Genomic DNA, 57,671 nt, shown 5'->3' with positions numbered 1-57,671 from the left:
TCAGGGAATGGAGCGTTTGCAGCAGGGCTTGATGCAACTTCATCGACAAACACGGGCGCTGCAAGAAGGTGTCATGCAGATCCGCATGTTGCCTATCTCTTTCTGTTTCAGCCGATTTCCGAGAATGGTAAGAGACTTGAGCCGGCAGTTATCCAAGGACATCGAGCTGGTCATGAGCGGTGAATCCACCGAGGTCGATAAAACCGTTATCGAAAAAATTACAGATCCCTTGGTTCATTTAGTCCGCAACAGCGTCGATCACGGTATCGAGACGGTGGAGGAACGGGTAGGTAACGGGAAGCCGGAGCACGGTACCGTCTGGCTCCGAGCCTATCACCAAGTAGGCAATATCGTGATCGAAGTGGAGGACGATGGAAAAGGACTGGATCCTGCAAAACTACTCGATAAAGCCAAGAAAAAAGGTTTGATATCGGAAGAAACCATTTTCAATGATCAGCAGGCATTCGAGCTGATCTTCCTACCAGGGTTTTCTACCAAGGAGCAGGCCAGTGATCTGTCTGGAAGAGGCGTCGGCATGGATGTGGTCAAACGTAATGTTCAGAGCCTGGGAGGCAGCATTCACGTGGATTCCACCCTGGGCAAAGGCACCCGGTTTGTGATTCGACTCCCCCTGACACTCGCCATCATGGACGGCCAGCTGGTCAATATCGGAGAGGAGATCTATGTCATTCCACTCGTCTCCATTATCGAATCTCTTCAGCCTTATCCGGAAATGGTGCACAAGGTCACCGGTACCGGAGAAGCGATCAAACTCAGAGGGCAGTACCTGCCGGTCTTGCGGCTCACCGAAGCGCTGGATGCCCCGGCGGGTCATGATGTCTCTGCACTGGAAAACGGAATTGTCGTCATTGTCGAACATGACAACCGGCGTTTCGGTTTGTTTGTCGATGATCTCTCCAGCCAGCAGCAGATTGTGATCAAGTCACTCGAAGACAACTATCACTCAGTGCAGGGCGTATCCGGGGCGACCATCCTGGGGGATGGACGGGTGGCATTGATTCTTGATGTCGGGGGCCTGGCAATGCTTCAAAAAGAGACAGAGGAAACCTATGCCCAAGTTGGATGATACAGCCAGTGCCGGACAAACGTCTGGAGACATGGCTGAACAGGATAGTGAGTATCTGACTTTCAGTCTCGAGCGTGAGGAATATGCCGTTCCGATCATGAGAGTAAAGGAAATCCGGGCATGGGAACCGGTCACCCGAGTGCCTCATGCCCAATCCTGGGAATGTGGGTTAGTGAATGTTCGGGGGGCCATCGTTCCAATTATCGACCTGCGCAAAAGGATAGGTTTAAAGACGCATGACTATGACAAGCATACCGTTGTCATCATGTTCAACGTTCGCGAACTTGGACGGGAAAAAATACAGGGAGTGGTGGTAGACGAACTGACGGATGTCGTTCGATTTCCAATCTCTTCAATCCAACCTGCTCCACAGTTAAAGAAACGGAAATCCACCCAGTTTGCCCAAGGGGTGGTGGAATATTCAGGACGCATGATCATCATGCTGGACCTGGTCAAGGCCCTGGGCATAAGGGAAGAAGCGGAATAAGCATCGGTTAATGAAACAGACCGATATATTAGAAACAAGATCGATATATTAGATACAAGACAAAAGTCAGGAGACTGGATATGACAGTCAAACGCTCATTGTTACTGGTAGGGACTCTATTTGTTGTGATTTTTCTGATAATTCTGGTCAGTCTGTACAGTCAGACCAGTGTTGTCCATGAAAATGAAATACGCATGGAACGATCCGTGAAACAGTTGAGGTACACCGGCGACATGGATATGCGCCACGATGGCGTTAGGGGCAGTGTGTACCAATATCTGCTGGCTTTACAGACAAATGATCAGCAGATGCAGGCGGACGCTAAAGATGTCTTTAGTGAGCACAAAGAAAAAATAACGGAGGATTATCGCCTGGTTTCTGAATCGGTGATTTCAGAGAAATTAACCGGACTTGTTCAAAAGACTGAACCTGATCTCAAGATGTTCATGCGGTCTTCAGAAGCTGTAATGAATAGTCGGACCTACGGGGAAGCCCTAAACAGACTTGAAGCTTTTAACCAGAGTTTTGAAGATCTGGAAGTTTCTCTGGCAGTCCTGGGGGATACCGTACTGGAGACCTACAGAGGAATTTCCAGCGACGTGAAGGCCGATGTGAACTCAGAATTGGTCACGGTTGTGACAGTGACGATCATCGGCATACTTCTGGGAGTCGGCATTCTGTTTGCGTTTGGACGGAAGCTGATGAGTACCTTGGGAGCTGAGCCGGCAATGTTGTCGCGTATTGCCGGTGAACTGACCGCGGGGAACTACAACCAGGAGCTTGGCGAAGGACAGGGTGTGTTCGGTTCCATCAGGGAATTGCGGGATCAGCTAAAAGCGCAGGATGAGCGAGATCGGGTTCAAATGATCGAAATGACCCGCCTGAAGCAAGCCATCGAAACCACTGCCTCAGCCATCATGGTGGCTGATGAAGAATTCAATATTGTGTATATGAATCCTGCGGTCACCAGAACATTGAAAGATGCGCAGAGTGAAATTCGCAAGAGAGTCCCTCAATTTGATGCTGACAAGCTGCTGGGTCAGAACATTGATTTCTTCCATAAGAACCCGGCCCATCAGCGGCAGTTACTCCAGAGCCTCACCACCCCTTATGATGCGAGTCTGTCACTTGGTGATACCTTATTTGACCTGACCGCCGGTGCTATCCGTGATCAGAACAACAGTATCCTTGGATACGTAGTGGAATGGAGAAATGTGACTCAGGAGCGCCGTGCTGAGGTTGAAATGACCCGCTTGCAGCAAGCCATAGAAACGACCTCCACAGCACTGATGGTGGCAGATGAGAATTTTAACATTGTGTACATGAACCCCTCGGTTACCAGAGTGCTGAAAGCTGCTGAGAATGAGATTCGCAAGCGTCTTCCCCAGTTCAATGCTGATGAGCTGATGGGACAGAATATCGATTTCTTCCATAAGAATCCTGCTCATCAACGCCAATTGCTGACCCAATTGAAAGCGCCCCATGACGCCAGTCTGGTATTGGGCGGAAGCCATTTTGATCTGACCGCCGGCGCGATCAGGGACAGTAAGGACAACATCCTCGGCTTCGTGGTGGAGTGGCGTGATGTCACCGACCAAGTGAAAGCTGAAAGTGAGGTGGAAAAGCTGGTGCTGGCGGCCCGTCAGGGCGACCTCAAGGAACGCCTGCCCATGGAAGGCAAGGAAGGATTTTTCCTTAAGCTTGCGGAAGGACTGAACGAATTCGTCCAGGTGGTGGATGATGTGTTGGAAGATATTGGTGATGTGGTCAGCAAAATGTCTAAAGGAGATCTTAGCGGACGTATGGACACTGACTATGACGGTCAATACGCCAATATCGCCAACTCAGTTAACGGAAGCGTCGAGCGGCTTAATGGCATTGTCAATCAATTGCTGACTTCCACGGAAAGCGTACGTGCCGCAAATCAGGAAATTTCGACGGGCAACAATCAGCTATCGGAGAGAACCGAAAAACAGAGTTCCAGCCTGGAAGAAACCGCATCCAGTATGGAAGAGCTCGCCAGCAACGTGCGCAACACGGCTGATAATTCCCGCCAGGCGGACCAGCTGTCTAATCTGTCCAGGGATTCTGCCAGCAAAGGAGGGGAGGTTATTAAGCGTACCGTATCTTCCATGGCGGAGATCAATGAATCCAGTCGCAAGATTGCTGAGATTATCAGTGTTATCGACGACATTGCTTTTCAAACCAATCTGCTCGCCTTGAATGCTTCTGTGGAAGCCGCCAGGGCGGGTGAACAGGGACGCGGCTTTGCGGTGGTGGCCACGGAAGTTCGTAATCTGGCCCAGCGCAGTGCGACCTCTGCCAAGGAAATCAAGGAATTGATTGAAGACAGTGTGAAGAAAGTCCAGGCAGGCTCTGATCTGGTGAATGAATCTGGTACCACATTGGACGATATCATTGCCAACGTGAAGAAGGTGTCTGACCTGATTTCCGATATTGCCGCAGCTACAGAAGAGCAGAGCTCCGGCATAGACCAGATTAACAGAGCCATTTCAGAGCTGGATGAAATCACCCAGCAAAACGCTGCTTTGGCGGAAGAGACCGCTTCCTCTGCGGAATCCTCCCTGGACAGCGTCGGCCAGATGGTCCAGGTCATGTCGTTCTTTCAGGCCAGCGGAGATATGAGTATTTCGGTTCCCTCCCGCGCCAATCTGCCCCGGAGTACTGCAGCGACGAGTGCACCAAAACCGAAGGGCAACAGCAAGGATAAAATGACCAGCGCAGCGGCCAAGTCTGCCTCGCCGGAATCTGGCGAAGACGATTGGGAGGTATTCTGATGAGGCCGGATCGGGGAGTCAAAGACGAGCGCTCATCCCAGTTTCTCACATTCTGGATGGGCGAGGATGCCTATGCATTGGACATTCTCAGAGTGCGTGAAATTCGTGGCTGGAGCAAACCCAGGGAAATTCTCAACGTTCCCAAATACATAAAAGGGGTTATCGAGTTTCGGGGCGGCATCGTACCAATTGTGGACCTGCGTATGAAGTTCTCTCTGGGGGGCGTCAACTACAGTAGGGAGACCGTCGTGATTCTTGTATCCATCATGCAGGCCGCCACTGCCCGGTCTAAAGAAGGTGATCAACAAACTGGAAATGATCATCAACAGGAACATGTGGTTGGGATGGTTGTAGACCGGGTTGCGGATGTTCTTGATATCAAGCCCGAGGAAATTAAGGCAAAACCGGAGTTAGGTTCCAAGCTTGATACCCGATATCTGCGAGGACTGGTCAAGACCGAAGAGGGTATGGTGCTGTTAATTGATGTGGATTCACTGCTGGATCCAGAAACGTTTTCCAAAGTGATAGAGGCAACGGATCAATGAGCCGGAGCAAAAACACACCACTGAAACTCCCCGCGAATCTCACAATTGCCAACATTGAAGCTTTGCATGAGCAACTGAAGGCGAAGGAGTTTGAGAAGAAACTCGTTTTGGATGCCAGCAATGTGGAGGTGGTCGACACGGCTGGAGTGCAATTGCTCCTGGCGGCCCAGCGTCGACTGGAAGCCGGTGGAGGTCTGCTGGACTGGAAAGCTGGAAGTGAGGTATTGAAACAGGCCATCAAAGTGGTGGGGCTGGAAGATACCATCGTGATCTGATACAGGGACGATAGATGAGTACGGCAATGCAGGATCGGGACTTTCACTTTACCCGGGAGCACTTCGAGTATTTTCGTCGGCTCAGCCAGGACTACTCTGGGATTGTGGTCGCAGACAATAAGTATGAAATGTTCTATTCCCGTCTGACAAAACGATTACGTCAATTACGCCTCACCAGCTTTGACGACTATGTGGATTATCTAAAAAAGAACAAGGAAACGGAGTTCACCCATTTTATAAATGCGCTAACGACCAACCTGACCTCCTTTTTCCGTGAAAATCACCACTTTCAGTTTCTCAGTAACCAGGTGATTCCTGCATTGATGGAAAGAAACCAGCGCAGGATCTCCATCTGGTCCGCCGGATGCTCTATCGGGGAGGAGACCTACTCCATAGCCATGACATTGGCTGAGGCCGCCCAAGAGTATAATTTTACCTGGGAGATTCTGGCCACGGATATCGATACGGAGGTTCTGGGACAGGCACGTCAGGGGGTATACCAACTGGAACGGGTCAAAAACATACCGATGAATATAAAAAAGAGGTGGTTTCTGAAGGGCAAAGGTAGCAATGAAGGTTATGCCAAGGTCTCGTCGGAGCTTAAGAAGAATATCCGATTTGAGCAGTTAAATCTGATACGTGATTTTGGATTTAAAAAAACTTTCGATGTGATTTTCTGTCGCAACGTCGTGATTTATTTTGACCGGAACACAAAAACGGATCTTGTGCGAAAATTTGCGGGTTGTCTATCCAATGACGGCTATCTGATTCTGGGGCACTCCGAATCGTTGCACGGCATTTCAGAGCAGTTTCGCTCGATAGGCAATACGATATACGCGAGAGTCTGAGGTTTTTGTCGTGTCCTCTAAACAGCATTTACCTCCGACCTGTTTACCCTGGTTCAAGGATGTTAATCGTTTCTGGGATCCTCACCGTAAGCTATATGTAGCCAAAATCATGCCCGGCGAGTACTACGTGACCCTGGAAAATGAAATGATCGGCACGGTACTTGGCTCATGTGTCGCTGCTTGTGTTCGTGATCCCAAAACCGGGATTGGAGGGATGAATCATTTTATGCTGCCACAGAATTCCCAGGGCAATGTCAATGTTATCAGTGATGCCTATCGCTATGGCAACTTTGCCATGGAACACCTGATCAACGATGTCATGAAGTTGTGCGGCAACCGGGACAGGCTGGAATTTAAGGTGTTTGGGGGAGGTAATGTCATTCGGGGAATGGGAAGTGTGGGCGACAAGAACATTCAGTTTGTCCGTAACTACCTGGAGGTTGAGGGTTTCAGAATATCCGCTGAAGACTTGGGGGGAGACCATCCACGCAAAATTTTGTATGACCCAAAAACGGGAAAGGTGCTGCTCAAGCGTATTGAGTCTCTGCACAATGACACGCTGCTTAAACGTGAGACACAGTATATGGATACGTTGAAAGAACATCCTGTCGAGGTGGGAGATGTGGATCTGTTTTAGGCCGGCGTTGGGAACAATACAAGAAAGGACATAAGCCACGATGCCCGATTTCAGAGATAAAACACCTGATCACCGATATAAAGTACTGGTGGTGGATGATTCCGCCCTGATGCGCAGAATATTGACAGAGATTATTAACCAGGCACCGGACCTGGAAGTCGTGGACACGGCGGTGGATCCGTATCAGGCAAGGGAAAAGATCAAGCAGTGTAATCCGGATGTGCTGACTCTGGATGTGGAAATGCCAAGAATGGACGGTATTACATTCCTGCGCAATCTTATGCGCCTGCGCCCTATGCCTGTGGTGATGATTTCCAGCCTTACTGATCAGGGGGCGCAGGTGACGCTTGATGCCCTTGAAACCGGTGCGATTGATTTTATTACCAAGCCAAGACTGGATCTCAAGGAAGGCATTGAGGAAAAAGCCGCCGTCATTATTGAGAAGATTCGCATGGCTGCGACGGTCTCCAAAGACAAGCTGTTAAGAAAACAACAGCAGTTGCAGAAGTTGCAGCAGCGTGAAAAACGGCAGGATACCTTTGCACAGCCGACCTTTGCCACCACAGACAAACTGATAGCAATAGGAGCGTCAACAGGCGGGCTGGATGCCATTCGTGATGTGCTGATTGGCTTGCCGACTTCCGTGCCGGGTGTGGTGGTTGCCCAGCATATCCCCGGAGCGTTCTCCCGTAGCTTTGCCGAGCGTCTGGACAGAATGTTACCGCTAAAGGTTGAAGAAGCCTATGAAGGCGCTCCAATTACCACCGGGCGTGTGTATATCGCGCGAGGTGACCGGCATCTGGAGGTGGTCCGATCCGGAGCCAAATATGTCTGCCAGTTAAATGACGGCCCCCTCGTCAATCGCCACAAACCAAGTGTCGGCGTTTTGTTTGATTCTGTTGCAAAAGCTGCTGGAAAAAATGCTTTGGGAGTTATGTTAACCGGCATGGGGAAAGACGGTGCGGAAGCCATGTTGAGGCTAAAGGAAACGGGTGCTTCGACCATTGCCCAGGACGAAGCATCCTGCGTTGTGTGGGGGATGCCGGGAGCTGCTGTCAAACTGGGGGCGGTGGGGCAGGTGTTACCGTTGAACGGCATCTCTGACGAGATTATTCGCTGGGCAAGGTAAATCGAATTCAGCCCTTTGCATCCATGCAGGTCGGGCTTTTCGAAGCTGGCGCTCTAGTGCCTTTCACACTGGCTTGATCGCCACTGCCGGGGGGCTATATTTTATATCGCAAGCATAGCTGTTGCTGCTCATCTGCCATATTGGCCTGTCGGGAACTGGTCTTGGTAATACGATGCACAATGGTCATGTTAGTATCCGCAGCCTGATGAATCAGATTCATATTCAGAGATATTTCTTCTGCCGCCAGCTGCTGCTGTTGAGTGGCTTCGCTGATCTGGCGTGACATCGTGGCTATTTCTTCAACCCGCTCACGAATTTGCTGCATGGTACCGTCTGCGGAATCCACCTGAGTGACGTTCGTCATCATGCGGTCTTTACTTTCCCTGACTGATTCCACCGCCTCAAAAATTCCCTTTTGTAATGCGTCAATTCGCTGCTGGATCTCAGCAGTGGACTCACCGGTACGGCGTGCCAGGTTGCGCACTTCGTCGGCCACCACTGCAAAACCACGTCCTTGTTCTCCTGCCCTTGCAGCTTCGATCGCCGCATTCAGTGCCAGCAGATTGGTCTGCTCAGCAATGCCACTGATTACATCAAGAATTTGCCCGATCTGTTCGCTCTGGGTCTCGACATTGGCGATCCTTTCCACGGACCCCTGCAGTTGATCTGACAGCTCATTAGTGTTTCTGATGGCGTCAGTCATGATATTGCTACCTTCAACTACGGCACCTTCCACCTGGTTAACCAGCGCGGAAGTATCCATGGCATGGCGTGCCACTTCAGCAAAGGATGATTCCATTTCCGTCATTGCAGTAGCCAGTTGACTGATACTTTCGCGTTGTTGCTCAAGACCACGGTTGGCCTCACTGCAATCATCGGAATTGGCGTGAGCGATAGCATCCTGCTGCTGCGCGGATTCTCTCAGCTGGCGCAGAGACTCCTGCATATTTCCCGCAACCTGATTGACATCTTCACTGATCTGCCCGAATTCATCCTGGTGAGTGTAATGACAGCGGACCTGCATATCCCCTGTGGCAAGCTGTCTGAGAGAGACAGAGACGGCTTTCAATCCTCTGCGCATAGTTCGGCTGAGCCATAGGCTCATGAGCAGGGCGATCAGAGTGGAAATAACGGCCATCAACAGAATATTGTTAAAGCTGCCGGTCGAGATGTCCTGCGCCTGAGAGGAAAGGTGTTGTGTTAGGCTTTCCGCTTGTTCAATCAGAGGGGCCACCAGACGCCCGGCTTCCTCCTGTTTGGCAATCAGTGCTTCCCTGTCCGCGAGGTTACTTTCCCGGGATTGCAGCCAAGAGAGATAGCGCGCCAGCGTACCTTCACCAGTGAGGGATATATTGTTGACAACGCTTTCAAATTCTGGCCGGTAGGTGTGTTCATAATCGGTCCGATTGTCTTCGTGTGGTTTGAGATCCGCAATCACGAACTCCAGTTTTTTGCGCACCTCTGGCAGCATGCCCTCAACCTTTTCTCTTGCCTGTAGCAGCTTAGCTGAAGAGCCTGTACCAATGGCATCAAAGAGTACGGCCTCCATTTGCTCGAAAGGAATAATGAAGTCTTTGACCGAATAGGCGACGAAGTCATCTTTGGTGGCAAACTGGGTCCTTAACAGATCCTGTTTATAGCGGGAAAACTGAAGCTGCAGATCCCTGATGGCGACAGCCATTTTATCTGCCTGCTCGATCACCTCACGATGTCCTGCCATGGTCTGCCGACTGAGCTTGGCCAGTTCATCCAATAGCCCCCGCAAAGCGTCCACGGAGTCACCTGCGTCCGTCGTTTTCAGATTTTCCAGTTGTCCGGACGCCTGTTTATGGGCTTCGGCAAACCGGGTTTCATAAGCGTCAACCCGATCTCCACGATCTTCAGATAGCGCCCCGGATACGGAAAGGGTCATGGTTTGAAGGGAACTGAAGAAACTCTGGCTGGTTTTGAGTCTGGGTAGGGCCTGCTGTGATATCTGCAAGGTACTTTTCTGAAGCAGGCTAATGGAATTCAGGCTGGTCCAGGTAACAGATACCAGCAGGAGAATCATGGCTGTACTCAGGGTATAGACACGGGTTAGAAACCCCATGCCGGGAAGTCTCACAAATTGAGCGAATGACATAGCACTCTCCGGATAACGTGTCGTTAAGCCAGAGATCTCGACCAGGTTCTCTGGTGCTATTAATGAGATGGCTGCCGGTTATGATTTTTATGTGAAGGGGCATTGTCGCCCTGGCGCCATCACTTTTTATTTTGGGTTGATACTGTTGTTCGGGTAAATACTTTCGTCCAGGTTAACACTTTTGTTGAGGATAATATTTAGACTAATAATTGTACTCAAGAATGATGATTCCGCCTTAGTAATCGAGTAAGGATTTGTTGCGATTATTTATTGGTCTCCGACCCAGGGTTATCCCCCTGTTGCCATCATATTCTTAAGCTGTTGACGGGCCCGGTTGATAATCGTCTGTGAATTTTCATCCAACAGTTTTACTTCGGTTGCCGTGCTTTCCATTTCAAGGTCGGTATCCTGAAGCTCTCGGTGTTGTTTTTTGCGGGTCAGGAATAACTGGGTCAATCGGCTTTTGACAAGCTGGGCATGAGACTCGTCCGTTTCCGGCATCAAAACGCAAAACTCATTATTTCCGGTACGTCCCACGGTATCTTCCTTCCTGAACAAGTCATGGCATAGGGCGCCAGTGAGCTCGACCTGTGCGGGTTCCAATCGCTCAATGAGTTTATGATTCTTGCTCAACTGGAACATCAGTATGGTAAAGACCGAGTGATGTCGAAATGCCCGACGCCATTCCTTATCGACAGCCTCTACGAAAGCTGCGGTGGTAAGTAGGCGGGTTTCAGAATCAAGATTGGGCAGTTCCAGCAGGAGATCCTCTACTTTCTTGTAGGCTGTTATATCGCGCTGGATAGACGCAAAATGGGTAACGCTGCCGGAAGCGCCTTTCAGTGGCATGATACTGAGCTCAACCCAGTAGGTGCTGCCATCTTTGCGATAGTTGAGGATTCGACAACGCAGGGGCTGCTTCTTCTCCAAATGCTGACGAATAAGGATTTTGGTGGTCAGGGAAGTTCTGTCACCCTGCAGAATACGGGGGCTCTGGCCGATAAGTTCTTGAGGGGAATAACCTGAAATTCTGGTCATGGCGCTATTGGCGTAGACAATTTTGGGGCCCGGTGAATCGATGTCATCCGCCCGAGTGACAATGACCCCGTCCGAGGCAGAGTCCACTATTTCCTGAAACCCAAACTCCTGCATGAATCCAAGATCTTGCTCTGTCGATGGCATACTCTACCTGCTTAGGATGATTATTATAGGTATCTCGCATGGTGGATATTCATTAGTCTAGTCTATATGGCCAGTGACGATAAATTTGAGGCAATGGAAATTAAAGAATGATGACGGGGATTCCGCTGAGACTCGAAACCGATCGCTTAATTCTGAGGCAGTTTCAGGAGCAGGACTTTGAGTCGTATCGAAAAATTGTGTCTGATCCTGAAGTCATGCGTTATGTGGGCGCCGGGAAACCCCTCTCGGCAGCATCCGCCTGGCAGAATCTCGCCCTGGTGATCGGGCACTGGCAGCTACGTGGGTATGGTTTGTGGGCCTTGGAGTTGCGTAACCACCCCGGATTGATCATCGGCCGGGCCGGATTGTATTTCCCGGAAGGTTGGCCGGGGCTTGAAATTGGATGGCTGTTACAAAGAAGTGCCTGGGGAAATGGATACGCAACGGAAGCTGCCCGTGCAGTGAAAGCTCTGGCTGGGAGATGGATGCCGGAGCTGGGGCTGATCAGCCTGATTCATCCCAAGAATCATCGCTCTGTGCGCGTAGCTGAAAGGTTGGGAGGCAAGCTGGATGACCAGATTGATCTGATGCAGCAGAGCGTGAATGTTTTTCGGTACAGTTAGTCTACTTGCTATGGCATTGTGTTTCGGTCGTGCTGGTTCATTGACCTGGATCGACACGACTGACAGGATTCTGAATCAAACAGGTTTCAGGGACATGATCTGATTACGTCCATTTTCCTTGGCACTGTAGAGTGCCTGGTCGGCGCGGGTAAAGACTTCGTCAAAATATTCTTTACGTTCATGGGTGATTGACGACGTGCCGATACTGACAGTGACATCGATACTGTTGGGATGCAGATCCTCAATCAATTCCCGCAATTCCTCTGCGCGGTAGTTGGCCTGTTCCAGATTACACCGGGTCAGCAGAATGACAAACTCTTCTCCACCGAAGCGTGCAACGAAATCGCCGTCCCGAAAGAAGTCCTGCAGTGCTTCTCCAATGCATTTCAACACAAGATCGCCGATGTTATGCCCGTAGGTGTCGTTAATACGCTTGAAGTGATCAATATCCATAACCAGCACGGACAAATCGGATTGGTAGCGGTAAGCCTCTGAGAATTTCCGCTTGGCGACCTCTACCAGGAAGTGCCGGTTATACAGACCGGTCAGATGGTCTTTGGTTGCCAGGTCCAACAATCTCTGGCGTTCCTGGGTCAATTGTTCAATCAACCGTTTGGAAGCCACCAGATTGCTGATGCGGGCGTAGAGTTCGTCATCCAGTACCGGCTTGGTGATGTAGTCATTGGCTCCGGCACGGAGCGCCCGTATTTTGCGGTTTACATTATCCACGCCGGTGACGGCCAGTATGGGTAATTGCTGGTAGGGGGATTGTGGAGAGCTGCGGATTTTCTTAATGAAGTCGATGCCGGTTTCATTATGCTCCAGAACAATATCTGTCATGATCAGATCGTATGACTGGCGTTCCAGTAATTCCAGGGCATCGGCAATGGAAAATGCATGGTCCATGTCCAGACCCAGCCGGTTAAGCTTGGTATCCATGGCTTTGGCGATGGTCAGGCTGTCTTCGAGATACAAAGCCCTGCCGCTGACGTTGTATCGGAAAGGACCTAACGGGATCAGGCTATGCAGTCGTTCTTCCAGGCGGGTCAGGGCGTCTTTGGGGATGATGTCCGTAGCCCCGGCGCTTAATGCCCGGGACAGCATGTCAGAGTTGCTCTCCGAGGTGACGATCAATATGGGAGTGTCGGCGTTGCGCTGCCCGCCTCGAACGGTTTCCGTAAAATCTATGCCGGTCATATCAGGAAGGTGCATGGAGACACAAATCACGTCGTACGACTGCTTCTCCACATTATCGATCGCGGACTTCCCTGACTCGTGAATGTATACCTCGAAATCATAGGCAACGAGCATGTTAGAAAGCACTTTGTGGTAGAGACGACTGGATTCGACTACTAGCGCGTGCATGAGACTTCCCGATAGCGATTTAAGTTTTTATTGCCATCAACACTGACAGTATTCTGATGGAGCTAGTTGCTGGTACCTGGTCCGCGCGTATATTCTACAACTTTAGCCTAATATGCCAGGAATTCCGAGCCCGGTTGTTCTAGTGACTGTAGGTGGTTGGAGGATAAATTTGATGAACAAAGGTCAGATAAAACCGGCTAAAACGGTTAAGGCCGGTTGTGGTATTCGTTTCGATCCCGATCAATTGAGTGAAGAGACATCCTTTGACTTTTCTAAAGCCAAAGAGTTATTGTCAGAGTCGCTAGAAACCAAAAAAAACCCGGCAAAAAGCCGGGTAAAGCGCTGAGTAGATACTCAGGGTCGAGACGATAGTGGGGAGATGGCTGTCCATCTCCCCACTGTTTTTCAGGTCAAAAATCTACTGAAGGTTCCCGGAATAGGCGGGGGCAGGCGCTGCTGTCGGCTTTGAACAGGTGACAGTGCTGGGCTTGAATGCCCAGAGCAATGCTTTCGCTTTCCCTGACCGGATTTGAACCATGGGTTCTAACGGTGAGGGTTGATTCAAACCCTTCCACTTCTGTATGTAGCAGCGTCTGGTATCCTAATCGTTCCACCACACTGACGACGCCGTTCAGTACCACATCCGCTTCTTCATGCTCAACGAAATGTTCGGGCCGTACACCCAGGGTGGCAGTATCCCCCTGCTGCAGTCCTTCTCCGTTAACGGGGATGGTGAGGTCAACTGCTCCGGGCAATGATACAGTGACGTTCTGGCTGCTGGCCGAGCGAACCTGGACGGAAACAAAATTCATCTTGGGAGAGCCAATGAATCCTGCAACGAATTTGTTCGCCGGGTAGTGGTATAGCTCCAGTGGACGTCCTACCTGGGCGACCACCCCATGATCCAGCGCGACGATTTTGTCCGCCATGGTCATGGCTTCAACCTGATCATGGGTAACATAAATCATGGTGCTCTGCAGGCGCTTATGGAGTTTGGAAATTTCGATTCGCATCTGCACACGCAAGGCTGCGTCAAGATTTGATAACGGCTCGTCGAACAGAAATACCTTTGGCTCACGCACCATGGTGCGCCCGATAGCCACACGCTGGCGCTGTCCACCGGACAAATCTTTGGGTTTTCGTTCCAGCAGTTTTTCCAACTGCAGGATTCTGGCAGCCTGCTGAACCCTGTTATCAACTTCGGATTTAGGGGTTTTCGCCAGTTTCAGGCCAAAGGCCATGTTTTCAGCCACATCCATATGGGGATAAAGAGCATATGACTGAAACACCATGCCGACTTCCCGTTCCATAGGAGGCTTGTCGTTAACGCGCTCTTCTCCGATATAGAGGTCTCCGGAAGTGATTTCCTCAAGGCCTGCGATCATCCTTAAGAGAGTGGATTTACCACAGCCAGACGGTCCGACAAAGACAACGAATTCGCCGTCCTCAATATCCAGATTGATATTCTTGGAAATTTCAATGCTGTCATAACTCTTACAGACATTGCGTAACGTTACACTAGCCATATCGACATAACCTTTTCTGTTTAACTGGTAGGACCCAGCCGCCCGGCTCTACAGCCAGGCCAAACCTATTCCGTACGGGGGCAATTCCACTTTGCTGCCGCTCCAATCCGCATTGACAATGGACAGTTCTTCGCCGGCCGCTTCGCTGATGGCCGGTACTTTCATGGAGACTGTTTTGTCTGAAATGTTCAGGGCAATAAGCATGCGTTTGTTGCCGTAACTGCGTTCAAATAGCAGGGTGCTTTTATTGGATTTGTGGAACTCAATTTCACCCTTGAGCAACACTTCCTGCTGACGACGCCAGGCCAAAAAGCTGCGATAAGCGTTCAGCATGGATTCGGGATCTTGCTCCTGTGCACTGACGGCAGCAGCAAGATGTCCTTTAAAAACAGGCAGCCACGGTGTGCTTTCGCTGAATCCCGCGTTATTGTCTTCCATGTTCCAGGGCATAGGGGTACGGCATCCGTCCCTGCCTTTGTATTCTGGCCAGAAAGCGATGCCATAAGGGTCAACCAGATCCTCATAAGCGAGTTCCGCTTCTTCCAGGCCCAGTTCTTCTCCCTGATATATGCACACGCTTCCGCGCAGGGTCAGTAACATGACCATGTACACCAGATTTCTTTCCCGGGAATAGCTGCCATCGCTCCAACGAGTGGCCACGCGACTGACGTCGTGATTTCCAATAGCCCAGCAAGGCCAGCCGTCATTCAGTTTGGTTTCAATCGTCTCGATGGTGGTACGCAGGAAATTCGCGTTGCATTGCTCTGTCAGAAAATCGAAAGAGTAAGCCATGTGCAGCTTGTCACCGTTAGCGGTATAAGCGGCCATGGTGTCCAGAGAATTGTCATCGCCAATTTCTCCCACGGTGGTTGTTCCCGGATATTTATCCAACAACGCCCTGATCTTTTGGAGAAATGCCAGATTTTCAGGCTGGGTCTTATCATGCCGGTGGCTTTGGTAGGCGTAGGGATTCTCCTTGCGTACCCCGATGGAACCTTCTGCGATTTCCTCATTGGGAGGATTGTTTCGCAGTTTCTTATCGTGATAGCAGAAGTTAATGGCATCGAGGCGGAAACCATCAACACCGCGCTTCAGCCAGAACTCCACATCGCTCAGAGTCTGATTCACGACCTCAGGATGATGGAAATTAAGGTCCGGCTGACTGGTCAGGAAATTATGCAGATAGTATTGCCGGCGTCGGCTGTCCCATGCCCAGGCTGAACCGCCGAATACCGACAGCCAATTATTGGGAGGCGTACCATCGGGTTTGGGCTCTGCCCAGACATACCAGTCCGCTTTTGGATTGTTGCGACTGCTGCGGCTTTCCACAAACCAGGCGTGTTGATCAGATGTATGGCTCAAAACCTGATCAATAATGATTTTGATGCCCCGTTTGTGTGCTTCGGCAATCAATTGATCGAAGTCTTCCAGAGTGCCGAAAATGGGATCAACGTTACGATAGTCGGAAACATCGTATCCGAAATCTTTCATGGGCGAGGTAAAAAAGGGCGACAACCATACTGCATCCACGTTCAAACTGGCTATATAGTCCATTTTGGCCGTCACTCCGGGCAGGTCTCCGATGCCGTCGCCATTTGAGTCAAAAAAGCTACGGGGGTAAACCTGGTATATGACAGCACCACGCCACCAATCACGATCAACTTGCATGTTGCCTCACTCAATATTCAGGGAAGTGGTCACTTAAGTTCAGCAAGATACAGGCCTTAATAAGGTGTCACGTATTCGACCATGGTCGCCGTGTCTCTTTCTGCACCAAGTCACCTGATTGCACCTATAAGTCCTGATGTCACCATTCAGTTCCGGTTTTATCTCTCAGTCCTGATATCTTCTTTCAGTATTGTAGGCTGCAATCACTACATTAGTTTTTCTTGGTTACAAATGGTGCCTGTGAGTACAGACGGCAGCATCCTCCCTGACTATTTTTTCCTGGCGTAGTAGTAGGGATGAGGAAGGGAGGAGGGGTGGGGCGGAGCTATCACAGCCCTGTGATGAGAGGCGTAGGGGCGGACCTTTGCGTCCGCCCCCTGGAATCAATCCGTGCTACTCTCCCTGAATCTTACTGAGCAGATTCCTGGCCAGTTCAATCGCTTCAGAACGGTGAGTGATATTCTGTTTCTGGTAAAGACTGCGGATATGCGTTTTCACCGTGGTTGGAGCGACTTTCATATGTTCTGCAATCTGATCATTGGAAAGACCGGCATGAATCAAGCTCAGCACCTGCCATTCGCGTCGGGTCAGTGGAGATGTGCGGATCAACTCGGGAACGTCCGGGCGATCGATAATGTCCTGGATGATGGCTTCATCGAGAGTGATGCGTATGGCCCGGCTGAAATCACGTTGTTGCTGCGACAGCTGAATAAGGCGTTCTGCCCGCTGTAACTCCATCTCTTCCAACTGATTGTCATTAATCAGCGCTTTGAGGATGTTGATTAATACCTTGCCGATGCGAAGGAAGCTGCCTACCGCTCCAGTGGTACTGGCAAGTTTAAGCGCGTCGGACATGTGTTGCATGGCCTGTTCACGGTTCTCATTTTGCCAGTGCAATTGAGCTATATGGATCAGGTTTCGGTTGGAATCCGTTTTCAGGCTATATTGCTCGGCGACGTTCTGGATTGCACTGAGTATCGGCAGTGCTTTCTCATAATTCCCCAGACTGATATAGGCTCTTGCCCAATTGCGCGCATTACACTGGGTAAAATGGTTGGTAGTGGCTTCCAGGTCACACTCGGGTGCGACAGTCAGCCAGCGCTGGATCGAATCCTGGTCTCGGACGGCATCCCAATAGGTCAGCATGGTGGCATGGGCGTTGGCGGTCCAATCGATGTGATAGTCACCGGATGCCAGCATCTTGTGAACTTTTTGCACGTAATCGGCGCACAGAGATTGTCTGCCGCGGGTCTGGGCGACCTTGGCCAGCAGAATGTAGTTCTGAATAAACCAGCGCTCGCCCTGGTCTTCCAGTATTTCTATGCCTTTCAAAGCACATTTTTCAGCACTTTCAAGATGGTGCCACTCCCACATGATCTGCCCACGAATCCGATGCAGGAATTCCAGGATTGGAAGATGGTGAAGGTGATGCTCTTCTGCATACTGCAGAGCTTTTTCCTGGATGTTATAGGCCTTCTGAAGATATCCCTGGGCGACACTGATTTCAGATTGTTGGCACAGTGCCCAGATCACGTTCGGGTGAGCATGTTCCGCCAATGCCAGCTGCTCGGTTTCCTGCATCCGGGACAGGGCTTCCTTTAAATGGCCTTGGACGAACAGGGATTCTGCATACACAGAGGAAGCGGCAATTCTGGAAGTTGGTAGGTAAACCGGTTCATGGGACATGGAAGATTTGGCATATTCCATTGCCTGGCTGGGATTATCCAGGTTCATGGCCACCTGGGCTCTTACAGCATTAAATTCACCGACGATAGCGTTCCATTCTTCATCGCTACAGTGCCCCTGCAGACGGGTCTCCGCTGCTTTCAGCCAGCTTTCCACTTCTTTGAACTGATATTGCCCCTGGGCAACCCATGCCCGTAACAGTGTTAACACTGGTTTGTCGGCAATGACCGAGCGGTCCAGGCCGTCGAAACAGCGCTGCAGGAGGCTGAACTGACCCTCTTTGAAGAATTCACGGCCCTGCCTCAGAAGAATATTGGTAATACGTTCCTGATCCTGGGATAACACTGCGTGGTGGGCGGCCTCTTCATACATCTGCTGTTCCTGCCAGGCATCACAGGCTCTTTGGTGCAAGCACCGGGTTTCCTGGGGCAGGATGCAGCTTTGCATATGACGCAGGTAGGCTGAAAACAGAGGATGGAACCGGAACCACAGACCGCTTTGATCCAGCGGAACTATAAACAGGCCGATATTCAACAGGTTCACCAGCAATGCCTGGCCTTCTGATTCCTCCGCTATTCGCATCACCATAAATGCATTGAAGCGGTCCAGGACACTGGTGCGAAGCAGGAACTTGCGTTGTTCCTCGCTGACTGTGTGCCGGAGCAGTTCATCGAAATAGTCAAAGATGTACTGGTTGCCTTTATGCAGTTGATCCACATGACTGCCGAACTCCGCACTGGTGTTGGCGGTTGCTGCCAACAGTTGCAGAGCGGATACCCAGCCTTCAACCCGTCGGTTGGCGCGTTCGATACTTTCCCGGGACACTTCAAAGCGAAGTCTGTTTTCCAGGTAGTGCTGTGCCTCATCCGCAGAAAAAGAAAGATCCCGGCTGTTAATCTCCAGCATCCTTCCTTGCATTCGAAGTTGGGCAATACCTATGGGAGGCGTTGTACGGGTCAACAGGACCAGCGTCATGTAGGGCGGATGATGTCTTAACAGGAAAGTGATGCCTTCATGAATCTCCGGGTTGGCCATCAGATGATAATCATCCAGGACCAGGTAGAGAGGGTCTCCCTCCAGGGGAAGTTCTGACAACAGGTCCGTCAGGAAGGTCTGCAAACTGGGGTAGCTTTGCCTGGAAAGCGTCTTAATGGTTTCTGAACAGGCTCCAGCCGTGGCTTCGTTCAGCGTGTGCGCCAGATAAAAGGCAAACTGTTCACTTAAATTGTCCTGCTCATCCAGACGAAACCAGGCACATCGAGTGTCCAGCGCAGACAAGCGGTCGGCTACAGTGGTTGTTTTACCATAGCCTGCCGGGGCCTGAACCAAAATCAGACTGGCCGGTTCAGATTCCTGAATGAGGTCATCAAATTTGTCTCTCTGCAGCAGATGGGAGGGTGGTGCAGGAGGTAAAATCTTTGCTCTTATCAAGGTAAGTGACTCGGGTTTTATTCTAGTTGTCATTACCGACCCTTCGCTATTTTTCATTACAACCGATGGAAGTTGAGCCTACCTGAAAAGTAAGCCAACAACCTAATGAACTGTAGCAAATAACCAGGTCGACCTACAGCGAACTACTCGTTGTTCCCCGGGGTTTGTCAGCAAATGATCCTTTTCTGAAGGGAGTGGTCCTGTGCATTCCTTGTGAATTCTACGCTTTTGTGAACTATTTTGGTATTTTTACTAGATTTTGCGGTTTGTGCGTATTGCTTTGATAGGGGCAGATCAACATAATATGCGCCGTGTATACGACAGCGTGTTTTCAATTCTTGCCTTTGATGGTTGTTTGATATGCTTCTCCTTATGCTTGTATATCAACGGGTGTGGGGTAAGAGTGAGACCGTGACTTTGTGACCGGAAGAATATTTCTTCCGGTTTTTTTTTGTCCCGCCTAAATTTTCCAGTTTCGTAATATTAGTTAAATTTCTCTATTCAGTCGGCGATTGCTGATTGCGAATTGTTTCCTATTTACAGTTTCCGGTTTTGTCGTAAGCTGTCACCTGTTTCCGCTTATCAGTAACAGGATGTAGCCTTTGAAAAGTGAATTTAACCTACGGCCGATCGAGCCATCCGATAACCCCGATATTGCCGGGATTATCCGCACCGTGTCCATCGAGTACGGCTTGTCTGCAGACAACGGATACGGGGTCTGTGATGCCAGCGTTGATCATATGTATGAAACCTATCAGGTTCCTGGAGCTGCCTACTGGATTGTCGAACGCGGCGGCAGAATATTTGGGGGTGGTGGAATTGCACCTTTGAAAGGGGACTCCCAGACGGCCGAATTACAGAAAATGTACTTCCTGGCGGAGTGCCGGGGGCATCGTCTGGGGTTTCGTTTAGCCGAAATGGCGCTGACATTTGCCACTGAAGCCGGATATAAGCAATGCTACCTGGAAACCACTGCCGCGCTGTCGGAGGCGATAGCTTTGTATCAGAGAATGGGATTCAGGCAGATAGCGTCTGCGATGGGGTGTACAGGACATTCCGCCTGTGAAATTCGTATGCTGAAAGCGTTGGGCTGATTACACCCAACCCAGAAGCTTGAGAGAAGTCACCGCAATACTGATCGTAAAGAACGATAGCAGTGTCGACAACGCGACAATCGCTGCGGCAAGCTCACTATCTCCTCCCATGGCTTTCGTCATCACAAAACTGACAGTCGCCGTCGGGCTCGCCAGCATCAGGAACAGTGTTCCCAGATAGAGCCCTTCAATACCAATCAGAAAGGCTATGATAATTTGGGCAACCGGTAGCCAGACCAGTTTGTACAGGCTTGCCTGCATGGCCAGGCTGGAGGATTGGCGGAGTTTTTTGACATTAACGGAGCCGCCGACGCACAAGAGTGCCAGTGGCAGTGTCAGGTCACCAAAATAGTGGCCGGTAGTTTTTACGATGCCGGGTAATTGCAGATGAAGACCTGCGAACACAAGTGCCGCCACGATCGCGATAATTAACGGGTTCTTGACGATATCCCGAAACAGCTTTCGCCAGGGCAATTTGGCGGATTGATGTTGTGCGACAGTCAGCGCCCATACCGAAAGAAGGTTGTACAGCAGGGTGATAAAACCAAGCAGGACAGACCCTACTGCCACCCCGGCGCTGTCGTAGGCGCGGGCACAAAGGGCGAGCCCGATAATTCCAAGATTTCCTCGAAATGATCCCTGGACAAAGACGCCAAGTTGGTTGGGAGGAATCCCCTGAATTTTAGCTATCCACCATATGGCGATAAAGCCCGCAATGGTGCAAAGAATCGCGTAAACCAACTGCTTCCCCTGAACGACCTCACCCAATTGAAGTGATGAAACGTTCAGAAATATCAGGATAGGCAGGGCGATCTTAAAGACAATGTTGGATCCTTTTTCGATGAAGTGGTCATCGATCAGCTTCATCCGTCGCATCATGTAGCCGAGTGCTACCAGGAAGAATATAGGTAGAACGATGTCGGCGGAAAACCAGGCACTATCCAACAGCAGCTCAAGCATAAGTTGTCCTGAAAAGAGGATCAGAGTGTATGCGTACTGGTGGGGAGTTTACGGTTGCTGAATGATGGGCGGCAACAGTGTTTGAGCATTACACCAGTAGATTGCCCCATGATATCGCTTTTTGATGGACGGAATATGGAGCATGGCCAAATGTCTAGCCGGGTAATCGATGCTGTAAACTAAAAAGGGGATAGCGGATACTCAGATGAGAGAAGTAACGTTATCCCCTTGCTTGTGTATCTCGAATTACAGCTTGGCCAGATCCTTCTCAATTTCTTCGATCTTGTTGGCCACGACCCTTTCCAGGTGGCGAAGATCTTTCAGAATCTTGGATTTCACATCCACCTGTTCGCCGGATTTATCCGCAATGCGGTCCAGCTCTTCCAGTACATGCACCAGGTTGGCTGCAATTTCGGAGGTGTTTTCATACTTGTTGGTGCCTGAATCTACCAGAACGCGTTTTTGCTGACGGGGAAATTTCAGCTTCATGCTTTTCTGGAACAGGTCACCTTTATCCTTCTTGTAATATACCTTCAGGATGTCATTTTCGGCTTCTGTGCGCAGAGAGTATCTGTCGATCCGCTCTGGATCATTAATACCGATATGTTTCAGATTAGAGTACATGCTAAAGCTCCTTGGGAAACGTGATGGTTAATAGCTATTCAGTGTAGCTTATTGCCACGCTGGAAAATGAAAAGTCTGCTTGTGTATGTAGGTTCGAATGACCATATTTTCCATAGGTAAATACCCGCATGAGCATCAAAAAACTTGATTTAGTTGAGAAAAATCAATTTCCCGATCATTGGGAACCAGGTGTCGAGAGTTAATGGTTTGAGTGAAATTTGTACACTTTGATTGGTTGGGCTATATAGTAAATAACGCCATCTAAAAGTATTGTGAAGTATTAAAGGTGCGCTATTGAACCGGACCAAAGTGGTCAAAGACATGATTCGGTTGGGAATGCGCTTTATTCCCAATCATCTTCTCGCCTATCGTCTCTGTGCTTCACAGAGCATCTGGTTTGTTCACCCTCCGACAGGGTTTCGTTGTGAGGCCGGGCTGGCTTTTGGCATTCCTGCACTCTGGTTAAGCCATGAAAGGGAATGTGATGCCCGTGTCATTCTCTACCTGCATGGTGGCGGGTATGTTGTGGGATCAACCAGAACGCATTTGGAACTGGCATGCAGAATCGGGCGGGCAAGCCAGGCTCAGGTCATGATGCTGGAATACCGGCTGGCGCCGGAAAACCCATACCCTGCGGCTTTGGAAGATGCTGTCCTGGCCTACCAGTATTTATTGGATAACGGTGTAAAAGCACACAATATCATTGTGGCAGGGGATTCAGCGGGTGGAGGACTCACGCTTGCTACGGTGATGGCGATCAGGGACAGTGGTCTACCTGTGCCGGCAGGCGCTGTCTGCCTTTCTCCTTGGCTGGATTTGAGTTGCTGCTTTTCATCGATCTCCCATCGAATTCAGCGGGATCCTATTATCACGCCAGAGCGGGTTCGTTTTTTTGCCCGCCATTATGCTGCCGGCCAATCTCTGATTGATCCCGGGATTTCCCCTTATTTCGGAGATCTGCGTGATCTGCCACCCGTTCTGATTCAGGTGGGCAGTGATGAAATTCTGCTGAATGAATGTAAGTACTTCTGTCGTCGTGCCAAGCGTATCGGAGTACCCGTGCACCTTCACGTTTGGCCTCATATGTTTCATGTCTGGCACTTTGCCGCCCGTTTGTTACCGCAATCCCGTTCCGCCATTCGCGATATAGGCCAGTTTGTGCAGACTCAGGCTCCAGTACACCGGCGCAAGGCTGCTTGAACGTAGCCCTATTCGATAACCCTGAAGCTCGAGAAATAACGCTCACACTTGCCATAATTTTGGCCTTATAATTCCTCCACTTTCCGTCAGCAGCTCGAGCAAGCTGTGCACGCCCGTCCGGGCATGATGTAAAGAGTTCCTTTCTTTCTTTGAGTACAACATTGATGACCACAAGGTCTTTTATTGAAGAGGCTGCCGACCGCTTGAGCAGTGATGGCTGGTGGGTGGCTGATAACTGGTTGCCGGCGGATCTCTCATCCAAGCTGTTACAGGACGCTATTCATCGATTTGAGGAAGGAGCTTTTAAACAGGCCAGGATTGGTAGTGGTCGCCAGAAAACCCTGCAGACTTCCATCAGGGCGGATGTGACTCACTGGCTAACGGGAGAGGGAGTCGCTCAGTCACATTTCCTGAGCTTTATTGAGGAAGTTCGCCTGGGCCTTAACAGAACGCTGTTTTTGGGGCTACAGCGGTGTGAGGCTCACTATGCGTTATACAAACCCGGAGCGTTCTATAAGCGACACATTGATAATTTCGATGGCAGCAGTCCGCGCATGGTGACATTCACCTATTACTTGAATCCCGATTGGGCCGAAGAGGATGGTGGGGCACTAAGAATGTATACATCTGCCCGGCAGCAAGATGCTGACGTGATGCCATCAGCGGCGGTTCAGGCTGGGCATCTTGATATACTGCCGGAATCCGGGCGTTTGGTGTTATTCATGAGTCAGGTGTTCCCGCATGAAGTGATGCCGACTTACCGTGATCGCTGGAGTATTGCGGGATGGTTGCGGACAGACAGCGCAGATCCTGTTATTGCTGCGATTGATCCTGGTCCCTGACTGGCGGTATGACCAGTCAAGGTTACTTTCAGGCTTTTGATTGAGGCTCTTTATGGGTTTAGAGCTTCGCGTATATCCCCGACCAGTTCCGGATCGTCCGGCTGCACCCGGGGGTTGTATCGTCCCACCACAGAGCCTTCAGAGTTCACCAGGAATTTCTCGAAATTCCATTGTATGTCCTCTCCCTCTCCTATCAGCCACTGGTAGAGTGGGTGTCTGTCTTCTCCGTTGACTTCTATCTTGGAGCTCATGGGGAAGGTCACATTGAACTTGGCAATGCAGAACGATTTGATTTCGCTCTCCGTGCCGGGTTCCTGGCCGCCGAACTGATTACAGGGGCAGGCCAGCACTACGAGACCGTCATTACGGTATTGGGAATACAGTTCCTGCAGTCCCCGATATTGAGGCGTCAAACCACACTCGCTGGCGACATTGACCAGTAAAACGGTCTTACCCTTCATCTCTGACAGGGGCAGGGATGCTCCATCAATATCCGTTAATGTGAAGTCGTAAAGCGTCGTCATATTCTCCTCCTGACAGAATGTGCCACCATTTCATCACTCCCTTGTTAAAGGAGAAACATCTGCCGTGGTGACGCCATTGGTATTTCCTTTTTCGGTTTTGGGCACGCTACCTTGCTGGAACAACTGAGCCGAACCCGCGCCACAGGAAATAATGGTTCGGATTGCCGATTCCACCTTGATATCCGGTCTCAGAGTGACACAGTCTGCGGAGACATGAAACACAAAACCGGTGGTCGGATTGGGGCCTGTCGGGACAAATACGGTATAGCGTCCATCCTCATGTTTACTGGTCACAATCGCGGTGACCGAAGTGGCCACTTCGTTGCCGAATATACTGACTTCCGCGACAGCACCCGATTTGAATGGAGAGTTGCTGCGGTCGCCAAACAGCTGGTTCACAATGTCTTTGACCATCTGATAGCCGGGAGCCAGCCGCTGCAAATGGCCGTCAAACTTTGCATGCAGGTACCGGCCAATACCGGTTGCCGTAATACTTCCTACCAGTATGCAGGCCAGGATGATCAACAGAATGACCAGCAGGTCTCCGAGTATTTCCGGGGCGGCCGTCCATCTGATGACGACGTCGGTAATGGGTTGAATCAAGTCTGTGACTGTTCTGAACAGCCAGCGAAAAAACAGCCCCAGAATAACCAATGGCAGGAGAATAACCACGCCACCAATGAAAGCGTTGCGAATGAGCAATTTGAGTTTGTTCATTGAGAGTTCCGGGGGTTAGCGACCACGACGTTCCAATTCTATTTTCGGGCAGTGGTCCATAATGACGGTGAGACCGGCACTACGAGCCATTTCAGCGGCTTCCTCGTTGATAACCCCGAGCTGCATCCAGATGACCTTGGCATCAGTTGTTAACGCTTCTTTGACTATTTCGGTGACTGTCTCGCTGCGGCGAAATATGTCAACCATATCGAATGGCTCAGGTATGTCTGTGAGAGATGCGTAAACCTTTTCCCCCAGCATTGTGAGTCCTGCGAGTCTAGGGTTGACGGGAATGACCCGGTAGCCCTTGAATTGCAGGAAGGACATCACCCGATGGCTGTCCCGATACGGTTTGTCGCTCGCCCCGACCATGGCAATGGTTCGGGAGAGGGTTAGTACTTGGTTAATTTCTTGGTCTATCGTCATAAATCTTGAGTCTTACAACAGGTTGGGCGTCATTATGTTGAGCCTGCGCGCGCTTTGGCAAGTCATGGAGATGAAGAATGGGTCATCTGTTATTTTTTAACGGCCGGAGATGCCATTTTCTTTGTAAAAAATTGTCATGAGTTTAAAGGGATCGGCGGCTATTCTGATTCTGCGGGGTAGGTACAATTCCTTATCTTTGGTGGTTATTAAAACACAAAAAAAAACCGCAAACTCAAAGGGTTGTTGATGCTCATGTAAAGAAAGCTGACATTAAATGGAGGGATTTGTGTAGTTTGTCACACAAAGCTGTAAAGGGAATTTAGCAGAGGTGATTAACGCGACATAGTGTTAGTGAAAAAAGCGTCGATTAGTGCACTTCAGCGAAGAAATTCGCGTTGTAAAAAGATGTGGCGTTGATGGGGAAGCCTGATAAATCCTGGCTTGGCGCCTTAAGCCGGGATGGTCGGGCAAAATGATGAGGAGGCCACCAGTGTCATCATTTTGCCATGGCAATTTGTTTAAGTTCCTGACAAATCGCGTCAGCTTCAGCTTGAAGAACCAGACAACGTAATTTGTTGCCGCTATTCAAAGCGCGGTTCAACTGGAGCATTTTGTTGCTGTAAAGTCTTTCTAACCGTTTGTTGTACTGAAGAATTTGGCTACTCATCGCTGCAATCTCCGTCATCATCGTTACTACCTTATTCCTACACCTTGCTTAACATTTATATCGACACTTGGTTGGTTTTCCGTAGTACTTCGGTCTTACTTTAAATAAAGCAAAAAACTTGCCTGCTTCGTTTTGCCGCTCTCAATTTTGATTGGCTCTGGTATCTTAGAACGCGAGTTTGGAATGAAATTCCCTTCAGTTACCAGATTGATTCTTAATCGTTGGAATAGGTATTTATGACTATTTTAGTTAGATTGGTGACATTGCGTTTGTAATATTAATTAATAGGTTAGAACAAATATCTAAGAAAGCAGTAGAAGAAATCAGTCTAAGTTTGAATGGTTTTATGATGTATTTGTCAGAACGGGCGAATAGCGCCCGAATTGAATCGTTTTAACATCCCAATGAGCTAATTCACAATCTGCAAATAGCTACATAGTCTAAGGCGAAGTCAGATGTATTTTTTAAGGTGGCGAAATTTTGTCATCTTCTTTCGAACCATACTTTCTATTCTTAACTTTCTCATCTGGACCAGTGAGGTGAGGCATGTTCTGGAAGTGTCGCCTGTTGCTGGAATGGTCCGGCTGCCATTGTTATGCTTGCCTGTCTACCTTTCCTGCTTAAAGGTTCTGGTGTGCTTCAACCAATAACAACAAGCGGCGCAGTCAGTTCGGGACATGTCATCGGTCCCTATGTAACCGCACTTCTTGAAACGGCCCAAAGAAGTGGTCTGTCCGTGGAGCAGTTGTGCGCGAGGATGGGAAAATCCCGTGATTGGCTACAACCCCTGCCATATCAGATTGGGGTGGCGGATTACCTGGCGTTGATGGCTGAAGGGGCATGCGTTAATTCTCATTTTGGTCTGGATGTGGGGGCCGCCGTCAAGCCCAATACCTACCCGGTTTTGGGTTATACGGCCATGAGTTGTGCCACCATTGCCCAGGTTTTGCAGCAGGTAGTACGGTTTGAGGGGATCAACCATGACTTGGGGCGGTCCGAAATCGGTGAGCAGGAGGGAATGGTTTATTACCGATGGCATGCCAATCCCTTGTTTGTCCCGGATACAGGACACGGTATCTATTCTCAATTGGTTAGTAGCGTATTCAGCGGCCTGATCAACTTTTCTCATTATCTGGTAACGGATCCACTTCCTTTGGTGCGAATGGAGTTCGCATTCGCCGTTCCTGAAGATACAAATCCGTATGAGGAACTGTTTGGTTGTCCACTGCTCTATGATCAGCCGCACAACACCCTATGGGTAGACCGCGAAATACTGGACTGGCCGGTATGTAACGCTGACGACATGACTTTTGCTGCCCTCAGTCGGCATGCTGAGTTGTTGCAGGAGCAGCAATATAGTTATCAGCAACAGACTATTGTCGAGCGCTTGCGTCGTGCGCTGCTGGATATGTTGCGAAGCCAGTTAGTGGGAATTGAGCCCGTTTCCCAGCGTTTGAATATGAGCGCGAGAACACTCCAGAGGAAGTTAAAAGAGGAAGGTACTACTTACCAGAATGAGCTTGATCATATCCGACGCGAGCTGGCGGAAAGCTATCTTGGTCATAGCCGTCTCTCCGTCAGTGAGATTGCTTTCCTGTTGGGCTACCAGGAGCAGAGTTCATTCAATCATGCTTTCCGTGAATGGCTGGGAATGTCTCCAGGTGCATATCGGCAAAGCCGTCATCTTCAGGCAGACAGGCCACGGCCAGGTGGGTAGAGCACGATCTGGTGGCTAGAGCATGATAGGTGAATTATTCTCACGGATATTCTGGAAAGAGTATATACGGGTCAGCTTTCTATGCCGGGTACTCTGGAAATCTGTCCATCACTTGCTGACCAGAACGTACAGTTTCTACCTTGCTTTTTGGCTTCGTAGAGCGCCTTGTCTGCCATTGCCAGATAGTCCTGCGGCTGGGTTGCCTTGACCGGGTGGAGAGACACGCCTCCAATGCTGATAGTGACTCTGATCGGCTGGGTCAGGTTCCAGGTAATGGTGCTCTCCACTTCCTCTCTCAGTGTTTCGGCCAGTGCAATGGCATCATCGGTTTCCACCCCCGGTAAAATGACCGCAAACTCTTCTCCACCATAACGGGCCACAACGTCACTTGAGCGCTGGATGTGGTTCTGCAACGTTCGGGCAGTATTGATCAGGCAACTGTCGCCGACCAGGTGCCCGAACTCATCATTGATTCGTTTGAAGTGGTCAATATCAATCATCAACAATGCCAGAGGGTAGTCGAGACGGTTTGCCCGGCGTATTTCTGAACTGAGAAGCTGGTCGAAGAATCGACGGTTTTTGACTCCTGTCAGACCGTCCAGGGTGGTAAGTTCTGTCAGATAGTTGGCCTGCTGGCTGAGTTTCAAATTGCTGATGACTGCTTTTTCATATTCCCTCCTGGGAAGGTTGCTGACCCAGCTCATCCCGCCGGCGAAGATCAGTAGAACCAGGCCAAGTGGTGTGGGTTGGAGCGAATATCCACTGAATGATACGACGATGGCGGGCCCGAGGAGCGAGAACATCAGCCAGTAAACCAGAGTGGACTTAATGGATAAAGAACTGGCTCCCCCGGCTGCAAGCGCCAGTGTTCCTGTGAAAATCAGCGAATAGTGATCAGAAAGCGGAGTCGGCAGAAGAGCCAGCACCAGAAAAACACCCCAACTGGAGGCGTTAAGAATCAGGGCATGTATGAGTAGCCAAAGAGGGGCATGCTGACCGTTTTGCAGACATGTGGCAAATCTTCGGGTGCAGTACCAGCGATACAGGGAAGTCAGAGAAATCAGGGCACCGATACCCAGAAGCCAGGACATTTTAGCTTCTGTGGGCTGGTAATCGAGAAAATCTGCGGGCTGATAACCGAGGATAGACAGAGTGATGATGAGCCAGACAGCCGGATAGAAGATAATTCCCGGCTTTTGCCTGATAGCCAGATCCCGGTCCCTCTGGTGCTCCAGGGCCGAACGAAATTCTCCTGATGCCTCCACATGCCTGTTCCCAGGCCATCCAGTCGACCCTCTGTTCATAACCAGAACCATGATTTAAGTAGTTGGTTATTCTTCTCAGACAATAGCAAAAACCAGAACCTGGTCTGATTGATCTGGGGCAATTTGCTTCATACCCAGGTCGTCCTTGTCGATTCATTCTCTATCACAGCAGGGTGACGAGACCAGAAATCATAAGTAAAGAAAGGTAATCATATCAAAAAGGTGCCGGGACATTGCTGATTTTGGTTTTGCTGACTACATTTTGAACAATGGGCAATAACTACAGTGGGCGGCAAAAAGAGTGAGCGGTAAGTAAGAGTGAGCGGTAAATTAAGAGTTGAGCGGTAAATTATGAGTGAGCGGTAAATTATGAGTGAGCGGTAAATAAAGGAGTAGCGGCCTCGCTGGGTCTGAATATGCCCGCCCATCCAGGCAAATTCAGGGAAGACCACAAGAGGTTGGCGTAGGGGGAGAGAGCCATGTCTAAATCCATCATTATCTGCTGTGATGGTACCTGGAACCGGCCAGAGTCTGAACAGGAACCATCAGCACTACCCACAAATGTTCTGAAACTTGTTCGAAGCATCGTCCCGAGATCTGGTGGGCGTGAGCAGGTCGTCTATTACGACTCAGGAGTGGGAACCGGAGGTTTATGGGACAAATGGATTGGTGGCGCAATGGGCGTCGGAGTCTCGGATAACATCATGCAGGCCTACCGGTTTCTGGTGAATAACTGGGCAGAAGGGGACCGGATATACCTGTTCGGCTTCAGCCGGGGGGCCTACACGGTAAGGTCTCTGGCGGGACTGATTCACCTGTTTGGGCTGTTGCACAAACACGAGCTCAAGTACTTCCCCTGTATCTATCGTTATTATCGAACAGATCCGGCCCGCCGCATTAATATGGATTACGAGTATCTGGCCCGTAACCTCCAGGATAGTGTGCTGGAGGGGGGACGCAAAACACTGATTACCTTCATGGGAGTATGGGATACCGTAGGAGCGCTGGGGGTACCGGTTCCAGGGCTACGTGAATTATCCAAAGGTTGGGTCGGTTTTCACGATACCCAGCTTTCCGACACCGTGGAGTTTGCCGTTCAGGCGCTTGCAATTGATGAACTTCGAAAGCCCTTTGCACCAGATTTGTGGACTCAACATCCCGACAGTTCAGACAAACGCTGGGAGTATGACAACCGGCGAATACTGCAGGTGTGGATGCCCGGAGGGCACAGTGATGTTGGGGGAGGATATCCCGAAACCGAACTGTCTGACCTGGCACTTAACTTTATGTACGACCAAGCCTCTGCCCATGGTCTGGTGCTCGATCGTGACGCCGTTCTCAGTTCAAATCCGGACCAGCAGGCATTGGGCGAAGTTCACAATAAACAAAAAGGATTCTATGAGTTGCTGGGGGATTACCAGCGTCCCATTGGGCGAAAACAGGCAGAGGCCAATGGTCTGCAGCCAGGAATTAATGAAAAGCTGCATTGGTCAATTGGGGTACGTAGAGAGCAGAATATTGCCGGCTTTAACAAAGGAAACCTGTATGCCGCGCTGAATGACAAAGTCCCTGTCTACCATAACCGACAGCATCACCGGATGCCGGTGGCACAGAGTGCTGAGTTGGCGTATGTCAAAAGTCTGGATTCCACTGGTGAATACTGTCAGATCATCGACTATTCCGCAGGCGGGGCAAAGGTGGCAATCCCCCTGGCACCGCAAAACGGAGAGTCTGTACAGATCCGGCATGATTTATGGGGAGAGCGTCAAGCCAGAGTTATGTGGGTCAGAGGGCGGGAGACCGGGTTGGCATTTGCCGCGTAAGTCCTGACATTCAGAACCCCATCGTTAAGCGTCGCTCAGGATATGATTGTTGAGCGCTGCTCGGGATATTACTCAGGCGACTTTCTGGTTACTACCCGGGCGGAGTGTCAGGATACTACTCAGGCGTGTGTCAGGATACTATGTGGTAAGCCCTATCGAAGCCTGCTTACCGGAGTCCCATGCGCAGAAGAAATGACTACGACGATCGCGAGCCTATCGCCATTAGTTGGGGAACATTGAAATCCCTGATTCCTTATCTGCTGGAATATAAACCCCGCATCATTCTGGCTTTGAGTTGTCTGGTGGCAGCCAAGCTGGCCAGTGTAGGTCTGCCTTTTATTCTCAAATATATTGTCGACGACCTGGACGGCATTCACGATGGCGGCAGGACGGCTTTGATGGCGATGCCGCTTGGGCTTCTGTTGGCATATGGTGCTGTGCGATTTGCCAATGTGTTGTTCGGCGAGGTCCGTGACACCATTTTTGGCCGTGTCACAGAAAGGGCCATGCGTCGTATCGGCCTCAAAGTATTTGAACATCTTCACTCCCTGGATCTGGAGTTTCACCTTAACCGCAGCACGGGTGGGTTATCCCGTGATATCGAACGGGGAGTTTCAGGTATCAGCTTTATCATGCGGTTCATGGTATTCAATATCGGACCGACCTTACTGGAAATCAGCCTGGTGATCGGGCTGTTATTGATCAACTACGAAGTCTGGTTCGCTATCATTACCTTGGTTGCTGTGGTGGTCTATATCGCTTTTTCAGTTGTGGCAACCGAGTGGCGGACAGGGTTTGTCCGAGCGGCCAATAAGGCAGACTCGGAGAGTAATTCCCGGGCCGTCGACAGCCTGCTGAATTATGAAACCGTCAAATACTTTGGCAACGAACAGTATGAAGCCGATAAGTACGATCAGGATCTGGGGCAATGGGAGAGCGCCCGAAGGAAGAACCGACTTTCTTTGTTCGCCCTGAACGGAGGTCAGTCCCTGATCGTGGCGTTGGCCATGACTTCCATGATGGTGCTGGCTGCATTCAATGTCTCCCAGGAAAGCATGACCATCGGTGACTTTGTGCTGGTGAATGCTTTTATGATGCAGTTATTCATGCCATTGAATTTCCTTGGATTCGTTTATCGGGAAATGAAAGGCTCGCTTGCCAACATTGAGCGGATGTTTCGATTACTGCACCAAGTCCCCAAAATCAGCGATAAGGAAAATGCCGCACCACTGAACGTCAGCCGGGGCGAAATCCGGTTCAATCAGGTGGACTTTGGTTATCAGGATGAGCGACCCATTCTCAAGCAGGTCAGTTTTACCGTCTCTCCCGGCCAAAAGCTGGCGGTGGTGGGCAGCAGCGGTGCCGGTAAATCTACGCTGGTGAAGCTGTTATACCGCTTTTATGACGTCAGCGGTGGTGAAATCATGATTGATGGTCAGGACATAAGGGATGTCTCCCAGCATTCCCTGCGTCAGGCCATAGGCATCGTGCCTCAGGATACGGTGCTGTTTAATACGACGATCTATGAAAATGTCCGCTATGGTCGGATCGATGCTACTGCTGAAGAAATCACTGCAGCGATCCGAATGGCCCACCTGGATCACTTTATTCGTCAGCTCCCTAAAGGGCTGGAGACCGTCGTAGGGGAGAGAGGTCTAAAGCTCAGTGGAGGAGAGAAGCAGCGTGTGGCCATTGCCCGGGCGATTCTCAAGAAACCGCCCATCATGGTGTTTGATGAGGCCACCTCGTCGCTGGATAGCAAATCTGAGCAGATTATCCTCAAAGCCCTGAAAGAGGTGGCTGAAGGTCATACCAGTCTGGTGATTGCCCACCGGTTGTCGACCATTGTGGATGCAGACCGGATTGTCGTCATGCAGGATGGCGCCATCGTCGAAACCGGCAACCACCAGCAACTCCTGGCCTTGAACGGCTTCTATGCCCAGCTATGGCGGGTTCAGCAGTCGGAAAGATCAAAGGATGAATCCTCGGAAGTGGCAGGGATGAACGAGGCGTTGAAATGATGAACAAAAAACAACCAATTGTGCGTGCATCCGAGAGATATTTCGTTATAATGGCGCCCCGAATTTTTTGCTCTGGTTTTACGTTCCAGTGCGCAATGAAAAGGTAGTTATATGTCACAGTACGTCGTCTGTGCGCTATATAAGTTTGTCTCCCTGGACAACTATGAAGCGCTTCGCCAGCCACTATTGAATTTCATGGAAGAAAATGGAGTCAGAGGCACGCTGCTTCTGGCCAAAGAAGGTATCAACGGTACCGTATCAAGTACCCGTGAAGGGATTGATGCCCTGCTGGCCTATCTGAAATCTGATCCCAGACTGGCAGATCTCAGCTATAAAGAATCCTACGATGAACAAATTCCCTTTTACCGTACCAAGGTCAAACTCAAGAAAGAGATTGTCACCATGGGGGTGGAAGGTATCGACCCACGTAAAGTCGTGGGCACTTATGTAAAACCAAAGGAATGGAATAAGTTGATCAATGATCCGGAAGTATTGTTGATTGACACCCGTAACGATTACGAAGTGCAGATCGGCAAATTCAAGAATGCCGTGAATCCGGTCACTGAAACTTTCCGTGAGTTTCCTGATTACGTGAAGGAAAACCTGGATCCGACCAAACATAAGAAGGTCGCCATGTACTGTACTGGCGGAATTCGTTGTGAAAAATCCACAGCTTACCTGAAAGAGCTGGGCTTTGAGGATGTCTACCATCTGGAAGGCGGCATTCTGAAATATCTGGAAGAAGTACCGGAAGAAGAATCCTCCTGGGAAGGCGAATGCTTTGTGTTCGACAACCGTGTCGCGGTAAATCACCAACTGGAGAAGGGGCAATATGACCAATGTCACGCCTGCCGTATGCCGATTAGTGAAGAGGATATCGCAAGCGAACATTATATGCCGGGAGTTAGCTGTCCTCACTGCTTTGACAAGGTTACAGAAGAGCAGCGCCAGCGTTTCATCGCCCGCGAGCGTCAAGTGCAGTTGGCCAAGTCCCGTGGCGAAGATCACATCGGGTCGGGAGCGAAAGAAGCTATCCTGAAACGTCAGGCTGTCAAAAAGCGGATGCGGAAAAGCTACCATCAGGATAGCCAAAAGAATCAACCGAAGGCTGAAACGAACGCCTAGTTAGAAAACGGAGCCTCGTGCTCCGTTTTTTATCGGATACCCGGGATGCGCCGACTTAGTTTAAAAAGCCACGTACTTGTCGCACTTCAGCTTATTGGCATTACACTGAGTTGCTGGCCTGTTGGGTGGATTAACCGTGGTAGTGTGGGGTGGTTGGTTGTTGTCCTGCTGGGAACTGTGGCTGGTCTCGCAACACTGGGCTATAACAAAATCGGGAATTTCAGTATTTACCCGGAACCCAAGCCTCATGTGAAGTTGGTAACCAATGGACCATACCGGTTCGTGCGTCATCCGATGTACAGCAGTTTATTTATCATGATGGTCGGGATTGCTGGTTATAACTGGCATTGGTTGAACGCCATCGGCGTTGGTTGCGTGGTGCTTGCCGTGTCAGGTAAAGCTGTCATGGAGGAACGCTTTTTAAGGGAGATGTTTTCGGTATATGACGAGTATGCCGCTAAAACACCGCGTTTTGTTCCCTGGTATAAGAAAGCTGATTAATTCGAAGTCTCACCCTCTACATTATTTGTTTCACCTTTTGCCATATTACTTTTACCTTCTACCTTGAGAGTACAATCGTGTCTTCATCGCTATTCAATGTTCTGCCTCTCTCCAAGTCCATGTTGAGCAACCTCGACTCGCTCAACTATCACGAGATGACGCCTATACAGGCGGAATCGCTCCCAATGATACTCAATGGACGAGATCTGATCGCCAAAGCCAAAACCGGTAGTGGGAAGACGGCAGCATTCGGCATTGGTCTGTTGCATCATTTAAAAGTGGATTTCTACAGAGTCCAGTCCCTGGTGCTTTGTCCGACCAGAGAGCTGGCAGATCAGGTGGCAAAAGAGTTGAGGCGATTGGCAAGAGCGACTCACAATGTGAAGATTCTGACGTTGTGTGGCGGAATGCCTTTCGGACCACAGATTGGCTCATTGGAACACGGAGCCCATATCATTGTGGGAACGCCGGGTAGAATTCAGGAGCATCTTCGTAAGGGGACTCTGGAGCTGAAAGATCTTTCCATATTGGTGTTGGATGAGGCGGATCGAATGCTGGATATGGGATTTGAGGATTCCATTCAAAGTATTATCAGTCAATGTCCCAGCCAGCGGCAGACGCTGCTGTTTTCTGCGACCTACCCTGATCAGATTGCAAAAATGGCATCCGATTACCTGAGTGACCCGGTTGAGGTGACGGTTGAGAGCCTCCACGATCAGACACGTATAGCGCAGAACTTTTATGAGCTTGAACATACCCATGAGAAATATCTCCTGATTGAACGCCTGCTGGCGCACTATCAACCAGAGTCCACAGTGATTTTCTGTCACACTAAAAAAGATTGCCAGGATCTGGCCGATCAGCTTTCCAACGATGGATACAGCGCTTTAGCCTTGCATGGTGATCTGGAGCAGCGGGACCGTGATCAGGTGTTGGTCCGTTTTTCCAACCGTAGCTGCTCGATTCTCGTCGCGACAGATGTCGCAGCCCGAGGACTGGATATCAAAGCCCTTGATGTTGTGATTAACTTCGAACTTCCAAGAGATCCGGAAGTCTATGTTCACCGAATTGGGCGCACCGGCCGTGCAGGTCACGAAGGGGTCGCCTTAAGTCTTGTCACCCCTGCAGAAGGGCATCGGGTGAATCGTATTGAGTCTCTTTTAGGTGATACGGTGAAATGGGATGACGGCTCACGCCTGAATGATCAGCAGTCGGCGTTTAAGGAGCCCCCCATGGTGACTCTCTGTATTGATGGTGGAAAGAAAAATAAAATTCGTCCTGGCGACATACTCGGTGCCTTAACCGGCGAAGCTGGCTTTAAAGCAGAGCAGATTGGAAAGATTGATATCTTCCCGTTCCATTCATACGTCGCAGTGAAAAGAGATTTAGGGAAAGCCGCGTTAAAGCGGTTGCAGGACGGCAAGGTAAAAGGACGAAAAGTGAAAGTCAGGATGTTTCGTTGAATCGTATTTTGTAACAATGAATCGTGCGTTGAGGAAGAAAGCTGTTGCCAGGTATTCTGACCAGAGAGATTTTCCGTTATTACGCTTGCTATCAAGCCGTTGCTTTCTTCTTCAGCATGTTCTCAATTTCTCCTACCGTAACCGCTTGGCTGTAGTAAAATCCCTGTGCCTCATCGCAGCCTTCGGTTACCAGGAAATTGTGCTGTTGCTCGGTTTCCACTCCCTCCGCGATGACCCTAAGTTCCAGGCTTTTCGCCAGAGCAATGATGGCGCAGGTGATCGTTTTGTCGTCTTCATCCACTGGAATATTGCCAATAAAAGAGCGGTCAATCTTGAGCTTGGAAATAGGGAGATGCTTAAGATAGGAAAGTGAGGAATAACCGGTTCCGAAATCGTCGATTGCCAGCTCAATACCAGCTTCACGCAGGTCTTCCAGTATGGCAATGGCGTCGTCCGGGCGATCCATGAAGAAACTCTCTGTGATCTCCAATTCCAACCATTTCGGATCGCATTGCGTCTTTGTGAGGATGGCGAAGACCTTGGAGGAAAGATCTCTTTTTCTCAATTGCTTACCTGAAATGTTCACGGCCACACGACCGGGATTCAGGCCGGAGTCATACCAGGTTTTGATCTGGTGGCAGGCTGATTCAAGAATCTGTATCCCTATGGATTCAATAAGACCCGTGTCTTCCGCCAATGCGATGAAATCGCTCGGGGTTAACAGGCGGCCATCGGTGTGGTGCCAACGGGCCAATGCTTCAATGCCGATCAGCTCGCCCGTTTCAAGGTCGATTTGAGGCTGGTAGTAAGGAATAAACCCTCCATAATCCAATGCCTGACGGATTTCACCTTCAAGATTTACACGGGCCAGTGCGCTGGTGGTCATGTCTTCCGTATAGAAATGGAACATGTTGCGGCCTTCTTCCTTGGCCCGATACATGGCTGCGTCGGCGTTGCGCAGCAACGTTTCGGCATCGTCTCCGTCCTGAGGATACAAACTGATTCCCATGCTGGCGCTCAGGTAGAGATCCTGCCCCTCAAGATGTATGGGTTGCTGGAGTTTAAGTAGCAGTTTTTGTGTGGTACTGGTGACCTGCTGAATATTATCGACTGCTTCCAACACAACAATGAATTCGTCGCCGCCGAGGCGGGCCACGGTATCCTCATCCCTCAACAGTCTTGCCAGATTTTGCGCGACAGATTTAATGACTTCGTCACCAACGGCATGCCCCAAACTATCGTTAATGTCTTTAAAGCGGTCCAGATCTATGAAAATCAATGCCAACTGCTTATCGGTGCGGTGTGCCTTGGCGATAGCATGGCGCATGCGGTCAAACAGCAGCATACGATTAGGAAGGTTGGTCAGAGTATCGTGCTGGGCCAGATGATGCAGGTGGCGTTCCTTTTGATGGAGGTCATCCAGATGGCTTGTCAGCAGACTCTGCATTTCCATAAACGTTCTGGCCAGCAGGCCAATTTCGTCATTTTGCTTTATCGGTAGTTCGCCCATCACATGTTTGTCAGAGAAGCGCCTGACGGCATTTACCATCATGTTTAAAGGTTTGGAGACGGCTCGGGAAGTGATCATGGCAACCAATATGGCCAATACACTGAAGGCGATGACGATGTGAATGATATTTCGACCCAGCTGATGAGTACCGGCGAATACAGATTCCAGGGGGATCGCCAGCCCTAGAACCAGAAAACGATCAGGAGCCAATTCGCCAAGAGGGAGTTTTGTAAAGGCTCCGGCCAACTCACGTCCAGGTATGATTAACCCTGTACTAAAATCCCTGGTTGGTGGGGGGCTCATATTGAATACGAGGCTGCTGAGGGTGTTGTTAAATAACTCTTCGGTAGCCGGAAAGCTGTCTTGAATCAGGATGCTGCGGCCCCGGTCAAACCCGAATTCCTGGCTGCGATCTGGGTGAATGAGGAAATCTCCCTCCTGGTTCGTCAAATAGAGCAGGATATTGCTCGGCAGGTCTGCCTGTAACAGTTTGAACAGGCCATCCAGGTCGATATTGATCACAATCAGGCCCGCCACGTCTCCCTGCGTCGAAGTGACGGGAGCGGCCATTTGCAGCGTTGGCTTGTTCAGTCCCTGATGAGCACCAAATTCATGATTGATATTGATTCGGGACAGGTAAATTTTATCAGGCTCGAGGCCTAGGGTTTCATAGACATAGGGATATTGGGCTTTCTCCTGCAATTGTATTTGAGGGACGACAGAGAGTTTATCTGCCTCTCTGTCGACTCTTACCAACTCTTTGCCATAGTTGGCCTGGCCGACCAGGCGAATCTGAAAGTACTCAGGATGCAGATTGAGAATATTGATAAACACCTGCGTGAGATGGTCCCGTGGTTGATCGTCAGACTCGTTCTGAGGTGATCCCACTAAAATATGGGCCGAAGGCATTTGAGATAACAAGCGGACATTACTTTCAATTTCAGCTAACACGATGGAGAGACGCCGACCCAGTACCTGGGTCGATGTAAGCAGCTCTGATTCAGCAGATTTCACCAGCATGCTGCGGCTTTGGGTGAAGGTGTAGTATCCGGTTAAACCGGACGCCATGACCGCGAATACTGATAACAACAGCCCCAGTTTCAGCCCGATCCCCAGCTTCTTCTGCCTCAATTCAGAACCTACTGTGGCTTTTCCGCTTTGGGATTCATCATGGCTTCGTTTCTGGTGATCACCGGGATGCTTGTCTGTGGATGGTTTCACAATTGCCTTTGCCTAATCACCTGTCGTTGATGAAGTGCACATCGTCTCAAAATTTCTGCAGGCTATCGCCGGAGCGAATCTTCTGCCACAGTTGACCTCGCTTTTCGAAATCTTCCACCGGCTGAAGCCATATGATTTTGTCGCTGGATTTAATCAGGTTCGAAGGTTCTACGGTGTTTGGCAGTCCCTGACGGGCGGACAGTGCATCACTGACAGACTGTTCCAGAGTGTAATTGATCCAGGTTTCGGCCAGCTTATGGTCTTTTGCTCCCTTGGTAACTGACCAACAGTCGAGCCATGCCAGAGTGCCCTCTTTCACATTGACATAACCGATATCAGCGCCTGCATCGCGAAGCTGTTTCACCTGCTGACTGCCGTAGTTCCCAAAAATATAGGCAATCTGGTTATTCTGAAATAGGTCAACGGCTTCCTCCGGCGCGCTGTAGAAAGTCAGAACATTGCGCCGCAGTTCTACCAACTTTCTTTGTACCTGGGTGAATTGTTCATCATCCAGCTGAAAAGGATCGGCAATACCCAGAATTAATGCCGTAATCGAAAAATTATGATTACTGGCGTCAAAGGCCAGTACTTTGCCTTGGTAATTTTGGTCCCACATCGCTGCCATTGAATCAGGTGGAGACTTCACCATCTGCCGGTTATATATCAGCCCCATTGTGGAATATGTATAAGGAATCGCGTAAATCTTTCCTCCCCTCATGATGCCGGGAATTGATGCAAGATCCTTAAAACGGGGCAACTGAGTTTGAGTGTTGGGGATATTATTCAGATCAATGGGGACACTAAGGCCACTGTCAACGTAGCGTTGCAGCTCTGCGGTGTTGACCGCCAGGACATCGAAATCCTGACTCTCATTCTGGTTGGCTTTAGCCCACAGGTCATCATCGGTATCAATAAATGTCACTTCCACATGAACGTGGTAGCGCTCTTCAAAGGCTTTGACCAAATCTGGATCTGCATAACCCGGCCAGGTAAGAACCCGCAGGATTGATTCAGGTTGAGGCTCGGAGCAACCGGGTAACCATATGAAGAGATAAAGCAGCAACAACAGTCGTTTGAGCAACATATGCGGCAATAACCTGTGTAGTTGGCTATAAGCTGAACAGATGAGTTAACTATAGGCTAAATGTGATAGTTATGTGCGTCTAAATGCTCGTTGTTGCGGAATATTTATATTTCCAGATGTTATTGAGAACTTGAACGGCTCTTAGGGGGGAAGCACGTCGTAAGACGGGAGGCCAGGGTGCGTAGTGTGACAGGCCGCATATTGCGTAAAACAGTTTGTCATTAATGTGGCAAGTGAAGTTGAAGTTCTGACAGACTGGCTTTTAATGATGAAGAGATAAAGCAGACCTGTATGCAACGCAATAAATGGTTTCCGCTCAAGGACAACGATGATATCTGGATAGGCCAGTATATCGTTCCAAACTTTGCGTCAAACTCGGTTGCCCTGCGCTTTGCTGTTGATGACTGGCTGATATACAGCCCCGGCGAACCTCTGCTGGCTGATTGGCAGGCTCATTGGCCGGAATACCAGGGCCGGCTGAGTATCGTGATGCCAAATGCCTACCATTACCTGGGAGTCCATGCCTGGCAAAAAGCTTATCCGCAGGCTTATTTATACGCATCTGAAAAGGCAGCAAAGCGGTTACGTAAAAAAGGTCTGGCAGATATCAGGCTATTGGAAAAGCAGTCACCTGAGCTGCCGGCTGAATACCGTTTTCTGTTCCCTCCAGGGCATCGTGGCGGGGATATTTGGATATCAAAAAAAGCGGCAAAAGGCGCTATCTGGATTACCTGCGACAGTTTCATGAACTACCCCAGACTCTCCAATCAACCCATTGCCCGGATGCTTCAAAGAATGCTGGGAACTGCGCCTGGCATACGTATCGGCGAAGTGATTCGCTGGTTTATCCTGGATAATCGTACCGCATTTAAGCATTGGGCCCTGACCCAGCTGCAGGCTGATCAGCCTCAGACGCTCATTCCAAGCCATGGAGAGGTTTTTATGGGCCCGCAATTGAGTGCTGAGCTACAGTTGTTGGTTCAGCAAAGGCTGTAGACCGATCATGCCTAAGGGAGCCAGTTGGAAGGCTGATTCCTGAAATTGCCCGGCTGCAGTGCCCTATAGTCGAGCATTCCTTTTTCAATAGTCGAGAATTTCTCCGCAGAGTGCCGCTGATATAAATCGCTACAATTTATCCTTTCACAAATAGGAGACGCTTTCACTAAAATACGCCTCCGTTATGGATCTATACCTGCCCTAATATAGTACTGATAAGGAATAGTTAAGTGATATTAGCAAACCTCGATACAAGCTCGTTGGTTAAGCTAGGCGTTGCGCTGGTCTTCACCGGAACGCTGACAGCTTGCAAAACCAATCCGGAAGAGATTCTGGGATATAGTGCGAACCAGATTTGTTCTCGCCATTTTATTTCTAATGAACCCGTAGAATTTATTACGACTAAGGTGATTCCGGAAGCTCTTGCCAGTCTGGAATCAATGCCTGGTATTGATCTTGATTTGCAAAAGAAGCAGGTCACACTTACTTACCTGCATGATGGTGAGTCCTATATCCGTACTTCGGTGTATCGGGACGGCTTGGGCTGCACCTTGGCCCTAGATAGCACTCCGGACCAAGTTCAAGAACAGACCGTGAACCCTGTAGTGTTGAGCCCCGCTACACCTTTACCAGTGAATATCGACTCTTCTATTTCGCTTGATGCATTCTTTGAGGAACCCAAAGCCGATTATTCGGAGCGGTATAACACTTTTGCCGTGGTGGTTGCGCATAATGGGGAAATCGTTGCCGAGCAATATGACAATAAGCATAGCAAAGACACGCGTATGCTTAGTTGGTCTATGGCCAAGACCGTGACAGGACTGCTCGCTGGAGTCATGGATCAGCAGGCGATGATCACTAAATATGACACTGTTGATACCGGTGAACATGTGGTAACTGTGGACAACCTCATGCGGATGAGTTCCGGTCTGCAATGGAATGAGACTTCTGATAATGGCTCCAGTGATTTAGGTAATATGTGGTACCTAAATAGTGATTCCGCTGCATATGCTAAAAATAAGCCCGTCACTTATAAAGCAGGAAGTGAGTTTCATTATTCCACCGGGACTACTCAGATCCTTTCTGAGTACCTTGGCCAAAAGATGGGAGGAAATCTCCAGTCCATCTATGACTTTTACCAAACCCAGCTATTCACGCCTCTTGGTATCAATAATGCAATTATCGAACATGACGAAGCCGGGACCTTCCGCGGCGGTGCCCGTGTATTTCTGACTCCTCATGACTGGATCAAAATGGGCCAGTTGATAATCAATAAAGGTGTATGGAACGGCAAGCAACTGATTTCCGAGCAATGGATTGAAGAAATGAAGTCACCGGGAGTATCTAACTATTATGGTGGCCAACTTTGGCTCAACGACATGGGGATCTGGGTGCTGGATTTACCTAAAGATACCATCTCACTGCGCGGCCATCGTGGACAATATCTGGTGGTGATTCCGTCCAAGAATATCGTCGTTGCCCGGTTTGGAGCCTATGGGTCTGAGGTGAATCAGGATATCAATCGGGCCAATCGGAAACTAATGCGTAATGTGGCGGATTTGATTGAAAGTATCGAGGGATAGTATTTTCTATCGCATCTGAATGTGTCCCAATATGACGACCTGCTCCAACACCCCAAAGCCTGGTGTAATAAATATTTGGCAAGAGCTAGTGGGTGGATATTCCCGTCCATTCAGTGTTCGGGGCAGGGTATCCAGAAGCTAAGCGGCAGTCATCGGTGTGGAATTGTTCAGGGAATCGGAAGTTTGTTGGGAGGTGGAAACCTCCCACTTCCCCCGCTCACCCCGCTGAACCTTAATACACACCTCTAAATCCTGTTGCCGGTCAGGTTTTGTTAGGCGGAATTGATCAACTGTGTCAGGCAGCTGGCTGCCGAATACCTTTCTGAACCATAACCACACTCTCAAGAAAAGATTAGGTTTGTAGGCTTCCAGGGGCAGTGTAATGGACACTTCCACCAGTCCGAGGTTTTCCAGGCGGCTGAGGCTGGTGGCCAGATCCTCACGCTCTGCTGGCGGAACTTGAGAGAATTCCGCCAGTGAGTGACCGAAATCCCGCCAGGCTTTGGCCTGGCTGAGCTGAAAGTGAGCATCTGCACTGATCACGTCTGCCAGAGCGGCGTTGAGCAGCTGGTCCATGCGAAACCATTGTTGCTTCGAATAACGCGAGATCAGTTTTCCAATCATTCTTTTTCCCCCTGATGAAACCCTGTCGTTTGAATCAGGTCGGTGGTGTGGTTGAATCAGGTGTTTGAATGGCACTTGTCATCAATGACAAAACCCTGGCCAGGCCCTCAGGTATTGCTGATTCGGTGGCGTGGACGGTGACATCCAGTTGACCGTGTCGGTTAGTGGAGGACTCCGTTGAGGATTTACTCGAAGCATTACCTTTGATTGAAGCGCTGACCCAGGGACTGAGTAAGCTGCCGGTCTGGGCATTGATTTCGACACCTTTGGAGGTTTCCGATGAATCCCTGAAGGTTTCACTGACTTCAAAAGTGAAGTGAATATCCAGTGACTGTATCTGCAGATGGGGGACCGGCACCATGGCCAATAGAGGGGCCTTCACATCGATGGAGTTATTTGCCCCGCCGTTAACTTTTTGCACGCTGAAATCCACCGTGAGTGGCTTGCCGTCCTTATCAATCATGCTCTGGATATAATCACGGGTGGTTTCGGCTGCCACGCGCTGGGCTTTGACGGCTGCCACCAAGGGGGCGGCGATCATAAAATCCAGGGGGAGAGCCTGAAATTCTGCACCAATGAGGTTTTTTTCATCGCTCATGACAATCTCCTTTTAGGGTGTGGTGTTGTCCTTATCCTGTTGGTCTTCTTTGTCTTGATGGTTGGTCGATGGTGTATCGTCGACCGGCAGGATCTGACTCATATTCGTCATGGAGGTAAGAAGCTTGTCCAGGCCGGCAGGTAAGGGAATGGACTTAACGTTGATGTTGATCTTGATGGCGGACTGGGATTCCCTGTGCTTTGCTGCGTCCCCGGTGGGGGTTGAAACAATATCCCCTTCAATATTGACGGGCTTATCTACCAGAAACCATGGACGATGATAACGGTCAAAGGTCTGTCCAGCCTGATTGGATACGGCTTTCTTGCCTTCGCTTTCGCGAATCTGGGCATGTTTGACGACGCGCCGGGCAGACATTTCCAATTCGAACTGGGCAGAATCCACGGCCAGGGGGGCAATGGGCACCAGAGCTAACGCCGGGACTGAAAGTTTTTGGGTTTCCCCATCCTTATTGAACTTGAATTCCAGGCTATATGGATGCCCGTCACCGGCACCTTCCCGATGAGGGTATCCCAACTGTAAAAGCAGATTCAGGAATGAACGGGCGGAGTGCAGCTGGGCTTTCAGAATTGAATCAAGAGGGGCTAGCAGCGCCTGCTCAAGAGTCAGGCGGGTTGGAGATGTAGAGTCGTCATCCTCTCCCGGTGGCTCTGGAGGGGGTTGTTTTTCGCTGTCATCGTCCATTCATCGTCTCTCCATTGGCCTGAATTCAGGAAACGTGCGGAAAAATACAGACTAATGGGTCGGGAGAATTAAGCATTGTCCATTTCCTTGCTCGATTCAGGATACTCATTCCATGTAACACGCCACATGATTTGGTAATTTTTTAGTGGTGATTAAAAATTAGACCACTTGATTTGAAAGATCCAATTGAATTAGAAGGTCCAATTAAATTGAAAGCTCCAATTGATTTAAAAGAGCCAATAAAAACCAGAATCCTCAGGGGATATTGGGGCGGAGTTTCATTGGCAGTACCAGGGAAGAATCAATTGACTTTGAATTCTATCGTTTCAGTGATTTCTGACTGGGGGTGGCCGGTAATAACGACCTCTGCCCTGGTGCGGAATTCCCCTCTGGACAATGGCCAGAGATAGGTGGATTTTTGGGTGGTGGCAACAAGTTTATCGTTGATAAACCAGTTGACTGACTCAACATCGGCGATGTCGGTCAGAGCGAATTCAAAGTACTCGGATTCGTCCGGAATTCGAGGATCCATGGCCAATAACAAGCCTTTGCTGGGTTTCCTGATTCTGATTTCCTCAATGTCCTGGCTGTTTTCTTGCGGGAGTGTACCGCTGATAAACCATTCATCACGGGATTCGCATTGCTCATCGGCCAACATCCCCGTTTCAATACAAACCTGGTGCTTTTCCAGATTGTGACTCAGATAGAGAGGCTTCACTTCCCGGTACTTATTCAACTCATTGAAAACCGATCGCAGTACGAAGGATGGGCCTGAAGAGCCGGTGACCTGATTCATCTCTGTGTAGTCCAGATTTCCCATCCAGACGCCTACGGTATACCGGTCATTGAACCCGACAGACCAGGCATCCCTGTAGTCGCTGGAGGTTCCTGTCTTGACGGCTGTCTGATGGGGGAAATTGAGAACTGAATCCCAGCCGAATTCTTTTTCCCGGGCAGCAGGGTCAGACATAATATCTGCCATCAAACTGGCAATGTCTTCGGACAGCACTCGATGCCCACTTATCTGATTATGTTCACCCTCGATAAATGACAGAGGTTTGAAATCGCCCATTCTCGCCATCACAGTATAAGCCTGTACCAGTTCATACAGGGTGAGTTCTCCGTTGCCCAGTGCGAGACCATCGCCATAAACGTTAGGGTGTCCTGACAGGCTTTCCACTCCCAAGTCATATAGAAACGTCAGAAACTCTCCAGGTCCAACAAACTGAATGGCTCTGACGGCGGGAATATTCAGCGAATTGCCAAGGGCTTCACGAAGGGAAATCAGGCCGTAGTGGTCCCGGCTGTAGTTGTGATAGGTGTGCATACCCAGGCCGACACTCTCTTCCAATGGTGAGTCGTCAAGCATGGTGGCAGCTGTCCATCCCTTGCGGATGGCATTGGCATAGAGCAGGGGCTTCAAAGCTGAGCCGGGCTGGCGAGGTGTTGTGACCGCGTCGATTTTGTTGAACGGCTTACCCTGTCGGCCTGCATAACCGACTACCCAAGCGAGAATATCGTTGGTTTCGTGGTCTACCACCAGTACAGCGCCGTTTTGTACCCGATACTTTTCCAACCGATCCAGGCGGTTATCCAGGATCTTCTGGATCTTTTCCTGTAGCTCCAGATCAATGGTGGTATGGATGTCACCGTTTTCTCCGGTTTGTAACAGCGGATTCGAATTTGCATAGCGGATGAAATGGGAGAGGTCGTATGAGATATCGCTTTGATGCAGTTCCAGCGACTGCTGATCGATAGTCTCCTTGGTATTGTCAGCGATGTCCAAACGGGTCACCAGATCGCTGACAGAGCGGTCCAGGTTGGCGATCTGTTTTTGGGGATCCAGCCACCGGGGGGATCTCACCAGCACGGCCAGTGCCAGCATTTCCTTGTAATTCAACGTGGAAATATCCCGGCCAAAATAATAATTTGCCGCTTGAACGATGCCTCTGCGTTGAGCTTTGTAGGGAACCTGATTGAGATAGAACTCCAGTATCTCCACTTTGGAAAACTGGTCTTCGAGGGCCATCGCCTCAAATCCCTCTACCCAACGTGACCAGAAGGATCTGGGCCGGGGATGCAGCATCCTGACGACCTGCTCGGAAATAGTGCTCGCCCCTCGGACGATCCTGCCGGCCATCAGGTTCTGCCAGGCTGCATTTAAGCGGGCCAGCCAATCGACGCCATGATGAGAAAAAAAGCGTTTATCTTCTGATTGGATAAAGGCGTTTTGCAGAAACTCGGGAATATCGTGGAGGCGGATAACCTCATGGATGTTCCAGTCATTCTCATAGGTGATATTCAGCCGGCGTCCATAGCGGTCCAGATAAGTATGTTTGGCAATGCCATTGGAGGGTGAGAGCAAGTCCTCCGGCATTGGCTCGATGGCCAGATACGTCGACACCAGCAGAACAACGGCCAGTATCGTCAGACTGACGATACCAACCGTTTTCCATCGCCTGAGCAGTCGTCTCAGCGGGATCATTCCGCCACTCTTAGTTTGGCTGGAAGGCCTTTTCCATAAACATCCGGATCATACATTTCCTCCGCCATGGACGGCATCACGCTGAAGTCTCCTTCGGCGATAGCCTGCGCGGTATAGGAAAGCAGATAATTACCTGCTGGCAGATAGTCGGCGTAGAAACGTGCCGCATCATGGCGCAATTCCTTGTGGTAGAAGCTCCAGAAATAGCGTCCGTAGTATGACCAGTCAGATATCTGGTAGAACCAGGAACCATCTGCCATTTTGAAGTCTCCCTTATCCGCATCCACCTGTGAGGCTGTTGCCAGATCGGTATTAACCGGCTCCAATCCACCGGGTATGGGGTCATTCACCACAACAAAATGTCTTGCGGTGGGGACGGAGACAAATAGAGTCACCTTCACCAGATCACCCCGTTGAATATCCATAGGACTCGCGAGGAGGACGAATTTGCCGTCTTTTTCAATGGAGTATTCCCGACGTATTTCGATGCCGGAGTTGATGCGGGCAGCATTATCTTCTGTCAGGTCGTAGGCAATCCGCGCTGAATAGTACAGCCTGCCTGTACCTTCTTTGTTGATATCGATGGTCGCTGAACGACCGGGATCGTCTTCCTGCATCGGCCGGCTGATGGTCACCATAGGATCGGCTTTGGAAGTGAATGGTGCTTCGCCGAGAACCTTGCCGTCGAAACTCACAGAAACCTTCATGGAGGGTTCTTTGGTTTCGTATGCCGCAGCATATTCAATCAGGGCATTCAGGCAGAAGACGTTCTCCTGGGTATTTTCCCAATGATCCCGGTTACCGCGACTTTGGGTAATACTGCGCACCAGTTTAAACGGAATGTCGGCGATGGAATCCCCCAGGTCTGCAGCCTCCTGCGCACTAAGAAGGCTTGAAAGTACCGCACAGTTGGAGCGCAATGGGGTGGCCAGGACGTATTTATAGCTGTCATCCCAGGGTTCATTGAACTGGAATTTTCCACCGGTCTGGCTGGCATAGCCGAGGATGTCATCCACCGTTTTTCCAACGTAGTTTTGTGCGGCTCCCTTGGTATTGATTGCAGCCTTCAGGAAGTGAGATTTCCCGAATAAATCCATTTCGGATACCTGGGGGCCATAACGGAGGATATCGTCCTGACTGATTTTTCCGGATTCTGAGAGTGCTGCCAGTGCGACGGCCCTGACCGACGACGACATTCCCTTGCTGTAGAATGTTGGGAATTCATCTTTGCGCAGCAGATTCAGCAGATACTTGTGTAGACGTTCCTCAACGGCTTCAGGGATAGAATAACCGCTTTGGCGCAGCCAGTTGAAAGCCATTGCCGTGTAAGCCGACAGATAGGGGCTGACATAGCTGTTAGAAGGTATCCAGTATGCCATCCCTCCATTGGGAGCCTGGAAATTGGCTGCGACGTTCAGGGTATTGGCGATATCCTCCTGAGGATGAGGCCATTTGGTCTCTTCTGCCACATATTCTTTCAGTTCGACGTAGGAGCGTGCGACCACCGCACGGGTCAGGCGTTGCTCCCAGCACTGATGGGGATAATCGCGCATGTATTGCAGGGCACCGTCAATGTTGCCAATGACCGTTGGTGACAGTGTTGCGCCGATATATCCGACATCCGTATAGATCCCTTCGGGAACCTGAACCGCTTCGCTGATATGCTCCTTCGTTGTGGTGCCGTAGGTGGCGGCTGTTTCAAGTGAGCGCCGCTTGTTAACGGTAAGTTTGTGCTCAACCGCATCCCGATCTACCTGATCACCCGCGCGGGCAATGAACGTCAGCTCGCCGTTGCCCTTGGTTGCCAGTGGAATCCAGATGTTCTGTCGTTGGTAAGGCGCGACTTCCACATCGTATTCGAAGGTGGTGGGGGTGTCTTCTGTCAGTGGACCTTTCACGGCCACATTCAGTTTCAAGGTTCTGGGCTTGTCCGTCCGGTTCATGATATTGAAGCCGGCTTTGAACTGATCACCTTCGATCACCTGATTGGGCATGACCGGGCGAAGTTCTGTTGGTCGGTTAACTTTGAAGTTAACATCACCAAGCCCCATGCGGTCATCCGGTGTCACAGCAAAGGCGAATATCCGCCATCCGGTAAGATTGTCAGGAACCTCGAATTCGATCTCCGCCTCGCCATCAGCATTTGGCGTAATGGACGGATTCCAGTAGCTGACAAATTTGAACTGAGATCTTATTTGAGAATAGGAAGCTCCATCCCCTCCGGGGTTAGCGCCTTTTTTCTCGAACTTCTGTCTTCCCACCAGACGGCTGATCAAGCTGTAATTATAGACATCCAGAGCATCGAGCCGATTAAACCCGGAGTAAGGATCGTAGTAGCGTTCTCCGCTGCGGTTCAGGGCCAACACGGATTCATCCACTACCGCCACGGCTATCTCATAGCCTGACTGGTTGGAAGGCTGTTTCTGGCTAACCTTGATTTTGGCCTTAACCTTATCCCGAGGTTTATATACCTCTTTATCGGTGGTGACCTGAATATCCAGTTTTTTGAAGGGATCAGAAACCGATGCCTCCAAGTAACCCATACGGTAACTCGGTTTGCCGAGGTCCACTTTATTGGGGCCGAGCGGTTTTTCCACCCTGGGCGAGACCACCACTACGGAGAGGTAGAACCCAGGCAGATATTCGGGTTTTACCGGAAACTCTATGACCGGAGTGCTGGAGTCGAGGGTTTCCAGCCAGCTGTCCAGGACACCATAGCGCTCAACGGTGACCAGGGCTTTGGCCCCTGGGTAGGGGTTCTTGATCAGGTAGCGGGCTGTGTCGCCGATTTTGTACTCGGTTTGTGCCGGAACGATTTGCAGAGTGGCATCATTAGTCTGATCCCAAACGACATTACCGCTGCCCGTCACCCAACCGAATAACATCGTGCTGTGTTCTTTGTCATTCTCATCCTTGATGCTGGCCACAAACTGATAGTAACCGGGATGTGCAGGCTTGAACTCGCAGATGGTAGCCGATTTCGTACTTTTCAGGGCACACTGGGTTTCTTCCACCCATTCCATAATATTTTGGGTGAGATAGGCATTGCCGGGGCCTTTTACCCGAGAGGCTTTGTACTCGCGGTGATTGATGGTGATATTAATATCCACACCCGGCACCAGGTTGCCTTCCTGATCGACCACAAGGGATTCCAGTTTGGCACTCTCGCCCTTTTTATAGATCCAACTGGTATTGCGCAAGCCGACGAAACGGTTCCTTCCCGCATAATCCGCAGCGGTAGAGGCAGCCACAAACTTCCCCCTTTCATCCTTGACGGCGGCTTCGACGATCACCGTACCGAAATAAATTTCTGTTTCAGGAAGCGTAAATGCGTCCACATACTCACCTGCGTTGTCCAGCTTGCCTCTCAGATCAAGCAGGTTGCTCTGGCTCGAGTTCAGGTATTTGCCGCTGCTGCTTCCGAAGGTAAAGCCCCTGGCCAGTGGGTTATTGGTCCTAAACGGTTTTTCGTTCAGCCGGGCAGTCAGGCGAATTTCGGCTTCGGTGAATGGTCCTCCGGAGTGCAAGGTGGCCAGTGATGTGATTTCTACTTGATCGTTCGCTTTGAACAAGTCACCGTTCAACTCGGTTTTGACTTTAAAGGGAGCAGGGGTGAAATCACTCACCAGTACTGACATCGGAGTCCAGGTGAAGCGGTAGTATTCCTCATTGGCTTTTTTAGCCGGCATAAGCTGGAACTGATACCAGCCCACGGCACCTTGTTCGGGAACCTTGAATTCGCCATCAAATGCACCGAATTCATTCAGCGTGATATTTTTCTTTTCAAAGACCACTTTGGATTGAGGATCATAGACCTGTAGTTCATATCCGGCTTTCTCAGGAGATACCCAGTTTTTGTTGCTCTGGTCCCGGACATAGATTTTGAATTGAACTTTATCCCCAAGCTTGTAAACACCTTGGGCAGTCGCACCCCAGGCATGGGTATGTCCGCCTTTTTCCATGAACTGCGGGTAGACTCCGCCGCCTCTGACGGTAAAGTCACTATTCAGGGGGACCAAAGCCATGTCCTGGTCATGTTCCACTTTGACAAAAAATCCGGGGTAGGTTTGCCTTTCACCGCCCCAGATAAGCTTCAGATCCGGGTCAAGCTCTGCCAGCCCGGGTAGTTCCGCCAGTCCCTCATCGTCTGTCTGTGCAGTTAGATCCAAGGACTCCAGTCCGGGAAGGTTTTCATAAGACCCTTTCCACAGGGAAACCTTCGCGTTCTTAACCGGAAGCCCGTTATCGAATCGTGTTACCCAGGCAAGAGAGTTGAAATGACCGAATTTAAAGTGGACCTGATAGGGGGTCACTTGGGCCAGAATTTCAGGATCTCTGTACCAATCGGGCGGGACCGGGTCTGGGTGCAAGCTGGCGAAGAGCACTCCACTGTCATTGTTCAGAAGTTCCCGGACCCCCATAGGTAGAGCATATGAAATATCTTCGGCCTTTGCTGTCGGAATGTCTGTCTGCAGTCCTTTTCCTGAATCTGTGCTTCCCAGCCTGTCGTAGGAGGCGGCCACCTTATTGAGATTGGTGACATAAAGCGGGATATCGCTTTCAACATCTTTTTCCAGGACTGCATAGTTGTGTGCAAGCCTGAGATTGGGTTCCCGGTGGCCTGTATAAAAATGGAAGTCTATCGGTTGACTCAGGTGGCGACCAAACTCGTCCTGTAGCTCGTCGGAGTTAATGGCGACAGCATACTCCTGATAAGCCTTCAACAGTTCAGGCAGCCATATCTGATAAACGCGTCCACTTCGATGGGGAGAGGTAAGGCTGGTCCAGTCCTGCGTATTTTCCCAGGGGTCATAGTCGGTACGATTACCGTCCAGTCGGGGGGCAAAGGTCACATGATGTTTGACCATTGAATTCACCACAGGCGAGGAAAATACCAGGGCCACCGGACTTAATGGAGCACAGCGCTTGGTGAGCGTCGGCTCATCTTTCAGTTTCGCCAAGGTGTCCAGAGGTATGGTGATCTGGTTCTCTTCTCCCTTGGGAGTGCAGCGCAGTCCCACGAAGCTGAATTCGGGGTAGGTGTCGAAACTGACGACGGTGCGGTTTTCCACGCCGGCTTCCAAGCCTTCGCTGGATTTTAGCCCAGGTGCCACATCAAGCCAGATTGTCTGATCCAATGGTAGTTCCCGTTTCGGCTCTACAATCCAGATTCTGCGTGCTTCTTCGCCACTCACCTGGGTCAGTCGATCATCGACCTTGGCACCTTGCGATTGATCCAGCATCAACCTCCACCAGGCCTGATTTCTGGGGATATCGTCAGGGAACGCGACGATATTAACCGGGCCGCCTTCACTGTCGTTGCTTACCTTCATGAACAAGGAAGTTTCCACAGAAGATTTTGTTACTGGCTGGTTGAAGGTGACCTGAATCAGTGGGGAGCCGGGGGAGAGCCAGTTAATGAAGCGGGTATAGGAAACTTTAGGGCGCACCGTCGTAAAGTGGTGTTTTACCGTGCCGGCGAGCATGTCTCCATCGGTGGTGGCGATGCCGGGTTTCATGGTGACGGTATAGCGTGTGGCCGGCTGCATGCGGTCTTCATCCCTGAGCTGGCAGGCCAAGGCGCTGGTGTTTAGCCAACGCCACTCGCATTTTAATTGCGGCTGGATGGAGACCGGAATGTCTTTGGCATCTCTTTCCATCCGGCCAATAGGGACCACCGGGCGGTCAAACTGGAAAACAATCTGCTGACCGGCTTGTACATCATTACCCTTTGGGGTGATTCTTAGAACTCTCAGAGCCTTATCGTCAGGTCGATCAGCGGAATCAAATGCAAGCAGTTCGGCAAGGTCGGCGTTACGCTCCCGATATTTCTCCTGCAGACAGGAAATCGCTTTTTCCTGCTGCAGATTACAGGCCTGGTTCCTGTTTCTCAGCCAATCCAGTTGCTCATCCTTGAAGGAATCCCTGGCATCGGCTGGTAACTTCTCCCTGACTTTTTTATAGCGGGCAGCCAGTTGGGAATCCAGTTGCGCCAGTTCATCAGATTGACAAATAAGCTCTTCGATATATTGGCTGGCCTTGCTGCAGTCAAAGCTTGGTGTGGCCGCACTTGCCGAATGAGCCAGGACCAGGGCCATGAACAGGCCGAGGATCGGGGCTATGAGATGATGTTTGTCCATTTTTGTCTCCACCAAATTATCTGTCTTCGACCTGCCGCAATATATCCTTGCAAGTATGGCACTAATGTATGGCGTTCAGGAGGCGGAATTCTGACAAAATATGGCAGGTACAGGTAGTGTAATTTGTTGTGAAATTGTGAATCATGACAGGTGCTGGTGAGCACTTAACCAATTCGTTAGTTCAAATCCTGATGCTTTCCCCAGGGTCTATACTCATGTGTTGTGTTCGACATAAAAAGGGAAGAAGAAAACACGTGACCAGATACAGACTCCTATATTGCCTGCTTTTGTCCATCGTGGGCCTTCAGGCCAATGCCACAGACCTTCAATATCGCTTGGATGTCAGCTACTCAGAAGCTAATCCAGACTATTCTGCTTTTGAAAACGGCGATGGCGCTTCAATTTACGGTGAAATTCTGGCAAATGACGCAATTTTCGCCTTTATCCGTCGCGCTGATGTCAAGTTCCGTCCAAGTGGTCCGGTAGATGGTGGCTCAGTTGAGTATTGGGACGAACTGGGAGCCGGATTTAAACACCCAATTTCCGACAGCTTTTTCATTCTTGGAAATATGTCCCTGCAATACCTGAAGAAAAAGGATAAGAATGAACGGGGCCATGGAGTGCAGGTAGGCGCACGATATCAGCCGTTTGAATCCTTTGGCGTGAACTTATATGCGGGTCGAATAGATGTTGTCATCAAGGACTGGACGTTGAGAGCGGAAATGGATTACCGACTGACTCAGCATACCTATCTGGTTGCCAGATTAAGGGATTATGCGGATTGGGATGTCACCTATTACGAATTTGGTGCAGGGATTGTGTTTTAAACCCGGGGAACATTGCGTTTAGTCAGGAATGGAAAAGGCGGAAGATTTCTCTCCCGCCTTGAATGATTACTTGATCAGGTCTTTCATGAACTGGCCAAGCTTGGAGTGGTGCATAATGGAGGAAACCGGAAGAATGGTTTCCGCCGGGCCCCAGGCAAACACGTTTACCGGAGTATGGGTATGAGTACCGGTACCCCAGACGGTGTTCTGGGCAGTGGCCTGCTCACGGCCGATCAGGTTACCGCGGTCGTTATAGGGGAAGAAGGCATCGAAGTCCACGATCGCAGGTACTTCGTCAACTGACAGGTAGCTGTGTCCCGCGACTTTGTAGGGATTGGCTTTATCCTTCAGTATGCGTGCCGCTTGCTCTTCAGTGATATCGAATTCGCTGTTGTCGTTGATGATTTTCATCAGAGCAGCAGGCGTTTGTTCTGCTTCATCCAGCTTGCCGAAGGCTTCCAGCATGTCGTAGTAGCTCAGCTTCTGAGCATATAGACCATCCAGAATGTCATAGCTTCCGAAATTGAAGTTAGGAGCGTAATCCCTGTTTTTGAAAGCCTCGCCCGGACGCTTTTGCGGTGCTGGCAGTTCTGAAGAGGAATAGCTGAAGCCGAATGATCCGGTTTCATGGTCTGCGGTGACGATGATAACGGTATCGTCACGACCTTTAGCCCACTCATAGACACTGTTAACGGCTTCGTCGAACTTGATCAATTCGTTCAGCATGGTACCTGCGTCATTGGTATGGGCTGCCCAGTCAATCTGGCCACCTTCGACCATCAGGAAGAAGCCGTCTTTGTCCTTGGATAGGATCGATAACGCCTTCTCGGTCATTTCCTTAAGAGTGGGCTCAGTGCGGTCTGCGCTATCCTTGGTGTTGTGGTAGCGGACGCCGTCCATCATGCCTGAATAGGCGAACAGACCCAGCAATTTGTCGCCGTTGGCCGAGTCCAGCTGATGACGGTTAAAAGCCAGTTTATAGCCTTTATCTTTGGCTTCCTGAAGCAGGTTACGCTCATCTTTACGCTTGGATTTCAGATATACGCTGCCTTCAGTCAGCTTCTCAAGCGCTTTGTATGTATCGCCCTTTTCGTTGGTGGATGCAGGAATAAAGTAGCGAATGCCACCGGACAGCATAACGTCAGGCCCAACTTTCAGCATGTCGGAAGCAATCTCGTTTTCCAATGAACGATGAGGCTGGTGGGCTGCAAAGGCGGCAGGAGTAGCGTGGGTCAACCGAGTGTCGGAAACCAGGCCAGTGGCTTTACCCAGTTTCTTGGCTTTCTCCAGGATGGTTTCCACATGGTTACCTTGTCCGTCGATACCGATAACTTCGGATCCGGTTGGGATACCTGTGGAAAGTTGGGTGGCTGAGCAGGCAGAATCCACGACAATGGCGTCTGTCGGATAGGTCATTGAGGAACCAATGACACCTTCGTCTGCGAGGCGGTGGATGGCGGTTGGTTTGCCCTGATAGATGGAGTGTGGAGCTCGCTGTGCATAGGTTTCCAGCATGCCGACCTGTTGAGGTCCCATGCCGTCTCCGATCATCAATATGACATTCTTTATTTCAGCTGCGGACGCCGTCAGTGGCACTCCTGCCAGGAGTGCTGAGGCGATGAGTGTTTTGATTTTTGCCGTCATAATTGCTCCTTTTAATTATATAATTGGTGTTTTATTAAACGGGCGTTCAATAAAAACGTTATCATGTTACAGAAAGATGACGGTAAAAATCATGCTTTGGTAAAAAAAATTCCCGAATAGTGTCGCTACCGGGTCAGGATTGACGATTACAGAGTTGTTCCAAACTTGAAAATCTGCCGGTAATACTTTTCGTGTTCTTCAATCTATCGCGTTCTTCAATAGTACGCGAGCTCATCAATACGCGTTTGTTTCAGTTTCTTGCACGCGTGTGCACTAAAAAGTTTCAACCCCCTTTCACTTCGCTGTCATCTAATAATATGAAGATGGTTCCTATGAGCGCCGCCACAGAATTAGCTGTTTGCACACGTATGCACTTTCGTCTGTGTAAACAAGATAGCGTCTGTGTAGACAAGACAGCGGCTGTGTAGACAAGACAGCGGCTGTGTAAAGAACACTGGCTGTGAAAAAAGACATCGGCTGTGTGCAAAAAACATTAGTCGTTATAAGACTCAGGGGGTCATTCATGTTGAAACATTCATCGCTAACGCTGGCGTTAACAGCGTCGATGGCATTGGGGGCTGCCGCAGTACAAGCTGCGGACCTGGTGATTGCCGGTCGGGATGGAATCTACGGTAAAGCGTTGGAGGAATCTGTGGCGCGGTATCAGGCCGCCCATCCGGATATGGATATTGAGTTGCTGAAATTGCCGTATGGCAGCCTGTATGAAAAGTTGGTGATCTCCATGAGGGAGAACGCGGGCGCTTATGATCTCGTGATGATAGACGATACCTGGGCCACTGAATTTATGAGCAACGGTTGGCTGGCGAATCTTGAAGAGCAGTCCGGGATCACCGGCGACTTCATTACCGCTGCCCTGGATATATCCCGTTATCCGGTGGGGCAGGGGCCTGCGTATTCCCTTCCGGTCGTTGGTAACGTGGCCATGTTTACCTATAACAAATCCCTGTTTAAGGAATTCGGCCTGACCCGTCCCGATAATTGGGAGGCAGTTAAAACAGCAGCCAAGACAATTTCCGCCAAGAATAACGGCACCACCGGGGTCGTATTCCGAGGACAAAAAGGAAACCCCATCGTGACCGGTTTCCTGCCTTTGTTTTGGGCTCATGGCGGTGTGATTGTCGATGATGGCGGCAAGGCGCATGTGAACTCCGATCAGGGTGTTCAGGCACTGGAATCATTTTTGGAGCTGAAGCAATACGCGCCCAGGGGCGTCGAAGTCTACAACTCCACTGAGGTTCGTGATGCTATCCAGCAGCGTAAAGCGGCGATGGCAATCGAAGTATGGCCGTCCTGGGTGCCGTCCATGGACGATCCGGACCAATCCAAAGTTGTGAGGGAGATGGAAGTGATAGCAGCTCCCGGCCAGGTAAAGGGTTCTTCTCCCATGTTGGGGATCTGGCAGATGGGAGTTGCCACCGATGCCAAGCATGACAAGGCAGCTCGTGAATTTCTTGAATTTCTGACCAGCGCCGAGAACCAAAAACAGCTGGCCATTGATCTGGGGCTTCCGCCAACCCGCCGCAGTGTGTATACGGATGCGGATGTGGTTGCCAAGTATCGCTGGTACCCCAATCAACTTGATGCTCTTGAGCATGGCAAGCCACGCCCACGCATCGAGCGCTGGAATGAAGTGGAAAGCATTCTGGGGGACTATCTGCAATTGGCCATGATCGGTGAGCTGGATGCACGGACGGCCCTGGACCAGGCCAATCGCAAAATTGACCGCGCCCTGAAACGCTAGTCAACGGATAGTCGGCGACCACGAAAATCTGGAACTTTGTGGTCGCTATTCTGGAGCCTTTGAATGCTATTTCGTTCACGTCTGCAATTAATATCTCTGATGCTGCCGGCCACGCTA

45 protein-coding genes (2 of these 45 only partly in view) are annotated in these 57,671 nt (G+C 50.2%); 24 read left to right on the top strand and 21 right to left on the bottom strand.

Annotated features, from left to right (window positions below):
* The 8 genes from BTA51_RS02580 to BTA51_RS02545 all read left to right on the top strand — a co-directional run.
* Positions 1 to 1,087: the 3' portion of a chemotaxis protein CheA gene (locus BTA51_RS02580; protein WP_094705820.1), read on the top strand. Its footprint begins 1,010 nt before the window's first position; 1,087 of the gene's 2,097 nt are visible here — the last part of the coding sequence; its start codon lies beyond the left edge, outside the window; it ends in the stop codon at positions 1,085 to 1,087.
* Complete coding sequence (locus BTA51_RS02575; protein ID WP_094705819.1) at positions 1,071 to 1,574, top strand: chemotaxis protein CheW; 504 nt, start codon at positions 1,071 to 1,073, stop codon at positions 1,572 to 1,574. The genes BTA51_RS02580 and BTA51_RS02575 overlap by 17 nt, the downstream gene beginning before the upstream one ends.
* A gap of 80 nt (positions 1,575 to 1,654) precedes the next feature.
* Positions 1,655 to 4,372, top strand: a complete 2,718-nt coding sequence (locus BTA51_RS02570; RefSeq protein ID WP_094705818.1) for a methyl-accepting chemotaxis protein — start codon at positions 1,655 to 1,657, stop codon at positions 4,370 to 4,372.
* Positions 4,372 to 4,917: a chemotaxis protein CheW gene (locus BTA51_RS02565; RefSeq protein WP_094705817.1), complete on the top strand. Its 546-nt coding sequence runs from the start codon at positions 4,372 to 4,374 to the stop codon at positions 4,915 to 4,917. The genes BTA51_RS02570 and BTA51_RS02565 overlap by 1 nt, the downstream gene beginning before the upstream one ends.
* Entirely contained in the window at positions 4,914 to 5,192 is a 279-nt protein-coding gene (locus tag BTA51_RS02560; RefSeq protein ID WP_094705816.1) for a lipid asymmetry maintenance protein MlaB, read from the top strand. Before BTA51_RS02565 ends, BTA51_RS02560 begins: the two co-directional genes overlap by 4 nt.
* A gap of 14 nt (positions 5,193 to 5,206) precedes the next feature.
* On the top strand, positions 5,207 to 6,040 hold the full coding sequence (locus BTA51_RS02555; RefSeq protein WP_094705815.1) for a protein-glutamate O-methyltransferase CheR: 834 nt from the start codon (positions 5,207 to 5,209) through the stop codon (positions 6,038 to 6,040).
* A gap of 10 nt (positions 6,041 to 6,050) precedes the next feature.
* The gene (gene cheD / locus BTA51_RS02550) at positions 6,051 to 6,677 is read left to right on the top strand and encodes a chemoreceptor glutamine deamidase CheD (protein WP_094705814.1); all 627 of its coding nucleotides are present in this window, start codon (positions 6,051 to 6,053) and stop codon (positions 6,675 to 6,677) included.
* A 40-nt stretch (positions 6,678 to 6,717) separates the two neighbouring features.
* Positions 6,718 to 7,806 (top strand): chemotaxis response regulator protein-glutamate methylesterase, encoded by a 1,089-nt coding sequence (locus BTA51_RS02545; RefSeq protein WP_094705813.1) that lies wholly within the window; start codon positions 6,718 to 6,720, stop codon positions 7,804 to 7,806.
* Between the two features lie 94 nt (positions 7,807 to 7,900).
* On the opposite strand, the gene BTA51_RS02540 is transcribed toward BTA51_RS02545, so the two are convergent.
* Together BTA51_RS02540 and BTA51_RS02535 are read right to left on the bottom strand one after the other, a co-directional pair.
* Entirely contained in the window at positions 7,901 to 9,928 is a 2,028-nt protein-coding gene (locus tag BTA51_RS02540) for a methyl-accepting chemotaxis protein (RefSeq protein ID WP_094705812.1), read from the bottom strand.
* A gap of 288 nt (positions 9,929 to 10,216) precedes the next feature.
* Positions 10,217 to 11,110, bottom strand: coding sequence for a GGDEF domain-containing protein (locus tag BTA51_RS02535; protein WP_094705811.1), 894 nt, complete (start codon positions 11,108 to 11,110; stop codon positions 10,217 to 10,219).
* A 107-nt stretch (positions 11,111 to 11,217) separates the two neighbouring features.
* On the opposite strand from BTA51_RS02535, the gene BTA51_RS02530 reads away from it, so the two are divergent.
* Positions 11,218 to 11,733, top strand: a complete 516-nt coding sequence (locus tag BTA51_RS02530; protein ID WP_094705810.1) for a GNAT family N-acetyltransferase — start codon at positions 11,218 to 11,220, stop codon at positions 11,731 to 11,733.
* Positions 11,734 to 11,808: 75 nt separating this feature from the next.
* Here BTA51_RS02530 and BTA51_RS02525 read toward each other — a convergent pair whose 3' ends face one another.
* Positions 11,809 to 13,098 carry a diguanylate cyclase gene (locus tag BTA51_RS02525; RefSeq protein WP_094705809.1) on the bottom strand — a complete coding sequence of 430 codons (1,290 nt, stop codon included), beginning with the start codon at positions 13,096 to 13,098 and terminating at the stop codon, positions 11,809 to 11,811.
* A gap of 172 nt (positions 13,099 to 13,270) precedes the next feature.
* Between BTA51_RS02525 and BTA51_RS30100 the strand changes: the two genes are divergently transcribed.
* Positions 13,271 to 13,444, top strand: a complete 174-nt coding sequence (locus BTA51_RS30100) for a hypothetical protein (RefSeq protein ID WP_168188025.1) — start codon at positions 13,271 to 13,273, stop codon at positions 13,442 to 13,444.
* Between the two features lie 64 nt (positions 13,445 to 13,508).
* Here BTA51_RS30100 and malK read toward each other — a convergent pair whose 3' ends face one another.
* The 3 genes from malK to malT all read right to left on the bottom strand — a co-directional run bounded on the left by malK (position 13,509) and on the right by malT (position 19,442).
* A complete protein-coding gene (gene malK, locus BTA51_RS02520; protein ID WP_094705808.1) occupies positions 13,509 to 14,624 on the bottom strand; it encodes a maltose/maltodextrin ABC transporter ATP-binding protein MalK in 1,116 nt (371 codons plus the stop codon).
* A 48-nt stretch (positions 14,625 to 14,672) separates the two neighbouring features.
* Positions 14,673 to 16,292: an alpha-glucosidase family protein gene (locus BTA51_RS02515; RefSeq protein WP_094705807.1), complete on the bottom strand. Its 1,620-nt coding sequence runs from the start codon at positions 16,290 to 16,292 to the stop codon at positions 14,673 to 14,675.
* Between the two features lie 393 nt (positions 16,293 to 16,685).
* Positions 16,686 to 19,442, bottom strand: a complete 2,757-nt coding sequence (gene malT, locus BTA51_RS02510) for an HTH-type transcriptional regulator MalT (protein WP_094705806.1) — start codon at positions 19,440 to 19,442, stop codon at positions 16,686 to 16,688.
* Positions 19,443 to 20,011: 569 nt separating this feature from the next.
* Here malT and BTA51_RS02505 point away from each other — a divergent pair.
* Positions 20,012 to 20,503, top strand: coding sequence for a GNAT family N-acetyltransferase (locus BTA51_RS02505; protein ID WP_094705805.1), 492 nt, complete (start codon positions 20,012 to 20,014; stop codon positions 20,501 to 20,503).
* Here BTA51_RS02505 and BTA51_RS02500 read toward each other — a convergent pair whose 3' ends face one another.
* Positions 20,504 to 21,463, bottom strand: coding sequence for an AEC family transporter (locus BTA51_RS02500; RefSeq protein ID WP_094705804.1), 960 nt, complete (start codon positions 21,461 to 21,463; stop codon positions 20,504 to 20,506).
* A gap of 246 nt (positions 21,464 to 21,709) precedes the next feature.
* Positions 21,710 to 22,087 carry a DUF3461 family protein gene (locus BTA51_RS02495; RefSeq protein ID WP_094705803.1) on the bottom strand — a complete coding sequence of 126 codons (378 nt, stop codon included), beginning with the start codon at positions 22,085 to 22,087 and terminating at the stop codon, positions 21,710 to 21,712.
* A gap of 294 nt (positions 22,088 to 22,381) precedes the next feature.
* Between BTA51_RS02495 and BTA51_RS02490 the strand changes: the two genes are divergently transcribed.
* Complete coding sequence (locus BTA51_RS02490) at positions 22,382 to 23,287, top strand: alpha/beta hydrolase (protein ID WP_094705802.1); 906 nt, start codon at positions 22,382 to 22,384, stop codon at positions 23,285 to 23,287.
* Between the two features lie 164 nt (positions 23,288 to 23,451).
* Positions 23,452 to 24,129 carry a 2OG-Fe(II) oxygenase gene (locus tag BTA51_RS02485; protein ID WP_094705801.1) on the top strand — a complete coding sequence of 226 codons (678 nt, stop codon included), beginning with the start codon at positions 23,452 to 23,454 and terminating at the stop codon, positions 24,127 to 24,129.
* A gap of 50 nt (positions 24,130 to 24,179) precedes the next feature.
* On the opposite strand, the gene BTA51_RS02480 is transcribed toward BTA51_RS02485, so the two are convergent.
* The 4 genes from BTA51_RS02480 to BTA51_RS02465 form a co-directional block, all read right to left on the bottom strand.
* The gene (locus BTA51_RS02480; protein ID WP_094705800.1) at positions 24,180 to 24,653 is read right to left on the bottom strand and encodes a glutathione peroxidase; all 474 of its coding nucleotides are present in this window, start codon (positions 24,651 to 24,653) and stop codon (positions 24,180 to 24,182) included.
* 33 nt (positions 24,654 to 24,686) lie between these two features.
* Positions 24,687 to 25,370 carry a DUF502 domain-containing protein gene (locus BTA51_RS02475; RefSeq protein ID WP_094705799.1) on the bottom strand — a complete coding sequence of 228 codons (684 nt, stop codon included), beginning with the start codon at positions 25,368 to 25,370 and terminating at the stop codon, positions 24,687 to 24,689.
* 15 nt (positions 25,371 to 25,385) lie between these two features.
* On the bottom strand, positions 25,386 to 25,796 hold the full coding sequence (locus BTA51_RS02470) for a CoA-binding protein (protein ID WP_094705798.1): 411 nt from the start codon (positions 25,794 to 25,796) through the stop codon (positions 25,386 to 25,388).
* Positions 25,797 to 26,292: 496 nt separating this feature from the next.
* The gene (locus BTA51_RS02465) at positions 26,293 to 26,484 is read right to left on the bottom strand and encodes a hypothetical protein (RefSeq protein ID WP_094705797.1); all 192 of its coding nucleotides are present in this window, start codon (positions 26,482 to 26,484) and stop codon (positions 26,293 to 26,295) included.
* 613 nt (positions 26,485 to 27,097) lie between these two features.
* Between BTA51_RS02465 and BTA51_RS02460 the strand changes: the two genes are divergently transcribed.
* Positions 27,098 to 28,180, top strand: coding sequence for an AraC family transcriptional regulator (locus tag BTA51_RS02460; protein WP_168188024.1), 1,083 nt, complete (start codon positions 27,098 to 27,100; stop codon positions 28,178 to 28,180).
* A 71-nt stretch (positions 28,181 to 28,251) separates the two neighbouring features.
* Here BTA51_RS02460 and BTA51_RS02455 read toward each other — a convergent pair whose 3' ends face one another.
* Positions 28,252 to 29,445: a diguanylate cyclase gene (locus BTA51_RS02455; protein ID WP_246840887.1), complete on the bottom strand. Its 1,194-nt coding sequence runs from the start codon at positions 29,443 to 29,445 to the stop codon at positions 28,252 to 28,254.
* Positions 29,446 to 29,924: 479 nt separating this feature from the next.
* On the opposite strand from BTA51_RS02455, the gene BTA51_RS02450 reads away from it, so the two are divergent.
* The 5 genes from BTA51_RS02450 (at position 29,925) to dbpA (ending at position 36,378) form a co-directional block, all read left to right on the top strand.
* Positions 29,925 to 31,268, top strand: coding sequence for a phospholipase effector Tle1 domain-containing protein (locus tag BTA51_RS02450; protein WP_094705795.1), 1,344 nt, complete (start codon positions 29,925 to 29,927; stop codon positions 31,266 to 31,268).
* A 179-nt stretch (positions 31,269 to 31,447) separates the two neighbouring features.
* Complete coding sequence (locus tag BTA51_RS02445) at positions 31,448 to 33,289, top strand: ABC transporter ATP-binding protein/permease (protein WP_094705794.1); 1,842 nt, start codon at positions 31,448 to 31,450, stop codon at positions 33,287 to 33,289.
* A 111-nt stretch (positions 33,290 to 33,400) separates the two neighbouring features.
* Positions 33,401 to 34,414, top strand: coding sequence for a rhodanese-related sulfurtransferase (locus BTA51_RS02440; RefSeq protein ID WP_094705793.1), 1,014 nt, complete (start codon positions 33,401 to 33,403; stop codon positions 34,412 to 34,414).
* A gap of 45 nt (positions 34,415 to 34,459) precedes the next feature.
* Complete coding sequence (locus BTA51_RS02435; protein ID WP_094705792.1) at positions 34,460 to 34,915, top strand: isoprenylcysteine carboxylmethyltransferase family protein; 456 nt, start codon at positions 34,460 to 34,462, stop codon at positions 34,913 to 34,915.
* A gap of 77 nt (positions 34,916 to 34,992) precedes the next feature.
* Positions 34,993 to 36,378, top strand: a complete 1,386-nt coding sequence (dbpA, locus tag BTA51_RS02430) for an ATP-dependent RNA helicase DbpA (protein WP_094705791.1) — start codon at positions 34,993 to 34,995, stop codon at positions 36,376 to 36,378.
* 91 nt (positions 36,379 to 36,469) lie between these two features.
* Here dbpA and BTA51_RS02425 read toward each other — a convergent pair whose 3' ends face one another.
* Together BTA51_RS02425 and BTA51_RS02420 are read right to left on the bottom strand one after the other, a co-directional pair.
* Positions 36,470 to 39,109 (bottom strand): EAL domain-containing protein, encoded by a 2,640-nt coding sequence (locus tag BTA51_RS02425; RefSeq protein WP_094705790.1) that lies wholly within the window; start codon positions 39,107 to 39,109, stop codon positions 36,470 to 36,472.
* Between the two features lie 46 nt (positions 39,110 to 39,155).
* Positions 39,156 to 40,193, bottom strand: a complete 1,038-nt coding sequence (locus BTA51_RS02420; RefSeq protein ID WP_094705789.1) for an ABC transporter substrate-binding protein — start codon at positions 40,191 to 40,193, stop codon at positions 39,156 to 39,158.
* Positions 40,194 to 40,484: 291 nt separating this feature from the next.
* On the opposite strand from BTA51_RS02420, the gene BTA51_RS02415 reads away from it, so the two are divergent.
* Together BTA51_RS02415 and BTA51_RS02410 are read left to right on the top strand one after the other, a co-directional pair.
* A complete protein-coding gene (locus BTA51_RS02415) occupies positions 40,485 to 41,189 on the top strand; it encodes a hypothetical protein (protein ID WP_094705788.1) in 705 nt (234 codons plus the stop codon).
* Positions 41,190 to 41,419: 230 nt separating this feature from the next.
* Positions 41,420 to 42,772: a serine hydrolase gene (locus BTA51_RS02410; RefSeq protein WP_094705787.1), complete on the top strand. Its 1,353-nt coding sequence runs from the start codon at positions 41,420 to 41,422 to the stop codon at positions 42,770 to 42,772.
* A gap of 138 nt (positions 42,773 to 42,910) precedes the next feature.
* On the opposite strand, the gene BTA51_RS02405 is transcribed toward BTA51_RS02410, so the two are convergent.
* The 5 genes from BTA51_RS02405 to BTA51_RS02385 all read right to left on the bottom strand — a co-directional run bounded on the left by BTA51_RS02405 (position 42,911) and on the right by BTA51_RS02385 (position 53,321).
* Positions 42,911 to 43,396 (bottom strand): hypothetical protein, encoded by a 486-nt coding sequence (locus BTA51_RS02405; protein WP_094705786.1) that lies wholly within the window; start codon positions 43,394 to 43,396, stop codon positions 42,911 to 42,913.
* Between the two features lie 34 nt (positions 43,397 to 43,430).
* The gene (locus BTA51_RS02400; protein ID WP_094705785.1) at positions 43,431 to 43,994 is read right to left on the bottom strand and encodes a DUF2589 domain-containing protein; all 564 of its coding nucleotides are present in this window, start codon (positions 43,992 to 43,994) and stop codon (positions 43,431 to 43,433) included.
* 12 nt (positions 43,995 to 44,006) lie between these two features.
* Positions 44,007 to 44,696 (bottom strand): DUF2589 domain-containing protein, encoded by a 690-nt coding sequence (locus BTA51_RS02395; protein ID WP_094705784.1) that lies wholly within the window; start codon positions 44,694 to 44,696, stop codon positions 44,007 to 44,009.
* A gap of 301 nt (positions 44,697 to 44,997) precedes the next feature.
* Positions 44,998 to 47,181, bottom strand: a complete 2,184-nt coding sequence (locus BTA51_RS02390) for a transglycosylase domain-containing protein (RefSeq protein WP_094705783.1) — start codon at positions 47,179 to 47,181, stop codon at positions 44,998 to 45,000.
* Positions 47,178 to 53,321 carry an MG2 domain-containing protein gene (locus BTA51_RS02385; protein ID WP_094705782.1) on the bottom strand — a complete coding sequence of 2,048 codons (6,144 nt, stop codon included), beginning with the start codon at positions 53,319 to 53,321 and terminating at the stop codon, positions 47,178 to 47,180. Before BTA51_RS02385 ends, BTA51_RS02390 begins: the two co-directional genes overlap by 4 nt.
* Before the next feature lie 254 nt (positions 53,322 to 53,575).
* Here BTA51_RS02385 and BTA51_RS02380 point away from each other — a divergent pair, with 254 nt between their 5' ends.
* Positions 53,576 to 54,148, top strand: coding sequence for a hypothetical protein (locus tag BTA51_RS02380; RefSeq protein WP_094705781.1), 573 nt, complete (start codon positions 53,576 to 53,578; stop codon positions 54,146 to 54,148).
* Between the two features lie 66 nt (positions 54,149 to 54,214).
* Here BTA51_RS02380 and BTA51_RS02375 read toward each other — a convergent pair whose 3' ends face one another.
* Entirely contained in the window at positions 54,215 to 55,792 is a 1,578-nt protein-coding gene (locus BTA51_RS02375) for an alkaline phosphatase (RefSeq protein WP_094705780.1), read from the bottom strand.
* Between the two features lie 523 nt (positions 55,793 to 56,315).
* Here BTA51_RS02375 and BTA51_RS02370 point away from each other — a divergent pair.
* Together BTA51_RS02370 and BTA51_RS02365 are read left to right on the top strand one after the other, a co-directional pair.
* On the top strand, positions 56,316 to 57,554 hold the full coding sequence (locus BTA51_RS02370; RefSeq protein WP_094705779.1) for an ABC transporter substrate-binding protein: 1,239 nt from the start codon (positions 56,316 to 56,318) through the stop codon (positions 57,552 to 57,554).
* A 63-nt stretch (positions 57,555 to 57,617) separates the two neighbouring features.
* On the top strand, positions 57,618 to 57,671 hold the start of the coding sequence (locus BTA51_RS02365; RefSeq protein ID WP_094705778.1) for a carbohydrate ABC transporter permease. It continues 813 nt past the right edge of the window; the window shows 54 of its 867 coding nt (coding positions 1-54); it begins with the start codon at positions 57,618 to 57,620; the stop codon falls past the right edge of the window.

The organism is Hahella sp. CCB-MM4 (assembly GCF_002260525.1).
Classification (GTDB): Bacteria; Pseudomonadota; Gammaproteobacteria; order Pseudomonadales; family Oleiphilaceae; genus Hahella.
The sequence above is the reverse complement of the archived record's forward strand: the minus strand, read 5'-3'. Positions and strand labels throughout refer to the sequence as shown.

What these genes read in the sequence shown, in the direction of transcription:
- BTA51_RS02370 (WP_094705779.1), top strand. Translation starts at nt 56,316, where the DNA reads ATGTTGAAACATTCATCGCTAACGCTGGCGTTAACAGCGTCGATGGCA.
- BTA51_RS02485 (WP_094705801.1), top strand. Translation starts at nt 23,452, where the DNA reads ATGACCACAAGGTCTTTTATTGAAGAGGCTGCCGACCGCTTGAGCAGT.
- BTA51_RS02400 (WP_094705785.1), bottom strand. Translation starts at nt 43,994, where the DNA reads ATGAGCGATGAAAAAAACCTCATTGGTGCAGAATTTCAGGCTCTCCCC.
- BTA51_RS02560 (WP_094705816.1), top strand. Translation starts at nt 4,914, where the DNA reads ATGAGCCGGAGCAAAAACACACCACTGAAACTCCCCGCGAATCTCACA.
- malT (WP_094705806.1), bottom strand. Translation starts at nt 19,442, where the DNA reads ATGACAACTAGAATAAAACCCGAGTCACTTACCTTGATAAGAGCAAAG.
- BTA51_RS02530 (WP_094705810.1), top strand. Translation starts at nt 11,218, where the DNA reads ATGATGACGGGGATTCCGCTGAGACTCGAAACCGATCGCTTAATTCTG.
- BTA51_RS02545 (WP_094705813.1), top strand. Translation starts at nt 6,718, where the DNA reads ATGCCCGATTTCAGAGATAAAACACCTGATCACCGATATAAAGTACTG.
- BTA51_RS02435 (WP_094705792.1), top strand. Translation starts at nt 34,460, where the DNA reads ATGCGCCGACTTAGTTTAAAAAGCCACGTACTTGTCGCACTTCAGCTT.
- BTA51_RS02480 (WP_094705800.1), bottom strand. Translation starts at nt 24,653, where the DNA reads ATGACGACGCTTTACGACTTCACATTAACGGATATTGATGGAGCATCC.
- BTA51_RS02390 (WP_094705783.1), bottom strand. Translation starts at nt 47,181, where the DNA reads ATGATCCCGCTGAGACGACTGCTCAGGCGATGGAAAACGGTTGGTATC.
- BTA51_RS02405 (WP_094705786.1), bottom strand. Translation starts at nt 43,396, where the DNA reads ATGATTGGAAAACTGATCTCGCGTTATTCGAAGCAACAATGGTTTCGC.
- BTA51_RS02565 (WP_094705817.1), top strand. Translation starts at nt 4,372, where the DNA reads ATGAGGCCGGATCGGGGAGTCAAAGACGAGCGCTCATCCCAGTTTCTC.
- BTA51_RS02475 (WP_094705799.1), bottom strand. Translation starts at nt 25,370, where the DNA reads ATGAACAAACTCAAATTGCTCATTCGCAACGCTTTCATTGGTGGCGTG.
- BTA51_RS02445 (WP_094705794.1), top strand. Translation starts at nt 31,448, where the DNA reads ATGCGCAGAAGAAATGACTACGACGATCGCGAGCCTATCGCCATTAGT.
- BTA51_RS02450 (WP_094705795.1), top strand. Translation starts at nt 29,925, where the DNA reads ATGTCTAAATCCATCATTATCTGCTGTGATGGTACCTGGAACCGGCCA.
- BTA51_RS02535 (WP_094705811.1), bottom strand. Translation starts at nt 11,110, where the DNA reads ATGCCATCGACAGAGCAAGATCTTGGATTCATGCAGGAGTTTGGGTTT.
- BTA51_RS02440 (WP_094705793.1), top strand. Translation starts at nt 33,401, where the DNA reads ATGTCACAGTACGTCGTCTGTGCGCTATATAAGTTTGTCTCCCTGGAC.
- BTA51_RS02375 (WP_094705780.1), bottom strand. Translation starts at nt 55,792, where the DNA reads ATGACGGCAAAAATCAAAACACTCATCGCCTCAGCACTCCTGGCAGGA.
- BTA51_RS02570 (WP_094705818.1), top strand. Translation starts at nt 1,655, where the DNA reads ATGACAGTCAAACGCTCATTGTTACTGGTAGGGACTCTATTTGTTGTG.
- BTA51_RS02575 (WP_094705819.1), top strand. Translation starts at nt 1,071, where the DNA reads ATGCCCAAGTTGGATGATACAGCCAGTGCCGGACAAACGTCTGGAGAC.
- BTA51_RS02385 (WP_094705782.1), bottom strand. Translation starts at nt 53,321, where the DNA reads ATGGACAAACATCATCTCATAGCCCCGATCCTCGGCCTGTTCATGGCC.
- BTA51_RS02540 (WP_094705812.1), bottom strand. Translation starts at nt 9,928, where the DNA reads ATGTCATTCGCTCAATTTGTGAGACTTCCCGGCATGGGGTTTCTAACC.
- BTA51_RS02465 (WP_094705797.1), bottom strand. Translation starts at nt 26,484, where the DNA reads ATGATGACGGAGATTGCAGCGATGAGTAGCCAAATTCTTCAGTACAAC.
- BTA51_RS30100 (WP_168188025.1), top strand. Translation starts at nt 13,271, where the DNA reads ATGAACAAAGGTCAGATAAAACCGGCTAAAACGGTTAAGGCCGGTTGT.
- BTA51_RS02470 (WP_094705798.1), bottom strand. Translation starts at nt 25,796, where the DNA reads ATGACGATAGACCAAGAAATTAACCAAGTACTAACCCTCTCCCGAACC.
- BTA51_RS02415 (WP_094705788.1), top strand. Translation starts at nt 40,485, where the DNA reads ATGCAACGCAATAAATGGTTTCCGCTCAAGGACAACGATGATATCTGG.
- BTA51_RS02420 (WP_094705789.1), bottom strand. Translation starts at nt 40,193, where the DNA reads ATGTTGCTCAAACGACTGTTGTTGCTGCTTTATCTCTTCATATGGTTA.
- BTA51_RS02500 (WP_094705804.1), bottom strand. Translation starts at nt 21,463, where the DNA reads ATGCTTGAGCTGCTGTTGGATAGTGCCTGGTTTTCCGCCGACATCGTT.
- BTA51_RS02395 (WP_094705784.1), bottom strand. Translation starts at nt 44,696, where the DNA reads ATGGACGATGACAGCGAAAAACAACCCCCTCCAGAGCCACCGGGAGAG.
- malK (WP_094705808.1), bottom strand. Translation starts at nt 14,624, where the DNA reads ATGGCTAGTGTAACGTTACGCAATGTCTGTAAGAGTTATGACAGCATT.
- BTA51_RS02515 (WP_094705807.1), bottom strand. Translation starts at nt 16,292, where the DNA reads ATGCAAGTTGATCGTGATTGGTGGCGTGGTGCTGTCATATACCAGGTT.
- BTA51_RS02495 (WP_094705803.1), bottom strand. Translation starts at nt 22,087, where the DNA reads ATGTACTCTAATCTGAAACATATCGGTATTAATGATCCAGAGCGGATC.
- BTA51_RS02555 (WP_094705815.1), top strand. Translation starts at nt 5,207, where the DNA reads ATGAGTACGGCAATGCAGGATCGGGACTTTCACTTTACCCGGGAGCAC.
- BTA51_RS02525 (WP_094705809.1), bottom strand. Translation starts at nt 13,098, where the DNA reads ATGCACGCGCTAGTAGTCGAATCCAGTCGTCTCTACCACAAAGTGCTT.